This window comes from Sporolituus thermophilus DSM 23256, assembly GCF_900102435.1.
Taxonomy (GTDB): Bacteria; Bacillota; Negativicutes; order Sporomusales; family Thermosinaceae; genus Thermosinus; species Thermosinus thermophilus.
Map to the genome: position 1 here is coordinate 1 of NZ_FNBU01000023.1, position 41,787 is coordinate 41,787.

At 49.8% G+C, this 41,787-nt stretch carries 46 protein-coding genes; 37 read left to right on the plus strand and 9 right to left on the minus strand.

Annotated elements, in window-relative coordinates:
• The first annotated feature begins 582 nt into the window (after positions 1-582).
• The gene (locus BLQ99_RS14815) at positions 583-963 is read left to right on the plus strand and encodes a hypothetical protein (protein ID WP_143005905.1); all 381 of its coding nucleotides are present in this window, start codon (positions 583-585) and stop codon (positions 961-963) included.
• 179 nt (positions 964-1,142) lie between these two features.
• Entirely contained in the window at positions 1,143-1,385 is a 243-nt protein-coding gene (locus tag BLQ99_RS12050) for an AbrB/MazE/SpoVT family DNA-binding domain-containing protein (RefSeq protein WP_093691320.1), read from the plus strand.
• Positions 1,386-1,425: 40 nt separating this feature from the next.
• Here BLQ99_RS12050 and BLQ99_RS12055 read toward each other — a convergent pair whose 3' ends face one another.
• Both BLQ99_RS12055 and BLQ99_RS12060 read right to left on the minus strand, forming a co-directional pair.
• On the minus strand, positions 1,426-1,845 hold the full coding sequence (locus tag BLQ99_RS12055) for a type II toxin-antitoxin system VapC family toxin (protein WP_093691322.1): 420 nt from the start codon (positions 1,843-1,845) through the stop codon (positions 1,426-1,428).
• Complete coding sequence (locus tag BLQ99_RS12060; protein WP_216093668.1) at positions 1,817-2,104, minus strand: AbrB/MazE/SpoVT family DNA-binding domain-containing protein; 288 nt, start codon at positions 2,102-2,104, stop codon at positions 1,817-1,819. Before BLQ99_RS12060 ends, BLQ99_RS12055 begins: the two co-directional genes overlap by 29 nt.
• Before the next feature lie 171 nt (positions 2,105-2,275).
• Between BLQ99_RS12060 and BLQ99_RS12065 the strand changes: the two genes are divergently transcribed.
• From BLQ99_RS12065 to BLQ99_RS12075, 3 genes are all read left to right on the plus strand, one after another.
• Positions 2,276-4,111, plus strand: coding sequence for a phosphoenolpyruvate hydrolase family protein (locus BLQ99_RS12065; RefSeq protein WP_093691324.1), 1,836 nt, complete (start codon positions 2,276-2,278; stop codon positions 4,109-4,111).
• 213 nt (positions 4,112-4,324) lie between these two features.
• Entirely contained in the window at positions 4,325-5,542 is a 1,218-nt protein-coding gene (locus tag BLQ99_RS12070; protein WP_093691326.1) for a Tm-1-like ATP-binding domain-containing protein, read from the plus strand.
• Positions 5,543-5,557: 15 nt separating this feature from the next.
• Positions 5,558-6,385, plus strand: a complete 828-nt coding sequence (locus tag BLQ99_RS12075; RefSeq protein ID WP_093691328.1) for a phosphoenolpyruvate hydrolase family protein — start codon at positions 5,558-5,560, stop codon at positions 6,383-6,385.
• A 209-nt stretch (positions 6,386-6,594) separates the two neighbouring features.
• On the opposite strand, the gene BLQ99_RS15445 is transcribed toward BLQ99_RS12075, so the two are convergent.
• From BLQ99_RS15445 to BLQ99_RS12090, 3 genes are read right to left on the minus strand one after another with little or no spacing between them, the layout of a single operon-like run.
• Positions 6,595-6,687, minus strand: a complete 93-nt coding sequence (locus BLQ99_RS15445; RefSeq protein WP_093691402.1) for a hypothetical protein — start codon at positions 6,685-6,687, stop codon at positions 6,595-6,597.
• Entirely contained in the window at positions 6,677-6,976 is a 300-nt protein-coding gene (locus BLQ99_RS12085; RefSeq protein ID WP_093691330.1) for a type II toxin-antitoxin system VapC family toxin, read from the minus strand. The genes BLQ99_RS15445 and BLQ99_RS12085 overlap by 11 nt, the downstream gene beginning before the upstream one ends.
• A complete protein-coding gene (locus tag BLQ99_RS12090; protein WP_093691332.1) occupies positions 6,967-7,209 on the minus strand; it encodes an AbrB/MazE/SpoVT family DNA-binding domain-containing protein in 243 nt (80 codons plus the stop codon). The genes BLQ99_RS12085 and BLQ99_RS12090 overlap by 10 nt, the downstream gene beginning before the upstream one ends.
• A 179-nt stretch (positions 7,210-7,388) precedes the next feature.
• Between BLQ99_RS12090 and BLQ99_RS12095 the strand changes: the two genes are divergently transcribed.
• The 3 genes from BLQ99_RS12095 to BLQ99_RS12105 are packed head-to-tail and all read left to right on the plus strand — an operon-like array spanning position 7,389 to position 11,228.
• Entirely contained in the window at positions 7,389-8,024 is a 636-nt protein-coding gene (locus BLQ99_RS12095; protein WP_171904674.1) for a nucleotide exchange factor GrpE, read from the plus strand.
• Positions 8,025-8,028: 4 nt separating this feature from the next.
• Entirely contained in the window at positions 8,029-9,888 is a 1,860-nt protein-coding gene (locus BLQ99_RS12100; RefSeq protein WP_093691336.1) for an Hsp70 family protein, read from the plus strand.
• Between the two features lie 2 nt (positions 9,889-9,890).
• Positions 9,891-11,228: a J domain-containing protein gene (locus tag BLQ99_RS12105; protein WP_093691338.1), complete on the plus strand. Its 1,338-nt coding sequence runs from the start codon at positions 9,891-9,893 to the stop codon at positions 11,226-11,228.
• Positions 11,229-11,481: 253 nt separating this feature from the next.
• On the opposite strand, the gene BLQ99_RS12115 is transcribed toward BLQ99_RS12105, so the two are convergent.
• Positions 11,482-11,820, minus strand: a complete 339-nt coding sequence (locus BLQ99_RS12115; protein WP_093691340.1) for a type II toxin-antitoxin system PemK/MazF family toxin — start codon at positions 11,818-11,820, stop codon at positions 11,482-11,484.
• A complete protein-coding gene (locus BLQ99_RS12120) occupies positions 11,805-11,999 on the minus strand; it encodes a DUF2281 domain-containing protein (protein ID WP_093691342.1) in 195 nt (64 codons plus the stop codon). The genes BLQ99_RS12115 and BLQ99_RS12120 overlap by 16 nt, the downstream gene beginning before the upstream one ends.
• A gap of 207 nt (positions 12,000-12,206) precedes the next feature.
• Between BLQ99_RS12120 and BLQ99_RS12125 the strand changes: the two genes are divergently transcribed.
• From BLQ99_RS12125 to galE, 9 genes are all read left to right on the plus strand, one after another.
• A complete protein-coding gene (locus tag BLQ99_RS12125; protein ID WP_093691344.1) occupies positions 12,207-12,620 on the plus strand; it encodes a nucleotidyltransferase substrate binding protein in 414 nt (137 codons plus the stop codon).
• The gene (locus tag BLQ99_RS12130; protein WP_245690467.1) at positions 12,613-12,801 is read left to right on the plus strand and encodes a nucleotidyltransferase domain-containing protein; all 189 of its coding nucleotides are present in this window, start codon (positions 12,613-12,615) and stop codon (positions 12,799-12,801) included. Before BLQ99_RS12125 ends, BLQ99_RS12130 begins: the two co-directional genes overlap by 8 nt.
• A 377-nt stretch (positions 12,802-13,178) precedes the next feature.
• Positions 13,179-13,595 carry a type II toxin-antitoxin system VapC family toxin gene (locus BLQ99_RS12140; RefSeq protein ID WP_093691348.1) on the plus strand — a complete coding sequence of 139 codons (417 nt, stop codon included), beginning with the start codon at positions 13,179-13,181 and terminating at the stop codon, positions 13,593-13,595.
• Between the two features lie 79 nt (positions 13,596-13,674).
• Positions 13,675-13,983 carry a nucleotidyltransferase family protein gene (locus tag BLQ99_RS12145; RefSeq protein ID WP_093691350.1) on the plus strand — a complete coding sequence of 103 codons (309 nt, stop codon included), beginning with the start codon at positions 13,675-13,677 and terminating at the stop codon, positions 13,981-13,983.
• Positions 13,971-14,363 carry an HI0074 family nucleotidyltransferase substrate-binding subunit gene (locus BLQ99_RS12150; protein ID WP_093691352.1) on the plus strand — a complete coding sequence of 131 codons (393 nt, stop codon included), beginning with the start codon at positions 13,971-13,973 and terminating at the stop codon, positions 14,361-14,363. The genes BLQ99_RS12145 and BLQ99_RS12150 overlap by 13 nt, the downstream gene beginning before the upstream one ends.
• A 140-nt stretch (positions 14,364-14,503) precedes the next feature.
• Positions 14,504-15,886 (plus strand): mannose-1-phosphate guanylyltransferase/mannose-6-phosphate isomerase, encoded by a 1,383-nt coding sequence (locus tag BLQ99_RS12155; protein ID WP_093691354.1) that lies wholly within the window; start codon positions 14,504-14,506, stop codon positions 15,884-15,886.
• A 248-nt stretch (positions 15,887-16,134) separates the two neighbouring features.
• A complete protein-coding gene (locus BLQ99_RS12160) occupies positions 16,135-17,496 on the plus strand; it encodes a phosphohexomutase domain-containing protein (RefSeq protein WP_093691356.1) in 1,362 nt (453 codons plus the stop codon).
• A 164-nt stretch (positions 17,497-17,660) separates the two neighbouring features.
• Complete coding sequence (galU, locus tag BLQ99_RS12165) at positions 17,661-18,596, plus strand: UTP--glucose-1-phosphate uridylyltransferase GalU (RefSeq protein WP_093691358.1); 936 nt, start codon at positions 17,661-17,663, stop codon at positions 18,594-18,596.
• Positions 18,596-19,591 (plus strand): UDP-glucose 4-epimerase GalE, encoded by a 996-nt coding sequence (galE, locus tag BLQ99_RS12170; RefSeq protein WP_093691360.1) that lies wholly within the window; start codon positions 18,596-18,598, stop codon positions 19,589-19,591. Before galU ends, galE begins: the two co-directional genes overlap by 1 nt.
• A 38-nt stretch (positions 19,592-19,629) precedes the next feature.
• Here the strand turns inward: galE and vapD are convergent, their stop codons facing one another.
• Both vapD and BLQ99_RS12180 read right to left on the minus strand, forming a co-directional pair.
• On the minus strand, positions 19,630-19,920 hold the full coding sequence (vapD, locus tag BLQ99_RS12175; protein ID WP_281240892.1) for an endoribonuclease VapD: 291 nt from the start codon (positions 19,918-19,920) through the stop codon (positions 19,630-19,632).
• A 38-nt stretch (positions 19,921-19,958) separates the two neighbouring features.
• Complete coding sequence (locus tag BLQ99_RS12180) at positions 19,959-21,503, minus strand: capsule assembly Wzi family protein (RefSeq protein WP_093691364.1); 1,545 nt, start codon at positions 21,501-21,503, stop codon at positions 19,959-19,961.
• Between the two features lie 245 nt (positions 21,504-21,748).
• Here BLQ99_RS12180 and BLQ99_RS12185 point away from each other — a divergent pair, with 245 nt between their 5' ends.
• From BLQ99_RS12185 to BLQ99_RS12280, 20 genes are all read left to right on the plus strand, one after another.
• A complete protein-coding gene (locus tag BLQ99_RS12185) occupies positions 21,749-22,540 on the plus strand; it encodes a tyrosine-protein phosphatase (protein WP_093691366.1) in 792 nt (263 codons plus the stop codon).
• 250 nt (positions 22,541-22,790) lie between these two features.
• Positions 22,791-23,003, plus strand: a complete 213-nt coding sequence (locus BLQ99_RS12190; protein ID WP_093691368.1) for a hypothetical protein — start codon at positions 22,791-22,793, stop codon at positions 23,001-23,003.
• A gap of 160 nt (positions 23,004-23,163) precedes the next feature.
• The gene (locus BLQ99_RS12195; RefSeq protein ID WP_093691370.1) at positions 23,164-23,799 is read left to right on the plus strand and encodes a polysaccharide biosynthesis/export family protein; all 636 of its coding nucleotides are present in this window, start codon (positions 23,164-23,166) and stop codon (positions 23,797-23,799) included.
• 21 nt (positions 23,800-23,820) lie between these two features.
• Positions 23,821-25,284 carry a GumC family protein gene (locus BLQ99_RS12200; protein ID WP_093691372.1) on the plus strand — a complete coding sequence of 488 codons (1,464 nt, stop codon included), beginning with the start codon at positions 23,821-23,823 and terminating at the stop codon, positions 25,282-25,284.
• Positions 25,281-25,958 (plus strand): CpsD/CapB family tyrosine-protein kinase, encoded by a 678-nt coding sequence (locus BLQ99_RS12205; RefSeq protein WP_093691374.1) that lies wholly within the window; start codon positions 25,281-25,283, stop codon positions 25,956-25,958. The genes BLQ99_RS12200 and BLQ99_RS12205 overlap by 4 nt, the downstream gene beginning before the upstream one ends.
• A gap of 83 nt (positions 25,959-26,041) precedes the next feature.
• A complete protein-coding gene (locus BLQ99_RS12210; protein WP_245690469.1) occupies positions 26,042-27,292 on the plus strand; it encodes a sugar transferase in 1,251 nt (416 codons plus the stop codon).
• A 167-nt stretch (positions 27,293-27,459) separates the two neighbouring features.
• Entirely contained in the window at positions 27,460-28,302 is an 843-nt protein-coding gene (gene rfbD, locus BLQ99_RS12215; protein WP_093691376.1) for a dTDP-4-dehydrorhamnose reductase, read from the plus strand.
• A 15-nt stretch (positions 28,303-28,317) separates the two neighbouring features.
• Complete coding sequence (gene rfbB / locus BLQ99_RS12220; protein ID WP_093691378.1) at positions 28,318-29,382, plus strand: dTDP-glucose 4,6-dehydratase; 1,065 nt, start codon at positions 28,318-28,320, stop codon at positions 29,380-29,382.
• A gap of 32 nt (positions 29,383-29,414) precedes the next feature.
• Positions 29,415-30,299 carry a glucose-1-phosphate thymidylyltransferase RfbA gene (gene rfbA, locus BLQ99_RS12225; RefSeq protein WP_093691380.1) on the plus strand — a complete coding sequence of 295 codons (885 nt, stop codon included), beginning with the start codon at positions 29,415-29,417 and terminating at the stop codon, positions 30,297-30,299.
• Positions 30,296-30,850 carry a dTDP-4-dehydrorhamnose 3,5-epimerase gene (gene rfbC, locus BLQ99_RS12230; RefSeq protein WP_093691382.1) on the plus strand — a complete coding sequence of 185 codons (555 nt, stop codon included), beginning with the start codon at positions 30,296-30,298 and terminating at the stop codon, positions 30,848-30,850. Before rfbA ends, rfbC begins: the two co-directional genes overlap by 4 nt.
• 46 nt (positions 30,851-30,896) lie before the next feature.
• On the plus strand, positions 30,897-32,198 hold the full coding sequence (locus tag BLQ99_RS12235; RefSeq protein WP_093691384.1) for an oligosaccharide flippase family protein: 1,302 nt from the start codon (positions 30,897-30,899) through the stop codon (positions 32,196-32,198).
• A gap of 21 nt (positions 32,199-32,219) precedes the next feature.
• Positions 32,220-32,906, plus strand: a complete 687-nt coding sequence (locus BLQ99_RS15325) for a CatB-related O-acetyltransferase (RefSeq protein ID WP_171904675.1) — start codon at positions 32,220-32,222, stop codon at positions 32,904-32,906.
• 32 nt (positions 32,907-32,938) lie between these two features.
• Positions 32,939-33,583, plus strand: coding sequence for an acyltransferase (locus tag BLQ99_RS12245; RefSeq protein WP_093691386.1), 645 nt, complete (start codon positions 32,939-32,941; stop codon positions 33,581-33,583).
• A 63-nt stretch (positions 33,584-33,646) separates the two neighbouring features.
• Complete coding sequence (locus BLQ99_RS12250; protein ID WP_093691388.1) at positions 33,647-34,774, plus strand: SDR family NAD(P)-dependent oxidoreductase; 1,128 nt, start codon at positions 33,647-33,649, stop codon at positions 34,772-34,774.
• Complete coding sequence (locus tag BLQ99_RS12255; RefSeq protein WP_171904676.1) at positions 34,767-35,657, plus strand: glycosyltransferase family 2 protein; 891 nt, start codon at positions 34,767-34,769, stop codon at positions 35,655-35,657. The genes BLQ99_RS12250 and BLQ99_RS12255 overlap by 8 nt, the downstream gene beginning before the upstream one ends.
• Positions 35,658-35,667: 10 nt before the next feature.
• Entirely contained in the window at positions 35,668-36,861 is a 1,194-nt protein-coding gene (locus tag BLQ99_RS12260) for a hypothetical protein (RefSeq protein ID WP_093691392.1), read from the plus strand.
• Positions 36,862-36,870: 9 nt separating this feature from the next.
• The gene (locus BLQ99_RS12265) at positions 36,871-37,959 is read left to right on the plus strand and encodes an EpsG family protein (protein ID WP_093691394.1); all 1,089 of its coding nucleotides are present in this window, start codon (positions 36,871-36,873) and stop codon (positions 37,957-37,959) included.
• An 8-nt stretch (positions 37,960-37,967) separates the two neighbouring features.
• Positions 37,968-39,191: a capsular polysaccharide export protein, LipB/KpsS family gene (locus BLQ99_RS12270; protein ID WP_093691396.1), complete on the plus strand. Its 1,224-nt coding sequence runs from the start codon at positions 37,968-37,970 to the stop codon at positions 39,189-39,191.
• 117 nt (positions 39,192-39,308) lie between these two features.
• On the plus strand, positions 39,309-40,232 hold the full coding sequence (locus BLQ99_RS12275; protein ID WP_093691398.1) for an NAD-dependent epimerase/dehydratase family protein: 924 nt from the start codon (positions 39,309-39,311) through the stop codon (positions 40,230-40,232).
• 23 nt (positions 40,233-40,255) lie between these two features.
• The gene (locus tag BLQ99_RS12280; protein WP_093691400.1) at positions 40,256-41,740 is read left to right on the plus strand and encodes a glucose-6-phosphate isomerase; all 1,485 of its coding nucleotides are present in this window, start codon (positions 40,256-40,258) and stop codon (positions 41,738-41,740) included.
• The last annotated feature ends 47 nt before the right edge of the window (positions 41,741-41,787 follow it).

Here is a 41,787-nt window from a genome sequence, read left to right on the forward strand (position 1 = left end):
ACGCTTGTAGGTTGTGACATCTTCAAGCGACTGATACAGGATTTTCCGTATCGTTTGACGGGATAAACCGACTTCGCGGGATATCTGACGAATTGATTTTCGTTCTCTTATGTGCAGATCTTTGATATACTTATATGTGTCCACTTTGATCATCTCTTTCTCCTGCCTTCTGCTAAAAAGTTTGCCAACTTCTAGCATAGCAGGTTTGATGGTCAAGGTGGTCAACTTTTTCTCTAGCGTTTTTCGCTAAAGTGGTCAATTATTATGTTAGCAAATACACCTGCCACTGGTAACGATGAAAGACGACCGGCCGGTCGGGCTGTCAACAACAATAACCAGGCGTGAATTCGTCGCGTTAATTGATGGACAATTCTACCATATGCGCCGCCGCGCTCGTCCGGACGAATTGCCCAAGCGCTTGACCAACCGGCGAAAGCCGCCAAGGCGGAAGGGGCCGCGCGCAAGTTTATCAAGTCGTTTTGCGACGCGGCGGCGCGGAGCTATATTGTTGATTACCTGCGGCAGGAATACCAGGATTTTTATGCCAACACCGATTTCACTATTGCCAAGCGATTGGTCGATTTGGCGCTGGTTGCCGACAAGAACAATGCGGAACTCAAGCAGTTGTCGCAGCGCCTGCAGCTTCTGAGCGGCATAGGCAAGGAATTCGAGCGGGCCAGCAGGGACGACCGGCTGTTTCCGCTGGTTATATTGGACGCGATGCGCTGGTTTCATGAAGAATTCGATCTTTTAACAGATTTTAAGGATTCTCTATTAACGATGGCGAGCGAACAATATCTGTCCGATACGCCTATGTTTAATGAACTTTACGCCGCCGGGATCGTGTATCTAAAGAAAAAGTATCCATGTTTATACCGCTACTATCAAGAGCGGTGGCAAGAACTCTTTAAACAAAAAACCGCCGGCTTAAACCGCGACGAACGGCGCAGCCTGCGGCTTTAGGCTTTAGGGGTCCAGGCTTGACTTATCTTAAAAATTGACTTATTTTTGTTTGACACTCAAATACATTGACGTCGGCATATATTGCTGTTACCAAACCATTACTGATTTTGCTTTACTTTTAGTATTATTCTGGAATAATATAAAAGTAAAACAATAATTGCTTATAGGAGGTGGCTGTTATGTTTCTTGCTAAAATATCGGGAAAGGGTCAGCTTACCTTGCCTAGCGAGATTAGGCGAAAATATAACATTGGCAAAGCAAGCTATGTTCGTATTATCCAGCTTGAAGACGGCGTTAAACTGGTTCCGGTTAGTCAAGGAGGGATAGCTTCTTTGAAAGGTGTTGTTAAGGTGGACGGTGAACAGGATTTTGAGGCCATTCGCAAACAGGTGATGGAGGTCAAACTAGAGGGTCAGGCTTGACTTGTTTTTTAAATTGACTTATTTTGCTGTAATTGGCCGGCTACGGAGTAACGCGGGTAATCCCGGGTATCCGGGTGAAGTGGTGGTCAAAAGTGCATATGGTTGTGTAGCCCCATTCCAACATCCTGGCAGCGATCAGGGCATCTGACCATTTAATGTTCTTTCCCCAAAACAGGTCTAAGGAAGTGTGGACTACGCTGGCTTCGATGCCGAGAGGGAGTACGCCGGGCAGGTTAAACCAGTCTCTGACGGTAGCAACTATTTCTTCCTTAGGAACTTTCATTCCGGATAATACATAGATAACATCGGAAATCACAGGCACAGGCACCAAAAGGACTATCTCACCGGCTTCGGCTCTTTGCAGGAGGTTAAAGACCTTACTAGCCTGGTCCGGGACATCATTTAAAACCGCCCGCAGGATGATATTGGCATCAATAACCAAGTTCTTTACGCCGGTCACTTTCCATGTTCTCCCTCAGTTCGTAAGCATTAACGATCTTTTCTGTATTTGCGTATTTTTGCAGCCGTCCGATCACTTGGGCGGCAGTCGTTGGCCTTTCAACAACAACGACACCGTCATATCTTACCCGAAAGCGGACTTTGCCGCCATTGGGTACACCTAAATAGTCGCGGACTGGCTTGGGGATAGTGACTTGTCCTTTTTCGGTAACAGTAGCCCATGCATCATACTCTACCGGCACCATTTTGCTTACCTCCATCCATAATTCCTTACATATTATTATAAAGTAATGAAAAAATGCCGTCAAGGCAAGGGGTCAGGCTTGACTTATTTGAAAAATTGACTTATTTTGGCGAAAAGTGTGGGCGAAAAGTATGGGCCGTCTTTTGATATAATATGGTTGAAGTAGCTGAACGGGAGGTTTTCGCGGGTGTTTACGCGGGCGGAAATCATAAAGAAACTGCGGGAAAACATTACCTTGCACCGCCCCATTATCGGCGTGGCCGTTGGTTCGGGCTTTTCCGCCCAACAGGCGGCCGCCGGTGGCGCGGACTTTTTATTGGTACTCAACGCCGGCCGTTTCCGGGCGGCGGGGGTAAGCTCGCTGGCCGCCCTGATGCCATTTGCCAACAGCAATGAACTTGTCTTTGACGTCGGCTGCAAAGAAATCCTGCCGCGGGTCAAAAACACGCCCGTGGTTTTTGGTGTCTGCGCCACCGATCCTACGACCGACCATGACAGTCTAATAGCGAGCATAATTAAAAACGGTTTCCACGGCGTAAATAACTTTCCGACCGTCGGGCTGATCGATGGCGTACTCCGCAGCGCCCTTGAGGCGGAGGGTTTGGGATTTGACCGGGAAGTCGCGTTCATGGCTCGAGCCGTCGACGCCGGGTTATTTACGGTCGCGTTTGTATTTGACCCGCTGCAGGCGCAAAAAATGGCCCGCGCGGGCGTAGATATCGTATGCGCTCACCTGGGTTTTACGGCCGGCGGCCGGACCGGGATAAAAAGTGCGCTGCCGCTAGAGGACGGGCTAAAGCTCGCAGGCGAGATCTTCGCGGCGGTTGATGCCGAAAACAGCCGCGCGATCAAAATGGTATACGGCGGCCCGATAATAACGCCGCAGGAAGCCGACTTTTTCTATGCCAATACCGGCGCGGTCGGCTACATTGGCGGTTCGGCTTTTGAAAGGATACCGGCGGAAACCAAAATCGAGGAAATAACCGGCCAGTTCAAGAGCATTGCCACTTTGCAAAAAGAAAACGAGTCGCTACGGCGCGAACTGCGCAAGAAGAAGAATTACGACGACATTGTCGGGCAAAGCCGGATCATGCAGCAAATGTTTGAGATCGTCAGCAAAGTGGCGGACAAGGATATCAACGTGTTGGTGTGCGGCGAGAGCGGTACCGGCAAGGAACTGGTCGTGAAGGCGATTCACTCCAACAGTCCCCGTTTCAATCAACCGTTTATCAAAGTGAACTGCGCGGCCATCCCCGAAACATTGCTCGAAAGCGAGCTGTTCGGGCACGAAAAAGGCGCCTTTACCGGTGCCACTCGGCAAAGACTGGGCTTGTTCGAGATGGCCCATAAAGGAACGCTCTTCCTCGACGAAATTGGCGAGATGAGCCTTAGTGTTCAGGCCAAACTGTTGCGGGCGATCCAACAACAGGAGTTTCAACGGGTCGGCGGCAGCAAAACCATTAAGGTCGATGTTCGGATTATCTGCGCCACCAATATGGATCTGCATAATGCCGTGGCGCAGGGCAGATTTCGGGAAGACCTATACTACCGCCTGAATGTCGTTACCATCAGGACCCCGCCGCTGCGTAGCCATAAAGAAGATATTCCTTTGTTGGTAAACTTCTTTCTGGGCAAAATCCGCGAGAAATTCAAGCGCGATATCCGCCGGCTCACGCCCCGGGCGCTGGACGCGCTATTGGCTTACGATTGGCCCGGCAATGTACGGGAACTTGAGCATACCTTAGAGAGCGCCGCGGTTTTATGCGACCACGATTATATCGATATCCAGGATTTGCCGGCCCATCTGCACCTTGCCGACGCGGTCGACGCCACGCCGCGCAGCAAAATCATCGCCAACGCCAGGCAAAATTCGGCCATGCTCGAGCAGCAGCTCATTGCCGAAGCCCTGGCCAAATTCGCCTGGCATCGGGGAAAAGCAGCGGCATATCTGGGGATTACCCGGCGGACGCTGTACAATAAAATAAAAAAATATGGGCTGGAAGACGGTAGGAGCGGCCAATGAGAAATCATTTCCCAATAATGGGAAAGATTGTTCTCGTTGGCTATTTTTTGGCCATTGGCATATTTGCGAATTTTTGCTAAATTAACACATCGGTGGGCAAGTTATTGGGAATTTGGTTCCCAATGGCTTGCACATATTTACTGGCGAAACGGCTTGGCATGGAAGTTGCAATGATTATACCGTGTAAACAATAGCGTGATAGGGAGGGGGACAATGGACAAGAGCGTACTCATTCTGGGGACCCTTGACACGAAAGGCCATGAATTCAAGTACCTCAAGGACATCATCGAAAGCACCGGGGTAAAGACGTTGGTTATCAACGCCGGGATCAAGGGCGCACCCGTATTTACGCCCGACATTTCAAGCGCCGAAGTAGCCCGAGCCGGTGGCATGGAGCTGTCCGAGCTGATCGCCCGAGATGATCGCGGGTTGGCCATCGACGTCATGATGAAAGGCGCGGTCAACGTCGTGACCGGCCTTTACCGGCAAGGCAAAGTTGCCGGGATAATCAGCCTGGGTGGTACGGCCGGCACGACGATTGGGACGGCGGCCATGCAGGCGCTGCCGGTCGGGGTGCCCAAAGTGATGGTGTCCACGGTGGCATCCGGCGATACCCGTCCTTATGTCGGTTTTAAAGATATTACGATGATGCACTCGGTGGTCGATATTTCCGGTATCAACAGCTTGTCTCGCCAGATTTTGGCCAACGCCGCCTTCGCCGTAGCCGGCATGGCCAAGGGCGTGGTGCCGCCGGCGAAGGAAAAACCTTTGCTTGGCGCCACGATGTTTGGCGTCACTACGCCGTGCGTTACCAAAGTCAGGGAATTTTTCGAGGCGCGTGGCTACGAGGTGCTCGTTTTCCACGCTACCGGCACGGGCGGCCGGGCCATGGAAGGGCTGATCAAGGACGGCTATATAAAAGGCGTGCTCGATATTACCACCACCGAGTGGGCCGACGAGCTGGTCGGGGGGATATTGAATGCCGGGCCGGAGCGGTTGGAGGCCGCCGGTAAAGCCGGTATTCCGCAGGTCGTATCCGTCGGGGCGCTGGATATGGTAAATTTCGGGCCGCGCGACACAGTGCCCGCCAAGTTTAAACACCGCAAATTTTATCAGCACAATCCCACCGTCACCTTAATGCGGACTACCGTCGAGGAGTGTGCCAGGCTGGGCGAAATTATCGCCGAAAAATTAAACCAGACGACCGGCCCTACGGCGCTGTTTTTGCCGCTGAAAGGGGTCTCGCTGCTCGACGTGGAAGGCAAGCCCTTCTACGGGCCGGAGGAAGACGCCGCCTTGTTTGCCAAACTGCGGGAAAACATCGACCGCGGCAAGGTAGAACTTATTGAACTTGACACCCACATAAACGATGAAAGTTTTGCCTTGGCCATGGCGCAGAAAATGCTCAGCATGTTAGAGGCCAATAAATAGATAGGGGGAAGGAACATGGCAATTAAGCGTGAAGAAATTCTCAGGCGGATCAAGGAACAAGTCGCCAAGGGGCAGCCGGTGATCGGCGCGGGCGCCGGTACCGGTATCTCGGCAAAAAGCGCCGAGGCCGGCGGCGTCGACCTCATCGTCATCTATAACTCGGGTCGGTACCGCATGGCCGGCCGGGGCTCACTGGCCGGGCTCATGCCCTACGGGGACGCCAACGCCATTGTCGTGGAAATGGCCAGCGAGGTGTTGCCGGTGGTGAAAAATACGCCGGTTCTGGCCGGGGTTTGCGGCACCGACCCGTTCCGGCTGATGGATGTCTTTTTGAAACAACTAAAAGAAATGGGCTTTTCCGGTGTGCAGAACTTTCCGACGGTTGGGCTCTGTGACGGCAAGTTCCGGCAAAATCTTGAGGAAACCGGGATGGGCTATGACCTTGAGGTGGAAATGATCGCCAAAGCGCACGCTTTGGACCTGCTTACCACGCCATACGTGTTCTCTGAAGACGATGCCAGAAAAATGACGGCGGCCGGCGCCGACATTCTCGTTGCCCACATGGGGCTTACAACCAAGGGCAGCATTGGCGCCCACACCGCCCTGACGCTTGATGAGTGCGTCGAGAAGATCCAGTCCATTCATGACGCCGCCAAAGAAGTCAACCCCGGCGTTTTGGTCATGTGCCACGGCGGGCCGATCGCCGAACCGGAAGATGCCGCGTACGTTTTAGCCAGAACCAAAGGCGTTATCGGTTTTTACGGCGCCTCGAGCATGGAACGCCTACCGACCGAAAAGGCGATTGCCGCTCAGGTAAGGGCGTTTAAAGAAATCAAGCTTTAACTTAATTTTCAGGCAAAATATGCGTTATAAAAAAGACGGCGCGAGCAGCGCCGTCTTTTGATATAATATGGGTAGTTAAACATTAAACACGGTCAGGCTCGACTTATTTTCAAAAATTGACTTATTTTTGCGTAAAATACATACTTGGTTTAATCTGCTAATAGACAGACCGGTATTTCCTTAACTTGTGTTAAACGCTTATCATTAGTTTAAAATGCATCGGCGCCGGCATATATTGCTATTGCCAAGTGAATGGCGTCGGGAGTGCGCAAGCCATAGCCGGCGCGGAGATCAGCGGCCAGGTCGGCGACGGCAAGATTGACATCTACTAAAGTGAGATTGGGGAAATTTTTTTAGCAAAAGACAATAGGCGTTTTCTAGTTCATAGTTTTTCAAGCCTTTCGGCAGGGTTAGCACTTCGGTAAGCGTCAACGCGGATGCAAACCCTCGCAATTGTCCGGACTGTATTTTGTCAAAGATGACTTGCAATATATCGGCATATTGATTGTCTTCAAAAAAATAAATGAAACAATTGGTGTCAAGCGCTATGGTACTGATGCGGTCTAAGCGGCGGGCGATAGCTACTGCCATGAGTTGCGTTCACCTTCGAGATAGTTGTCGTTATCGACTTGACGCCAAATTTCTTTGCCTAATCCCCGGATATGTTGGGCGAAGTTTTGGGGTTTGACCATAATTGTTATTTGACCGGTTGCTTCGTTAATGTCCCAGATTATGGCGTCGCCTTCTTTGAGATTTTTCTTCTGGCGAATTGCTTGGGGAATTACCACTTGAAATTTTTTACCAATCTTGGTTTCGTAGGACATATAATTCACCTTCTGACAAATTAGTTTTTGGTAATACCATTTTAATGTTTATCAGATTGTGTTTCAATATAACAAAGATATATATTAACTTGTTTTGTACAATAAACTTGGACCAAAAAACGGCGCGAATCGTGCCGTTTTTTGCTATAATTAAGGGAAGAAACGAAAGGAAGGTTTCAATGAATCTACTCTTTTGGCGTAAGGATAAAGACGATGCGCGGCACGAGCAGCTGGCGGCGCAGCTGACAGCGATCCAGGACGGCTTGGCCAACTTGAGCGAGCGGCTGGCGGCCGACGCGGACGAGTGGCAGGAAATAAGCGATCAGCTGGCCAAACTGGCCCGGCTGCAATATAAGTCAAGCCAGGAAATAACCGGCAGGCTGGCCGATGTGGACCAGCGCCTGGCGGCACTGGCGGCCGCCCAGGCCGAAACCGTGGTGCGGGAGGAAACATTACAGTCGCTTGCTTGGCAGCGGCAATACTTAGTTGATATATTATTGCAGCAACTTGACGAATTGGATCGGGCCTGCGCCGGACTAAACGGCGAGACAGGCGCTGCCTGGCGTGAGCTGCTGACGACCTGGGCCGAGCGGCTGGTGGCCGCGCTGGAGGCGGTCGGCCTTTATGAACTAAACGTTACCGGCCAAACATTCGACCCTGCGGTGGCGAACGCGGTCGGCAGCATTCGCCGCCGGCAGCCAACACAAGGCACCGTGCCATATGAAGTGGCCGAGGTGGTCAGGCGCGGTTTTCGGGACGGCGCCGGCCGAGTGGTGCGCAAGGCGGAAGTAATTACCTATCAGGAGGGGGAATGAGCACATGACCAATCAGGCGCGCCCGATTGTGGGCATTGATCTTGGTACAACCAACTCGGCGGTCGCCTATATCAATAACGGCAAACCGGAGATTATCCCATCGCCGCATGGGCAGCGCATCATCCCCTCGGTAGTAATGATCGGCCTGGATGGCAAGGTGCATGTTGGCGAAACGGCCCGGGCGGCGCAGATCGCCATGCCTGACCGGGTCGTCGCCGCCGTCAAGCGCAAAATGGGTTCGACCGAGCCGGTCATGATGGCGGGCCAGGCGTTTTTGCCCCAGGAAATTTCGGCGATGATCTTACGCGAACTCAAAAGTTATGTCGATGCTAAATTCGGCCCCGGCGAAAAAGAGGCGGTCATCACCGTGCCGGCTTATTTTACCGACGAGCAGCGTCGGGCGACAAAGCAGGCCGGTGAACTGGCCGGCTTTATCGTCGAGCGGATTATTAATGAGCCGACGGCGGCGGCCATGGCATTTGGCCTGGAGCGGCTGGAGGAAGATAAGCACATCCTCGTGTATGACCTGGGCGGCGGCACGTTTGACGTGTCGATTGTGGAAATGATGAGCGGCGTTTTAGAGGTGAAGGCCTCGGCCGGCAACAACCATTTGGGCGGGGAAGATTTTGACTGGCGGCTGGTCGGCTGGCTGGCCGACAAAATCCGCAAAGCCCACGGCGTCGATCCCATGAAGGACCTGCGCGCCAAAAGCCTGCTCAAAGAGCAGGCCGAGCGCATCAAAAAAGAGCTGTCAACCGTCGACAAAGTCGAAATCCACCTGCCGCTGGTCACAATGAAAAACGACCAGCCGGTCGGGCTATCGACAACCATCACCAAACGCGAGTTTGTCGCCCTGATCGACGATCTGCTGGCGGAAACAATTGCCTGTGTGCGGCAGGTACTGGCCGATGCCGGCCTTGCTCCCGGCGACATTCACGACGTTCTGCTGGTCGGCGGTTCTACCCGTATCCCCAGGGTGCGGGAATTGATTACTGAATTTTTCAAAAAGGAGCCGCGCTGCGATATTCATCCGGACGAAGCCGTGGCGCTGGGGGCGGCCGTGCAGGCCGGGCTCAAGGCAGGGCTACTGGCCGACAGCGGCATGGTTGTCACCGATGTCGCGCCGTTCTCGCTAGGCGTCGCCGTTATTGGCGAGTACCGCGGCGAGATGCGAAGCGGCGTATTTCACGCGATCATTCCGCGCAACACGACCGTGCCGGTGACGCGGACCCACCGGTTTTACACCGCCGCGCCGGGCCAGACGGAAGCGGAGATTGAGATTTATCAGGGCGAGCATGAACTGGTTAAACATAACCATTGCCTTGGCAAGTTCAGGCTGAAGGGAATTCCACCCAACTGGCAGGAGAGCCAGCCCATCGACGTGACTTATCGCTACAACCTTAACGGCATCTTGGAAGTCACGGCCAAATGCGTGACCAACAATAAGGAAGCCAGCCTGACCGTGCATGATGCCTTGGAGCGGGATTCCGCGCAGGCGTTTCAGCAGAGTTTGGACAAGCTGCGGGCGCTGTATGAAAATGCACCGGCGGCTGCGGACGACGTGAACGACGAATTTGATGATGAGGACTGGCTGGACGATCTCGACGCTACGGATGGCGACGACGATGAAAATGACGGCGAGCCCGCGGTACGTACGTGCGACCAGTTGAAAAGCGAAATCGGGCTGATGCTTATCGAACTGGAGGAGCTCGGCCGCACCGGCGACGAACTGACGCGGCGCAAACTCAAGAAACTGGAGCAAAAACTGGTGCAGGCCAGTCAAGGCGATGATGCGGCGGTGCTACAGCAGGCGATTGACGAGGCGATAGATGCGCTCATTGACCTCAAACTGCGGGAGGAATAGGAATGGCGAAGCAGGAAAGCCTTTTCTTTGACGAACTTGCCGGTGCCGACGAGCCGGCCGAACAAAGCGGGCAGGCAAAGACGAAGGCCGCAGGCCGGCCGCGCCGGCGCCGTAAGAAAGCCAACCGCGAGGTCGAGGACTACTACGCGCTGCTTGGCGTTGACGCCGCTGCCGACATGCCGGCGCTCAAACGCGCCTACATTGCCAAAACCAAAGAATTTCCGCCGGAAACCCATCCGGAAGAGTTTCAGAAAATTCGTGTAGCATATGACGTTTTACGCGATCCGGAGCGGCGCAAAGAGTACGATATCCTGCGCCAATACGGGGAAACGGTGGAGGATTTGCTGCGGGAGGCGACCAGTAAGCCGACAATTAACCGCAATACCATTAATCTGCTCAAACGGGCGGTGGACATTGACCCGGACAATCGCAAAGCCCGCTCGGCCTTGGCGTTTGCCTATTTTGCGACCGACCGGCCCCAGGAAGCGTACGGACAATTCTACCATATGCGCCGCCGCGCCCGTCCGGACGAATTGCCCAAGTTATGGTGCGATCTAGTTGCCATGCTGGTGCAGACCAATCGGACGGCGGAAGCGCTGGCCGAAGCCAAGCGGTTTCTTGCCACCTATCCCCGGGCGGCGGCCGCGGCCTGGGATACGCTATTGGAGGCGTATGAGCTGGCGGGACGGGAACAAGAACTGCTGGCCGATATTGAACAATTAATCCGGGAACTAACGGAGCCGGTGGTGGAGGATATTGCCTTGTACAGCGCCTGGCTTAGTCTAGCGGAGGCGCTTGACCAACCGGCGAAAGCGGCCAAGGCGGAAGGGGCCGCGCGCAAGTTTATCAAGTCGTTTGGCGACGCGACGGCGCGGAGCTATATTGTTGATTACCTGCGGCAGGAATACCAGGATTTTTATGACAACACCGACTTCGCTATTGCCAAGCGATTGGTCGATTTGGCGCTGGTTGCCGACAAGAACAATGCGGAACTCAAGCAATTGTCGCAGCGCCTGCAGCTTCTCAGCGGCATAGGCAAGGAATTCGAGCGGGCCAGCAGCGACGACCGGCTGTTTTCGCCGGTTATATTGGACGCAATGCGCTGGTTTCATGAAGAATTCGATCTTTTAACAGATTTTAAGGATTCTCTATTAACAATGGCGAGCGAACAATATCTGTCCGATACGCCTATGTTTAATGAACTTTACGCCGCCGGGATCGTGTATCTAAAGAAAAAGTATCCATGTTTATACCGCTACTATCAAGAGCGGTGGCAAGAACTCTTTAAACAAAAAACCGCCGGCTTAAACCGCGACGAACGGCGCAGCCTGCGGCTTTAGGGGTCTGGCTTGACTTGTTTTTAAAATTGACTTATTTTTGCGCAAGACATATGTGCGGTATGAAATGAAAAAGACGGCTATAGATATGCCGTCTTTTGGTATAATATGGCCAGGAGTATTTTTCCAGAAGGAAGGGCTTGACATGTACCATACCGATTCAGCCGATATCCGTTGGAAGCAGCGGTATCAGAATTTTGCCAAAGCGGTCGCCCAGCTGACCGAGTTCGTCGAAAAGGATAAGGCCTGGCTCATTTCATTTCTCAGACTTTATAATGTTGATAATTCGCTCGACTACTTCCCGCATTTTAGAACGCGTTAATGAGCCAATACGATATAAAATAATATTATGATCAGCGGTAAATAAACGGTTTGGCCTGATATTGCTGCTTCTGTTAAGTTTGCCATCGCGCATGTCTTGATCGGTAAAAGCTATGGCATAATCATCGCTAACATTCTGACTGGTAATTTGACATAGGATTAAATCATCACCTTTAAGCGAAGCGACTACCAATGCAGGCCGACGTTTTGCCTGAGTTAAATCGGAAAAGGGGAAGGGGACGACAACTACATCACCTTTTACAAATCGGCCCATGCGTCATCTTCCTCTTGCCGTAGCCAATCTTTTGCCAAAACACTCTCGCTTAACAGGGCTGAAGAAAACTTTTCTTGGGCAGTTTTTGCCTTTAGGAAACGGATAAAATCCAATACTTCGGCTAGAATTGGTTCAGACACATTTTCTAATTCCTTAAGTAAAATTTCTTTATGCAGCATTTACCGTCACTCCTACCGTTTAATAATTTGGAGATACCGTTATATTTTGATTAATATTATTATATCATACTGCGCCCCAAAATCGAAAATCGCAGGCGTTTTGACGCAAGACATATGTGCGGTATGAAATGAAAAAGACGGCTATAGGTATGCCGTCTTTTGGTATAATATGGCCAGGAGTATTTTCCGGAAGGAAGGGCTTGAAGCATGTACCGTACCGATTCAGCCGATATCCGTTGGAGGCAGCGGTATCAGAATTTTGCCAAAGCGGTCGCCCAGCTGACCGAGTTCGTCGAAAAGGATGAACTGAACAAGTTTGAAGTACAAGGCCTGATCCAGTGTTTTGAGTATACCTTTGAACTTGCCTGGAAAACGGCGAAAGATTATTTGGAAGCTCAGGGATTTGTGGTAAAAAGTCCCCGGCAGGCGCTTCAAACGGCTTTCCAGGCAGGGCTTATTGCCGACGGTCACACTTGGATTGATGCTCTTGAAAAGCGCAAGCTGATGGCCCATACGTATAATGAAGGTTTGGCGAGAGAAGCTGAAGGCCTAATTCGCGCAAAATATTATCCGGTTATAAAAGCGCTTTACCATGAATTGGCGAGGTTATATAATGGCTGATAAATGCTTTGGCTTGACCCGTTCGGATATGGCGTATATCGTGTCGGTAATCCAAGAATTTCCCGAGATAAAAAAAGCGGCCATTTTCGGCTCACGGGCTAAGGGAAACTACAAGCCAGGCTCAGATGTGGATATCGCCGCTGAAAGAACATATCGACCGGGTTGGGAAAATAATCTTTGAACGGGGTCTACAGGCTTGACTTATTTTAAAAATTGACTTATTTTTGTTTGATACTGAAATGCATCGACGTCGGCATATATTGCTGTTACCAAGTGAATGGCGTCGAGAGGGATGATTTTGCTTTACTTTTAGTATTATTCTGGAATAATATAAAAGTAAAACAATAATTGCTTATAGGAGGTCAACAACCAAGAGCGAGATTAGGCGAAAATATAAAATTGACAAAGCAAGCTATGTTCGTATTATCCAGCTTGAAGACGGCGTTAAACTGGTTCCGGTTAGTCAAGGAGGGATAGCTTCTTTGAAGGGTGTTGTTAAGGTGGACGGTGAACAGGATTTTAAGGCCATTCGCAAACAGGTGATGGAGGCCCGTTATAATGAAGATCATTGATGCCAATGTTATCTTAAGGTACCTTACCAACGATGTTCCGGATCAGGCGAAACGGGTTGAGAAATTACTTGAAAAAGTAGAAGCGGGAGATGAAGATGTCTTTCTTCCTGATATTATCCTAGCCGATATAATATGGATACTTGAGGGATATTATAAACAACCAAGAGAGCGGATTCGGGATTGGATTACTACATTACTGAGCTTGCGAGGACTGAAGTTTTCAGATAAAAACATTGCGTTGGATGCCTTGGATATTTATGTTGATAAAGGTATCGATTGGTCGGATGCGTTTACAGCCAGCCAAATGATAAACCGAGGAATTGCTGAGATATATTCATTTGATAAGCACTTCGATCGAATTGCTAATATTACTAGAGTTGAGCCATTAGGGGATCAGGCTTGACTTATTTGAAAAATTGACTTATTTTGCCCTGGCCCTGGGAGGCAGCTCGAAGTAAAAAACCGCGGGAGGTTGGCTATAGATGTGCAATGTCGATAATAGAGAGCAGCTATTGTTAATGGTCAAAAAAATAGTAACCCATGCTTTTGCCGGCCAACCGGTGCGGATCTATTTATTTGGCTCTTGGGCACGCGGCGAAGAACGGCCATCATCGGACATTGATATTGCGATCGACCACAATGGCTGCGTGGCACGTAGCGTTTTTGCCAATGCGCGCGAAATGCTGGACGAAGCGCCAGTGCCGTACCGTGTGGACCTGGTCGACTTGACGACGGCTACGCCAGAGCTTGTGGCTAAAGTGAGAGATGAGGGGATACTGTGGCAAGATTGAATGAGCGGCTTGAGCTGGCAGCAAAAGCGTTAGCCAGATTTGATGAAACGTTGGCGATTGACAAGGCGACGCCGATTGAGCGCGATGCCGCAATTCAGCGGTTTGAATTTACGTTTGAGGCTGTGTGGAAGGCGGCTAAGGACTACCTGTTTGAGCAGGAAGGGATTGACGCCGCATCACCTAAAGGCGTGATCCGGCATTGTCGGGAAGTAGGTATTTTGACTGCCAAAGAAGCCCAGGAAGCGCTAACCATGACTGATGACCGCAATTTAACAGTTCATACTTATAATGAGCCGTTAGCGGCAGCTATATATAGCCGGTTGCCGGCATACCGCGATATTTTAGCGAATTGGCTTGCGCGCTTGCGGGGGCAGGCTTGACTTATTCAAAAAACTTATCCTAACAATTAAAATAGGTGTTTAAGATCATAACTTGAAGGGAAAAATGCAATTTTTCCCGAATTTTTGTTTATAAATACTAATTTTGGTAATAAAAGTAGTCGAGAAGGAGGAATGCAGGCATGAAGGTCATCATCTTGGCAGGCGGCGGCGGCACCCGTCTGTTCCCTTTGTCTCGTGCCGGTTTCCCCAAGCAGTTTTTGAAACTGGACGGCGGCATGTCGCTGCTGGCGCTTACGGTCAAGCGGTTTTTGGCGGTGGCCAGGCCGGCCGACATCGTAGTCGTGACCAATAAAGACTATGTTCACCATGTCAAGGCCGAGCTGGCGGCCGCTGGCGCATCAGATGCCCACGTCGTCTTGGAACCGGCGGCGCGCAACACGGCACCGGCGATTGCCCTGGCGGCGCGGTACTGCCTGGACGAGCTGGGGGCGCAGCCGGGCGAGGTGCTTTTCGTCACGCCGTCCGACCACATTGTCCGACCGGTTGAGGTCTTTGGCCGGAGCGTCCGGCAGGCGGCCGAGCTGGCGGCGGCCGGGCGCATCGTGACGTTCGGCGTAAAGCCGGACAAACCGGAAACAGGCTACGGCTACATCCAGGCCGGGGCCAAGCTCGGCGCAGGCTTTGCGGTGGATTCATTCAAGGAAAAACCGGATAAAGCCACGGCGGAAAAGTATCTGGCCGCCGGCAACTACTACTGGAATTCCGGTATGTTCGCCTTTACCGTTGGCTGTCTAATGGACGAGCTGAAGGCTTGTCAACCTGACATTTATCAACTGGCGTCCCGGCCGTTCGGCGAAGTGCTGGCAGATTTCGCGCTCATGCCGGATATTTCCATCGACTATGCGGTGGCGGAAAAGTCCAAGAAAGTGGCCGTCATCCCCTTTACCGGCTACTGGAACGACATCGGCTCGTGGGACGCCATTTACGAAGTGCTGGATAAGGACGCCGACGGCAACGCCGTGAAAGGCGACTGCCTGGCGCTGGACTGCTCGAGTTCGCTCCTCTTGGGGCACAGCCGGCTCATCGCCGGAATCGGCCTGGAGGACGTGCTGGTCGTCGAGACCGACGACGTTATTCTCGTCGCTAAAAAGGGCGAGTCCCAGAAGGTGAAGGACCTGGTGGCCGAGCTCAAGGCCCGGGGCCGGCGCGAAGCGCAAGAACATACTACCGTCTACCGGCCGTGGGGCAGCTACACCGTGCTCGGTGAGGGGCCCGGCTACAAGATGAAAAAGATTGTCGTCAACCCCGGGCAGCGGCTCAGCCTGCAAATGCACTACCACCGCAGCGAGCACTGGATCGTGATCAGCGGCACGGCCAAAGTGACCATCGGCGATACCGAGCAGATGGTGCATGAGAACGAGAGTGTGTTTGTACCCCAGTCGACCAAGCACCGTCTGGAAAACCCGGGCCGCATCCCGCTTGAGCTGATCGAGGTGCAGAACGGGAAATACCTGGAAGAGGACGATATTGTCCGGTTTGAGGACATTTACGGGAGAACCTGAATTTAACCGCAATGATGAAAACCGTTATTCAACCACGGAGAACGCAGAGAGCGCGATATTCATCGCGCTAAAGATTAAAGTAAAAATATTTCTCTGTGTCCTCCGCGGTTCTTTATTCCATGTTTTGAAGTTTAAGGTTTTTCGCGGAGGACACGGAGGCGCAATGTTCATTGCGCTAAAGCAAGTATCCTTAAATACAGTTCTCCGCGCGCTCTGTGGTTAAAAATATTAATAAGGAGGTAGTGGTTATGGAAATCACGACAGCAGCGTTTAAAGCATATGATATTCGTGGGCGGGTGCCGGAAGAGCTGAACGAGGAGCTGGCGTACCGCACCGGCCGGGCGTATGTGGATATTTTCGGCGCCAAAAAAGTAGTAGTCGGCCGGGACGTGCGGCTGTCCGGGCCGGCGCTCAGGGACGCGCTGGTGCAAGGGCTGAACGACAGCGGCTGCGACGTGGTGGACATTGGCGTCTGCGGGACCGAGATGGTGTATTTTGCTACGGCGCATCTGGGGCTCGACGGCGGCATCATGATCACCGCCAGCCACAATCCCCAGGACTACAACGGCATGAAGCTGGTGCGCGAGGGGGCCCGTCCCATTAGCGGTGACAGCGGGCTCAAGGACATCGCCGCGCGCGTTAGCGCCGGACAGTTTGCGCCGGCGGCGACGCGCGGCAAGGTCGAGGCACATGATATTTTGCCCGCCTATGTGGAGCATCTCCTGACATATATCGACCGGAGCGCGCTCAAACCCCTCAAAGTGGTGGTCAACGCCGGCAACGGCTGCGCCGGGCCGATTATCGACGCCCTTGAGCCGCATTTGCCGTTTGAATTCATTAAAGTCAACCATGAGCCGGACGGAACCTTCCCCAACGGCATCCCCAACCCCTTGCTGGTGGAAAACCGGGCGGCCACCGCCGACGTTGTCCGGCAGGCGGGCGCGGACGTCGGCATCGCCTGGGACGGCGACTTTGACCGCTGCTTTTTGTTCGACGAGAAAGGCGAGTTCATCGAAGGCTATTATCTTGTCGGCTTTTTGGCCCAGGCCATGCTTAAGCGCTATCCCGGAGCCAAAATTATCCACGACCCGCGCCTTACCTGGAACACGATCGAGCTTGTCCGCGCGGCCGGCGGCATCCCCGTGATGACCAAGACCGGCCACGCCTTCATGAAAGAGCGCCTGCGGGCCGAGGACGCCGTCTACGGCGGCGAGATGTCGGCCCACCACTACTTCAAGGACTTTGCCTACTGCGACAGCGGCATGATCCCCTGGCTGATGGTGCTGGAGATCATGTGCCGGGAAGGGCGGCCGCTGTCGGTACTGATGCGCGAGCGCATGTTGTGTTACCCGGTAAGCGGCGAAATCAACCGGGAGGTGGCCGACGGAGCCGCGGTGGTGCGCGCCATCGAGGCAAAATACGCGCCGGGCGCGCTGGTCGTCGACCATACCGACGGCTTGAGCGTGGAGTACGCGAACTGGCGGTTTAACGTGCGTATGTCCAACACCGAGCCGCTGCTCCGGCTAAACGTGGAGACCAGGTGCGACACGCGGCTGCTGGAGGAAAAGACGCAGGAACTCTTAGCGTTTATTGACGGAATTAAATTTTAAACCATAGAGATATTCATGCCAATAAATTGGCACCACAAAAGCATGAAAACTGTTATTCAACCGCGGAGCGCACGGAGAGTGCGATATACATCGCACTTTGGATTTTTAATTAAATTTAAAAAATTTTTCTCTGTGTCCTCCGTGGTTCATTAAAGGAGATATTTATGCAACCAAAACAAAGAATCAAAAAAGCCGTCATCCCGGCCGCCGGGCTGGGGACGCGGTTTTTACCGGCCACCAAGGCGCAGCCGAAAGAAATGCTGCCCATCGTCGACAAGCCGGCGATCCAATATATAATTGAAGAAGCCATCGACTCCGGCATTGAGGAAATCCTCATTATCACCGGCCGCAACAAGCGGGCCATCGAGGACCATTTCGACCGGGCGATCGAGCTGGAAATGACGCTAAAAGCCCAGGGGAAATACGACCTCCTAGGCCTTATTGAAGAACTGGCCAATGTGACCATCCATTACGTGCGGCAAAAAGAAGCCAAGGGGCTGGGGCACGCCGTACTGTGCGCCAAGCAGTTCGTGGGCCAGGAGCCGTTTGCCGTGCTTCTTGGCGACGACATAATCGACGCGCCGGTGCCCTGCCTCAAGCAGCTCTTAGACGTCTACGAAGATTGCCCCGGCACGATCGTCGGCGTGCAGGAAGTGCCGGCCAGCCGCGTGTCAAGTTACGGCATCGTCAAGCCGGTCCCGGTGAAAGAAAACCTCTGGCGGGCCATTGACCTGGTGGAGAAGCCGAAAGTGGAAGAAGCTCCCTCCCGGCTGGCCGTGCTGGGCCGCTATATTATTGAACCCGAGATTTTCGCCATCCTGGAAAAGACCGAACCGGGGCGCGGCGGCGAGATCCAGCTCACCGACGCCCTGCGCCGCTTGGCGGCAATGCAGCCTGTCTACGCCTTCAACTTCGCCGGCCGCCGCTACGACATCGGCGACAAGCAGGGGTATCTGGAGGCGACGGTCGAGTTTGCCCTCAAGCGGCCCGACCTCAGAGACAAATTTTTGCGCTACCTCATCAAGACGGTTGGGCCGATCATTGCGAGCGAAGAAGCGGCGGCGAGCGAAGCGCCGGGCAAAGGAGAAGGAGAAAGCTAATGAAGCTGTTAGTAACCGGCGGCGCCGGGTATATCGGGAGCCATACGGTGCATGAACTCGTCCGGGCCGGCCATACGGTGACGGTGTTTGATAACCTTTCGAAAGGCCACCGTGCGGCGGTGCCGGCCGAGGTGCCGCTGATCGTCGGCGACCTGCGGGACCGGGACCTGCTAATCAAAACGCTGCGCGAGCACCAAATCGAAGGCGTTGTCCATTTTGCCGCGGATAGCTTAGTGGGCGAGTCCATGCAGCAGCCGGCGAAATATTATCATAACAATGTCGTGGCCACGCTCGCCCTTTTAGATGCCATGCGGGAGCGCGGCATAGATAAAATCGTCTTTTCTTCGACCGCCGCCGTGTACGGCGAACCGGCCGAGTGGCCGATCACGGAGGATATGCCGACCCGGCCGACCAACGTGTACGGCCGGACCAAGCTGGTCATCGAAGGCATGCTGGCCGACTTCGCCATGGCGTATGGCCTGCGGTTCGTGTCGCTCCGCTATTTTAACGCCGCCGGGGCGCTGGAGGGCGGCGTTATCGGCGAGGACCACACGCCGGAAACCCATCTCGTGCCCCTCATCCTAAAAACGGCGCTGGGGCAACGGCCGGCCGTCGACATTTACGGCACCGACTACCCAACGCCGGACGGCACCTGCATCCGCGACTATATCCATGTCACCGACCTGGCCGTGGCTCATGTTCTGGCCATTGAACATCTGGCGGCCGGCGGCGGGTCAAAAATCTACAACCTGGGATCGGAGACGGGCTTTAGCGTCCGCCAGGTGATCGAGCGGGCCAAGGCCATCACCGGCGTGGACTTTCCGGTGCGCCAGGCGCCGCGCCGCGCGGGCGACCCGGCCGTGCTGGTGGCGTCATCGGCACGCATCCGCCGCGAGCTGGGCTGGCAGCCTGTCCTTAGCGACCTGGATACGATCATCGCGACGGCCTGGCGGTGGCATAAGAGTCACCCGCAAGGATATGCTGATAAAAAATAGTAAGCACCTCCGTGCAGGAGGTGCTTACTATTTAGCGGTTAGTCGCCTTTAACAATTTCCGTAAAGTCGCTCCAGTCTTCAACTTTGAAAGCCCGAATGTCTCTAACCGATTTTTTAAACCAGTCAATCCGGCTTAAAACATTGATTGCTTTATATACTTTCGTCAGCGTATCCTTTTCGCTTTGCGAGATATAAACGCTGCCCTGCGTCCACTCAAAGCCCAGCTTCTCCAATTCCTGGCGAATTTCATCATACGCCTTGTTGTATGGCTCGCCATAGTGCTTTTTCAGTTCATCAATGTTTAAGTCAAAGGCAATGGCGTACATCATGCTCACCCCTTCTTTGCGTCCTTCGCGGTTTCGTAACCCTAATACCGCTTCACCAGCTTGAGTCCGGCGATATAATTCGTATCGTCCTTGCCAGGGCTATAGTCTTTATTGGCAATGTTCGCCACCCCGGCCATGGCCTCCATATAGGCGGCACTGCCGACATCGCGGCGCCAAGTCAGCCACACGGCGGTTATCTTTTGCGGCGAGGCGCTGGCCAGATCTTGCACCACGCGCTCGGCATGAAGCGCCAGCCGGCTGCCGTCAGCCGTGTAATGTCCAAGGCGCGCGTAGTAGCGGGAAGCGTTGTGCCCCATGGCGTCGCCGATGATGTCGCCCTTATAGGTGTAGCCGTCGGTGTAGACCCAGTGGCTGTACCACCAGTCACTGGTGTGCGCCCACTCCAAAAGCGCGTCCCAGTCGCCGCTTTTGGTCAGGCGCGGGAGGTAGACCCCGACGGTCCCGGCCACTTTGGACGGCGTGGGGATAAAGCCCATCCCGGTCGCCTGATCTTCGCCGTACAGCTCGCCGTACAGCTGGAGGCCGCTTGAGCGGTTCACGCGCCAGCGCCAGTCCAGGCCAGCGATGGAGTTCCACTTATCGTCGCTGGCCTTATCGGCGTTCTTGCCGGTCAGAAAATCCCAATAATCGCCGCGGTGCAGACTGCGCCCCTCGCCGCCAACGATGGACGTGCGGGCAAGGCCGAAGGTGAAGTCTTTGTCCGGGAAAAAGTCTTTGCGCATGGCGACAAACGCCGGCTTGTCAATATCGCCGCGGTCGTCTTCCATTTGGCCGATAAATAGCGACGAGCTCACGCTGCCGAGCGGCTTGAAGATGCCGCCCAGCCGCCGCGGCTCCATGGTGGCGATCTTTACGCCCGTGATGGCCTCGGCGTTACTACTTAGCGCCAGCGTGCCGCGCTGCCCCTGGCCCCACCACATGGGGTCTTTGCCTACCTGGATTTCGAAGATGCCGGCTTTGGTCTTTACGTAGCCGGACGTGAGGTCGGCCTCGCCATCATGGTCTTTGTCAAGGCTGACCCGTGGGCTGATGCTCGCGACCAGGCGGTCGCTCAGCCGGCCTTCGAGGCGAAGCGCCATTATCCCGTTCACGTCCTGGCCGTAGCGGTAGCCGTTGTTATTGATATTAAGGGGCTGGTAGGTCGATTGCGTCCGGTGCTGGGGCAAGCTATCGCCGTCATAATAAACGGCGGCCAGCGACAGCTCTTTCAGCGCCAGGCCGGTATTAGCGTCCTTGCCACTGGACGGCGCCGCCAATTCCGGCGCCAGTTCCCGCTTCAGCGCGGCGGTCATGGCCTGTACGTAGGCCGGGGTGCTACCGTCCCGGGCAATATTGGCCTCTATTTCCTGCAGCCACTTGGCTGCCTGCGCCCGGGTGTACGGTTTGGCCCCGGGGGGGAGGTCAGTCAGGTAGCCCAGGCCGCTCAGCTTGTCCACGTATTCGTAGATCGGGCTGTCCAGCGGGATGTTCGGCGCTAGGTCGGCCGCCTGGCTGGATGTTGACAAGCTCGCGCCAAAAGTTAATAATAGACTCAAGATCAGAGATTTCGCCAATGTTCGTCGCATCAACCGTCCTCCTGTCAAAATTTACTATTTGCACCTATTCGCCACTTAGGCCCGTTTTCCTTGTCTAACTCTTACTCTTACCCAACTCATCCGTTGCCGCATGCTCTTTATATTTCATATTCTTACCGCAAAGGCATTCATGCCAAAATGTCAACACGCGCGACAACAGTCGCGGCCGTAATCCTTTGCGTCCTTAGCGGTCTTTGCGGTTTTGTAACTTCTCAGGGCAGGAAAGGAAGATTCCCATGTTTGACCTACACTCGCATATTTTACCGACCATCGATGACGGCGCGCCCGATTGGGACACGGCGCTGGCCATGGTACAAACGGCAGTGGAGACGGGGACGACCGCCATCGTGGCCACGCCCCATGTAATCGAAGGCGGGTGGTTGCCGGACTGGGAGGATATCACGGCCCGGTGCTGCGAGCTGGCCGCCGCGGCGCAAGACAGCGGCCTTGATATCACCATCTATCCCGGGGCGGAAGTGGCCCTCGCCATGGAGATACTGGAGCGGGTCGGCGGTCCGGGGTCTTACTGCATCAACGGCGGCAAATATATGCTGGTAGAACTGCCGGCCACCCATATCCCCGCCTTTGCCGACGAGTTCTTTTTCACCCTCCAGGCCCGGGGGATTACTCCGATTATCGCCCACCCCGAGCGCCATCCGGAAATCGCCCGCGACCCGGAAATATTAAAGGCGTGGATCGAGAAAGGCATACTGGCCCAGCTGAACGGCCCCAGCCTCACCGGCCGGATGGGGCAGCGCGTGATGGCGACGGCCGAACTTTTGCTTACTAACAATATGGTCCACTGCATCGGTTCGGACGCGCACGGTAGTCGCACCCGTTCACCCCGGTTAACCCCGGCGGTCGCCAAAATCACCGCGCTGGTCGGGGCGGCGCAGGCCAGCCGCCTTTTATACGAAAACCCGAAGAAAATAATAAACGGCGAGGACATCGAGGCCCCTGCCGTCGAAGCGATAACATATCCGAAAAAAAGCGGTTTTTTCAAAAACTTGCTGTCCAGGTTTTGGTAGCAGACGTCACCGTATTGGCGGTGGCGTTTTTTCTTTGAGTACTCAGCAGTTTTTGCAAAATAGTGGATCGGCGCTTTTTACGCTCGCACCGACACTCTGACGAATTTTGACAAAACTTTTCGTTGCCAATACGTTTACCGCAACGTATAATTGGAAATAACAGGACATAGGTCCTAATTCTGGGACTTGTATACTAGTTGGTCGATTATAACGAAGATAAAAGTCTGCATAGCACGAGGCAGGGAGAATTATGGACGAAAAATTAGCTCGTATTCAAGAACTAAAAAAGCAGCTGCTGGACTTGGGGTATCACTCCTTCCAAATTGACAGTATTGTCCGGGACATCCACCCGAAGGGCGACCTGGCGGGGCTGAGCGCCGAGCAGCAGCAGGAATTGATCGAGACCTTGACCGAGTATGTCGCGTTTGCCCATAAATGCCGGGGTAAATCTTTTAACAAATAGATCGAAAATGCTATCACGCTACCTTCTGCACGGGAGGTAATTTTTCACTTTTTGGCTGCTTTCAGAAAAATTCGGACAATTGTCAGCTGGAAGGAATGACTATATTCAGGTAGAATTTAGAAATTATATGGCAAAATTTTGGCAAAGCATGGGGGTCTTCATGAAAAAACTAGCGTTTCTTGTCATAATTGTCTTATTATTTTCCATATTGGCAAGTCCGTTCGCCCAGGCCGGCGATTACCGCCTGGGACCTATGGACGTGTTAAATATCGGCGTCTGGGGCTATGAAGAGCTCCAAATTGAACAGCTGGCCATCCGGCCTGACGGGAAGATCGCCTTTCCGCTTGTCGGCGAGGTCCAGGCGGCGGGGCTCACGCCAGGCGAGCTGGCGGACGCGTTGGCGCAGGGCCTAAGCGCGTATGTGAAGGACCCGAAAGTGACGGTAAATGTCCTGAAATTCCGCACTACCCGCGTGTATGTGCTGGGCGAAGTGCCTAAGCCCGGCCTGTACGAACTGGAAAAACAGCACAACCTGCTTGACGCGATCGGCGCGGCCGGCGGCTATACGAAAGACGCGGCCAAGAAGAAGGTACATATTATCCGCAAGGACAAGCCTAACGAGGTATACAAAGTTGACCTGGTAAGGCTGCTCAACCATGGCGACCTGACGCAAAACTATGCGCTTAATGAGGGCGACGTCGTGTACTTGAGCAAAAATAACCGCATCGACTTTGCCAAGGACATCCTGCCGTGGATTTCGGCGATGTATCAGATTAGCGAAATCCAAAACAACTAGACGGGGTATGGAGGCACGACAGTGGAAGAAACGACGTTGGACTTACGGGATATAGTCAAGACGCTCAAAAAGCGCAGTAAGCTGATAGTGAAAGTTTTTCTGGCGGTAGTCCTTGCCGCCGCCGTGATAAGCTTCATCATCCCGCCCACCTATGAGGCGGAAACGACGCTACGGATCAAGCAACCCAAGGGCCTGGCCAATTCGTTGCTCGGCGACCTGCCGGTAGGCAACCCCCTGGGCGCCAAGCTCCTCATGTCCACCTACGCGGAGATCTTAAAGAGCCGCACCGTCGTCCAGGCGGTCATTGATAAGACGCAGGCCGACAAAGAAGAACCGCCGACCTATGAGGACATGCTCAAACGCATTACCACCCAGCCGGTCAAGGACACGGAAATACTTAACGTCAAAGTGCAGGCCAAGTCGCCGGAAGAAGCGCAGTTGGTGGCCAACACCCTGGTCGAGACGTTCATCGACCGCCTGACGACACTGGTGCGGTCGGAACAGTCGACGGTGCGCGAGTTTATCGGCGGCCGCCTGGAAGAGGCAAAAAAAGAGCTGGAGCGCGCCGAAGCCGCCCTGGAACGCTACAAGCGCGAACAGAAAATCGTGGCGCCGGCGGACGAGACCAAAGCGCTCGTCGACAAGCTGGCGGCGGTTGACAAATTGGCCGCGGACAACGACATCGCCCTGGCGGCCGCCCAGGCCCGACTGGCGAGCGCCGAGCAGCAGCTGGGCCGGGAAAAGCCCGGCTTTATTGCCGACAGCCCTCTCATACAGCAGTACAAGACCAAGCTGGCCGAACTGGAAGTGCAGCTGGTCAGCCTGTCGCAAAACTATACGGACAAGCACCCTAAAGTCGCCGCGGTCAAGGCGGCGATCGCCGAGACGCGCAGCAAGCTGGACGCGGAAATCGCCAGGGTGGTCAGTGCGGAAGCGCCGTCCATGAACCCCATTCACCAGGGCCTGCTACAGGCCAAACTGCAGGCCGAGGCGGAAATCGCCGTCGGCCAGGCGCGCCAGGCGGCCATCGGTCGCATCGTCGCGGACGGCGAGCGGGAAATCGCCAAGCTGCCGGCCAAGGAGCAAGGCCTGGTGAAAGTCATGCGGGATGTTACCGTGGCCCAGGAAATATACATCATGCTGGCCAAGCGCCATGAAGAAGCCCGCATCAGCGAGGTCATGCAGCCTACCGACGTCCAGGTGATTGATGCGGCCATCGCCCCGGAGAAGCCCATCAAACCCAAGATTGTGCTGAATATCGCGATTGCCGCGGTACTAGGACTCTTCCTGGGCGTCGGGTCGGCCTTCTTCCTGGAGTATATGAACAAGACCATCCGCACGGTCGACGACGTCAAGTACTACCTTGACCTGCCGGTGCTGGGGACCATCCCCGACTTTGACAGTGATACAACCCCGCGCGCCAATTCCCTGGCAGACAAGTTGAAGCGATTGTTTGGCAGCAGGAAGAAGGGGGTGTCCGCATGAGCACGAAACGCAAACTGATCGTTCATGAAGATGCCAAGTCGCCCATTGCCGAAGCCTACCGGACGCTGCGCACCAATATTAACTTTGCCAAGATGGGCGGCGAGCTCAGGTCCATATTGTTTACCAGCGCCGGACCCGGTGAAGGCAAGTCGACAACGGTAGCCAATACCGCCGTGGCCCTGGCCCAGACGGGTAAACGGATCATCATCGTTGACTGCGACCTTCGTAAGCCGGTCCAGCACAAAATATTCGGCAAGAAAAACCGGGGGGTTACCAATTACCTGGTGGAAGACACGCCAATAGACGGGCTGCTTCAGGAAACAGGCATTGAAAACCTGCTTCTCCTGCCCAGCGGGCCCATCCCGCCTAATCCGTCCGAACTCTTGGGGTCGCCCCGGATGCAGGAGCTGATCGCGTATTTGCAATCCCGGGCGGACATGGTGATAATCGACGCTCCGCCGGTAATTGCCGTAACCGACGCCTGCGTCCTGGCGTCGAAAGTCGACGGCGTCATCTTGACCATCGCTTCCGGGCTTGTCCGGCCCGAGATGGCCAAGCACGCCAAGGAACTATTAATAAAAGCCAACGGCCATATCCTGGGTGTTATTCTGAACCGGATGGAGATCGAGGAAGAACACGCCTATTATTACTATTATTATGGCAGTGAGAGATAGGCGGATTAGTTAAACTGTTTGACCAGCTTTTTTGTGCATAGTTGTGGATATTTTAGAGCGGGATTATGTGTGAGGCGATGTAAATGCGAAGAAATTTTCCCATGTTGCGCAAATTTATCCTCCTGGCAGGAGACTTTGTCCTGCTGGCCGGCGCCGCATACCTGGCATTTCAGGCGGTTTTCAGCCGGGGCGCGCCGCCCGGTATGGCGGACAGCTGGCGCAATATGGTGGCGGTAATGCTGTGCGTGGCGGTAATCCTGTTCAATGTTCACGGCCTGTTCTCCCTGGCAAGAAAGAAGTTTAGCGAACTCGCAATCAGTCTTGCCGTTGCCCTGGCTAACATATTTATCATTATTATGGCTGTAAGTTTTTTTCTGCGGGACTTTACATATTCACGCACGCTGCTTGTACTTACGTTTGCCATTCAGCTTGTCCTGCTTTTATTGTGGAAATACCTGTTCTGGCGAATAGAGCACGCCCTTATTAGCCCCAAGGATGTTTTAATTGTTGGCACTCAGCAAGAATGCGCCAGACTGGTTGCAAAACTCCAGGCACAGCTTCACCTGAACTATAACGTGCGCTATGTTTGTACAGACTGCGAAGGTAACTCTTGGCAGAAAGCGGTAGACGACATTGACCTTGTCATTATCTGCCCGGGAACGGACGTGAGGAATAAAGCTGGTATTGTCCATTTTTGCCATAACAGGGGTAAAAGAGTCTTTTTGGTACCGGACTTTTATACCCTGTTTGCTAGCGCCGCCGAAATGGACAAAATCGACGATATTCCCGTTTTTCGCGCGAGGTATCTTGAGCCCACGCTCGAACAGCGCATACTGAAACGGATGCTTGACCTAACGGTTGCCGGCAGCGCTCTCTTTGCTTTGTGGCCCTTGTTTATTGTTATTGCAACTATGATTAGGCTGGATAGTCCCGGGCCGGTGATTTACAGCCAGGTGCGCGTGGGCCGGAACGAGAAAGAGTTTAAAGTATTTAAATTCCGGACTATGCGGCAAGATGCCGAAAAATACACCGGTCCCGTGCTCGCAGCGGAAAATGATCCGCGCATTACAAGGGTTGGAAGGTTGCTGCGCGCAACCCGCCTTGATGAACTGCCTCAGCTTTTTAACGTCCTCAAAGGCGATATGAGCATCGTCGGGCCGCGCCCGGAACGCCCTGTGTTTGTTCGTCAGTTTAAGGAAGAAATACCGGAGTATGTTTACCGGCACAACGTAAAACCGGGCATCACTGGTCTTGCCCAGGTATACGGAAAGTACAATACTACTCCTTATGATAAACTTATTTACGACTTATCTATATCCAGAAATTTGGCATAATAACTGACCTCGTGATTATGCTGCAGACAGTAAGGGTGCTTGTCAGCAAAAGCAGCACTGAGGGAGTTAACGTGAGGCGCCCCAAAGTCAATCTAGCGAAGTATCAAGTTGAGCGGATAGGGTGAAAAAGTGAACTGGATATTACTGGTTTGAAGGAGCATACTGACATGCCTAAAGTTCTCATCACCGGCGCCAACGGCCAGCTGGGTCGGGCCCTGCAAAGACAATTCAGCGGTAAATACGCACTTGTACTCTGCGATTTGTCGGAGCTCAATATAACCAGTTTCACTGCCTGTCGTGATGCTGTCCGGACGTACAGGCCGGACATTATCATCAATGCCGCCGCTTACACCAATGTCGAGCGGGCCGAAGACGAGCCTGACGCCGCTTATGCCGTTAATGCTATTGGCGCGCACAACTTAGCGCTTGCCTGCCGGGAGAGTGGAACAAAACTTGTCCACATCAGTACCGACTACATTTTCGACGGCGAAAAAGGCGCAGCCTATGGGGAATATGACTCTCCCAACCCCTTGTCAGTCTATGGCAAAAGCAAGCATTTGGGCGAGCAACTAATCCGCGACACCGGTGGCCGCTACTTTATCGTCCGTACCGCCTGGCTGTACGGCGACGGACACAACTTCGTCCGCACCATGCTCCGCTTAGCTAATGAGCGTACGGAAATTTCGGTAGTTGCTGACCAGCACGGCACCCCCACCTATGCGGCTGATTTGGCCAAGTTTATCGAACAACTCATGCATACCAAATACTACGGCATCTACCATGTCACTAATGCTGGCAGCTGCACCTGGTATGAATTTGCCTGCAAAATATTTGAATATGCTGGCAAAAAAGTATCCGTGCGTCCGATAAAAACGGAAGACTATCCAACAAAAGCCAGGCGGCCACGCTATTCCGTACTGGATAATTACATGCTTAAACTCCGTGGTTTTGATGCTTTGCGCCCGTGGGAAGAGGCGCTCAAAGACTACATAGCAAATGACTGCCAATAATTGCGGAGGTAGATGATGAAGATTATCCTCGTCACCGGCGGCGCCGGCTTTATCGGTTCTAACTTCGTCCGCTATATACTTAGCACCTACAAAGATATATCTATTATTAACCTGGACAAGCTTACTTACGCCGGCAACCTCGATTCTCTGGCCGACGTAATGGAAGAATCGCGCCACATATTTGTCCGGGGCGGCATCGAGGATCGCTCGCTGGTCGAGTATCTATTAACTCAATATCGTCCGCAGGCTGTCGTAAACTTTGCCGCTGAGTCCCATGTCGACCGTTCTATCGACGGCCCGGACGCCTTCATCCAAACCAATATCGTAGGCACATTTCAACTACTTGAAGCAGTCCGCAGTTGCTGGCAGGCTCTGCCGGCAGAGGAAAGGGAACAATTCCGCTTCCTCCACGTTTCTACTGACGAAGTTTATGGTTCATTAGGCGCAGATGGCTACTTCACCGAAGACACCCCTTATGCGCCCAACTCACCCTATTCTGCCTCCAAGGCCGCATCCGATCACCTGGTGCGCGCCTGGTGCCATACTTATGGTGTACCTGTTCTAACCACTAACTGTTCCAACAACTACGGGCCCTATCAGTTCCCCGAAAAGCTTATTCCCCTCATGATCCTCAACGCCCTTGACGGCAAGCCGTTGCCTGTTTATGGCGATGGGCAAAACGTGCGTGACTGGCTGTACGTCCTAGACCACTGCCGAGCCATCGACACCGTCCTTCGGCACGGCCGGCCGGGCGAAACATATAATATCGGCGGTAATAACGAAAAGACCAACCTGGAAGTTGTTCATATTATCTGCGACATCCTGGACGAAATACAGCCTAGGCCAGACGGCGCGTCATACCGCTCCCAAATAACCTTCGTCCGGGATCGGCCTGGTCATGACCGGCGCTACGCCATCGACGCGTCCAAAATAAAGCGTGAACTGGGCTGGCAGCCTCAAGAAACATTTGCTACCGGGATCAAAAAGACGATTATGTGGTACTTGGTCAACCGAAATTGGTGCGACCGTGTCACCGACGGCAGTTACCGCCGCGAACGTCTGGGCCTTGGTAATAAATAGGAGGTTTTAAATTCAATTTTTAGAGGTGCCCTATGACCAGAAAAGGCATAATTCTAGCCGGCGGCTCCGGCACCCGGCTGTATCCCTTGACGCGGGCAGTGAGTAAACAGCTTATGCCGGTCTATGATAAGCCGATGATTTATTACCCTCTGACTACCCTTATGCTCGCCGGGATCCGCGATATACTGGTTATAACTACTCCTAATGATAAACACTTGTTCAACGAACTTTTAGGTGACGGCAGTCAGTGGGGGATAAACATAAGTTACGCCGTTCAGCCCAGCCCTGACGGCCTTGCTCAGGCTTTTATCATCGGTAAGGACTTTGTCGGCAACAATAGCAGCGCTCTTATTCTTGGCGATAACATTTTCTATGGGCATAGCCTAACTGAGCATCTGCGCCGGGCAATGACAAGGCAAGAAGGCGCGACCGTTTTTGCTTATTGGGTAGCCGACGCCGAGCGCTACGGCGTGGTAGAGTTTGACCAGGACGGCAAGGCGGTCAGCATCGAGGAAAAACCTAAGCAGCCAAAATCCAATTATGCTGTCACCGGCTTATATTTCTACGATAACAGCGTTATTGACATTGCCGCTAATCTCAAACCCTCAGCCCGGGGCGAGCTGGAGATTACCGATGTTAACCGAGTATATTTGGAAAAAGGTATGCTCAATGTCGAAATCCTCGGCCGCGGCTATGCTTGGCTGGATACGGGAACGCATGAGTCGCTATTAGATGCGGCCAATTATATTGAAACTATCCAAAAGCGGCAGGGCCTCATGATCGCTTGTCCGGAAGAAATTGCCTATCGCATGGGCTATATAGACGCGGATAAACTAGCTGCTTTAGCTGATCCACACAGGAAAAACGGCTATGGACAATACCTCTTCAATTTGCTAAAAGGGGGCGGGCAGTTGTGAAAGTGACAGAAACAAAGCTACCAGGCGTTCTCCTCATCGAACCTGATGTGTATGAAGATAGTCGAGGTTATTTCCTTGAAACATGGAATGCGGCCCGTTATAAACAGTACGGCCTGCCGGAAAAGTTTGTTCAGGACAACCTTTCCTTTTCCCGCCGAGGTGTACTCAGGGGCCTGCATTTTCAAAACCCCAACCCCCAAGGTAAGCTGGTATATGTCATTCAGGGCGAGGTATTCGACGTTGCCGTGGACATCCGGCCTGGTTCACCGACCTTTGGCCAGTGGGTGGGAGTTACGCTGTCTTCTGATAATAAGCGCCAGCTCTACATCCCGGAAGGCTTTGCTCACGGTTTTTGCGTCATGAGTGAAGCGGCATTGTTTGCTTATAAATGCACGGATTTTTATAATCCAAAGGCCGAGGGCGGCATTATCTGGAATGATCCGGATATTGGCATAGAGTGGCCGGTACAGGAACCAGTGCTGAACGAGAAAGACAAAGCATGTCCGCACCTGAGGGACATTCCCCCGGAGAGGCTGGTGTGGTATATATAGAGCATAAATTTGTAAAACCGTGTCTTGAAAACGGAGGATACACTGCGTGGGTTATAGTTTTTCTAGGCAGTTTATAAAAAATGTTTTTTCCGGTCCATTTAAAATTATATTAAATGCCATTATTGTTTTTTTTTCCTATAGATATTTTTTGAATACATTTGGATCTGAAAAGTATTCAGTATGGCTTTTATTGGCAATTATTATTGATTTGAGTAGAATGGGTAACCTCGGTGTCAGTGATGTCCTTATAAATTATATCGCAGAAGCCCGACAAAAAGACGACAATAAAAATCTTTGTTTTTATTTTTCTACTAGCTTATCGATAGTCTCTTTTTTTCTAATCTGCACCGGAGTAATTCTATGGAGCATTCGTGATTTCATACCGGTGTTTTTAAACGTAACTTCTGCCTATATTCCACTATTCAACGAATTATATTTGAATGTGATAATACTTTCTTTTTTAATCGTATTACTGGAGATTTTATTGGTTGTACTATATGGTTTGGGTAGGGCCGATCTAGCGAACTACTATCAGGCTATAGGCGTATTCGCCGGGACATTACTGTCAATTTTATTTATATATTTAGGGTTCGATATCTTTGGATTATTTACTGGCAATTTGATCGGTACTATAGGCGTTATAGTTATTTCATTGCGGAATATATATAATCAGCTTGGATATTTTCCGTTTCGGTTAACTTCTGTTAAGCTATCGACAGCAAAGGATATTATTCAAAATAGCATCTACATGTTTACTGTTTCTATAATTAATTTATTGTTTCTTCCCGTCGGGAAAATCCTTGTATCCAAATATATAGGTACTGTAGAGGTAGTCTGCTTTGATCTGACTTTCAAAATAGGATTTCAGATCAGAAGCTTTTTTGATATAGCGCTAAAGGCTTTAGCGGCGGAAGTTAGTTCAATAAAAAATGACTATCAAAAACTAAAATATGTATTCACAAAAATTTATAAATATCTTTTTTTAATTGCAGTGCCTATTTATATGGTCACTCTCATCTTTTCTAAAGAAATACTTACTTTTTGGTTATCTAACTTGTATTTCCCACTAATTAATGAGTCGTTCAGAATTATACAATCAGCGTTTGCTATTAATCTTTTTGCTGTACCTGTATACTACTTTTTTTTGGGAAACGGAAGTTTTAAAATTTTATTAGGGGGATATATGGTACAGTCCGCTGTGGCTTTTGGTTTAGCGCTGATTTATTTCATCGTTTTAAACGGAAATTTTTATACGACTTATCTTTATATTTGTTTTACTTCGATGGTTTTAGCTGCCATATATTTAGGTATAATGTTCACAAGAGACATTCAAAAAGTCAAATTCTGAATTCTGAAAGGAAAGTTGCTAATGCTAAATATATTTAAAAATCCAGTAACTATATGGCTAAAGTTGTATTTAGAAAGTTGGATTATTAAGTTTTCAAATAGAGATAAACATATTGAAATAGGTTATATGTCTAACGTGAAAAACTGCTTATTAGGCAAGCATAGTGTCATTTATGATAATGTCATTATGCGCAACTGCAGTTTAGGAGATTATTCTTATGTGTCTTCTAACTGTGTATTTCAAAACACAATTATTGGGAAATTTTGCTCAATCGGACCTAACGTTAGAGCTGGATTAGGGAATCATTTGAACAACAATTTTGTTTCTACTCATCCGGCATTTTTTGTAAACGACAAGTTGTGTAAGCCAGTCATTAGTTTTGTCGATAAGACCTATCATCAATTTCTTAAACCGATTACTATTGGAAATGATGTATGGATAGGAGCAAATGCTATTATTTTGGACGGTATATCAATCGGCGATGGGGCGATTGTAGGAGCTGGCGCTGTGGTAAACAAAGATGTGCCACCATATGCTATTGTTGCTGGTGTGCCGGCCAGGATTATTAGATATCGATTTAACCCGGAGCAGGTTGAAAGATTATTAAAGTTACGGTGGTGGGACAAGGATGTACAATGGCTTAAAAAAAATGCTGACAAGTTTTTAAATATTGATCAATTTATTACTAGTCAAGAGCCAGCAAAATAAAGGGGACAGTGTAATGCCGAGAGGAGTGCGTTATGAAAAAACTTTTGTTGGATCTATGTTCTAAACTGGAGGGGAGAGGTATTCATGAAATAATTGATAGACTAAAACTGTATTATCGATATTTGATTACAGTTTTATTCTATAAACCTTTTATCGGAGAGATGGGAAAAAAGACTGTAATTTATAGTCCTATTAGGTTCACTGGATTAAAATTCATTTATCTAGGGGCAAAGGTTACAATATTTGACGGTGCCAGAATTGAAGTGGTTGACCGCTATGGTAATCAAAGGTTCAGTCCGTGTCTTAAAATTGGGGAAGGAACCTCTATTAATCAGAACTGTCATATCACATGTGCTGAGGAAATAGTCATTGGCATGAATGTATTAATAACGGCAAATGTAACAATAACCGATATTATTCACCCTTATGATGATATTAATGTTCCAATAAGCCGGCAGCCGCTGATTACTAAAAAAGTTTACATAGGAGATGAGACCTGTATTTATCAGAATGCCGTTATTCTCCCAGGAGCTAAAATTGGCAAGCATTGTATTATAGGGGCTAACTCGGTGGTAAATATACAAGTACCCGACTATAGCGTTGTAGTTGGAAATCCAGCCCGTATTGTGCGTCAATATAACCAAATGCTACAAAGCTGGGAAAAAATTTACCAGTAATAAAGCGAGATATAAAGGCAGATTTAGCACTACAATAACAAGACTAAAAAAGGTGGATTATTGATGAAAGTATTAGTTACAGGTGGAGCAGGGTTTATTGGAAAAAACCTTGTTCGCAGATTGCTAAAAGAAAACTATGAAGTTACTATCCTGGATAATTTTAGCGAGCAAATTCATGGAACCAAAAAGCAATTGCCGGATGACCTAGCCAGCAGAGTGCGTCTAATAGTTGGTGATGTTAGAGACAGGCGGGTTTTTTTTGAGGCATTAGATGGGCAGGAAGTAGTAGTGCATTTGGCTGCCGAAACAGGCACTGGTCAGTCCATGTATAAAGTTCAGCACTATGAAGAAGTAAATATAAAAGGTACTGCCGTTCTGATAGATTATCTAGTGAACGATAAGCGTAGTCAAGTCCAGAAAGTGGTTGTGGCATCATCACGAGCTGTATATGGTGAAGGTAAGTATAACTGTCGCACCCACGGAATCGTATACCCTGAAAAGCGCAAAATGGAAGATATGAAAGCGGGACTGTATGAACCGCGTTGTCCCTTCTGCGGCCAAATTGGCGATGTGCTTCCTACAGACGAAGAGTCTAAAACAAGTCCATCATCTTTTTATGGACTAACTAAATATGTGCAGGAACAGATGATATTGATGTTTGCAAAATCAATAGGAATTTCGGCTTTCGCGTTACGCTATCAAAACGTTTACGGCCCTGGTCAGTCGCTACATAATCCCTATACCGGAATACTTGCAATATTCTCCAACAGAGCAAGATTAAACAGCCCGATTTATATATTTGAAGACGGGCTTGAGAGTCGTGATTTTGTCTACATTGACGATGTAGTTGAGGCAACGTATCGCTGTATTGCTCCTCAAGCTTCCGGGGTAGAAGTTCTCAATGTAGGTAGCGGACAGAGAATTACAGTTAACGAAGTAGTAAGAGAAATCGTTGAGTTTTTTAACAGCGGCTCAGAAGTGTTGATCACTGGAGAATTCCGCGATGGAGACATTAGGCATAATATAGCCGATTTAACCAAAATAAACAGGATTCTTGGATATCGTCCGTGTTGGGATTTTAGGAGAGGAATTAAAGAATTTCTGAATTGGGCTCAGTCGCAGCAAGTAGGCTCTGATAACTACACTAAATCTTTAGATGAGATGCGGGAAAGGGGCCTCATGCATGGCTAGTTCTGCAAAGGTTGGTATTGTCACAGTAACATATAACAGCGAACTAGTAATTGAAGGTTTTATGAACTCTCTGCTGGCACAGACACATAAAAATTTCGTGCTATATGTGATAGATAACCAATCTCAGGACAATACACTTAATAAGTTAACCCAATATTCTAATTTATTAAACATGGTTGTATTTAACAATTCGAAGAATGTTGGTGTGGCTACCGGAAACAATCAAGGCATTAAGCGTGCACTTGCCGACGGGTGTTCGCACGTGCTGCTAGTCAACAATGATACGGAATTTAATGACAATTTAATAGAAGTACTTCTTGATTATATGAGTGACAACAAGTGTGATATAACTGTTCCCAAAATGATGTATCATGACAACCCATCCCTTCTCTGGTTTGCTGGAGGTCATCTTAGCGCGGTGCGCGCTTATTCAAGTGTTCACGAGGGGTGTGACCATATTGACCAAGGCCAGTTTGATACTCCGCGCCGTATAACCTATGCGCCTACATGTTGCATGTTGATAAAAGCTGATGTGTTTTCTGTTATTGGGCTCATGGATGAAAAGTATTTCATTTACTATGATGATACGGATTTTTGTTTGAGGGCTTTGAGAAAGAATATACAGATGCATTACGTGCCGACAGCAGTACTAACACACAAAGTTAGTAGTTTAACAGGCGGCAAACATTCAAAGTTTGCACTGCGCTACCTTACGCGTAATAAAGTATATTATATTCGAAAGAATATAGCATTTCCAATGTCGTATATATTCTTAATATTATTCCTGTTTAAGATATTTTTTGATTATCTATACGAAAGAGACGACCGGGAAATATTTGAAATCAAGCAGAGAGCATTCATCGAAGGATTTCGCATGGGATGATTAATTAAACTTGATTAAGTTAATTAGTAATGAAAAAGGTGTTTATATGATAGTGATTGCAGATTTATGGATGTGTGATAAAAATCATGTACCGTTTAATGCAGCAATGGTAAAAATACTACAGGGAGTGTTTAAGACTGAGAAAATTTCTTTTTTTGGAGAGAAAAAACATATTGATAATATTCGTAGCTTTATAGGTTCTGATGGAAATATAAGTTATCATGAAGTAAGTCAGATTAAGGGGGGGAAAATAAAACATGTTATCAGAGAATTATTAGCCCTCTATAATCTGCTTAAGCTAGTTGCATTCTGTAAAAAGAAAAACGTTAAACTGCTAGTACTATTATATATGTATCCGCCTTCACATTATATTTTTGAACTTTTTAGAAAATATTTTTTCCAAAACCAAAAAATTATAATTGTACTACATGGGGAGGTTGGCTGGATTAATGAGAAGGAAGTGAAACATAGAAAAATATGTGGATGTTTATTAAAGTCAGCTTTGGAATTAAAGAAAAAAGATAAAAACCTTAAGTATATTACTTTAGGGGAAGTAATAATGCAAAACATAGTATTGAATATGGACATACAAAAAGAATTGCTAATAAGCATTGACCATCCGTATATCTATTCGCCAATACCTTCAAGACTTCCAAGCTTTAAACCGCTTTCTTTGGCTAGTATAGGAACGGCGGATTTAACCCGTAACGCTCACCTTATTTTTGAGGTTGGACAAAAATACAAAGAATATGTTGATGTTGGTCTTCTAAAGCTGGAGATTATTGGCCCTATGAATCCAGATATTGGTAAATATGCAAATAAATATGTGGCGTACTGTAAAACTAATGAAAAATTATCGCGCCTGGAATATGAAAACAAAATCGCTGAAATTGATTATGTTCTTTTTTTCCGGGACAATAACCAATATACAATGCGGGCAAGTGGTGCTTTCTTTGACGCAATTCAGTTTGAAAAACCTATTATTGCAATCAAAAATGATTATTTTGAGTATTATTTCAAACGGTTCGGTAATATAGGATATTTGTGTGAAAACATTGAAAATTTGTATCGGACTATTGATTATATATTAAAAAATAAGCCTTTAGCTGAATATCACGAACAATTAAATAATATACGTCGGGCAAAAGAAAATCTTGCAATTACTCATATAGAACGAGATTTGAAAAATAAACTTGTAATATAGAGGATAGTTATGATCTTTTGGATATTTTTATGTATATTCGTTATTTTATTATATCTACTTGAGGACAATTTGCCTTATCCCATTAAAAAATTATTCAGCATATTAATATTATTTATTGTTTTAGTAGTGAGTGGTTTTAGATACCGAATAGGATGGGATTATGACCATTACATGTATTTATTTGAAAAATTAGATACTATTGATATTTCGTCAGAGATAAGCCTTACCATCATAATAAATTTATTAAAAAGTTTAAGTCTTGATTTTCAAGCATTATTTCTATTTTATTCACTATTCACGCTACTATTTCTATGGCAAGGAATAAAATATTATTCCCAATTCCCGGTTATGTCCTTATTGTTTTATGTCTTAATTCCTGAACTATATTGGACTTCTTTTAGTGAAATAAGGCAATTTCTAGCGATTAGTATATTTTTTTATGGTTCGCGGTTTATTATAGAAAGGAATTTATTGAAATTTACCTTAGTTCTTTTAGTTGCTGCTTTTGTTCATACAAGTGCTATATTTTTATGGCCATTATATTTTTTCGTAACAAAATATTACAAAAAAGTATTCCATATTAGTTTAATTATTTTGAGTATAACTATTTCAGCAAATAAGTTGCAGCTTCCTTATTTACAAACCATTTTCGAGATATTTGATCTAAAATATATTTATTATGTAACAAATATAGAATATACCAAAAGTTTATCGTCAAATATAATACAGTGGATATTTATTCCGTTTTGGTTAATTATCTTGATAAAAAGGATCAATGCTGAAAGCCGTAAATGTGATCTCTTAGTTGTAAATATGTTAACACTAGGACTTGCGTTAGACTATTTAACTGATTTTTCGCAACCATTAAATCGAATAATTTACTACTTTGTTATTTATAGGATAATATTATTATCTTGGATAGCTGAATTCTTTATTATCGGCAGTAGAAAAATAATCAACTATGCCATAATTGTTTTTTTGGCAATTATTTTTTTGACTTACGTTTATCGTGTTCCATTTTCAGAGGCAGGAATTGCCCATAGTTACTTCTCTGCTAATAATATACAATATGAGTTTAATTTTGATTTGTTTAGGTGAGTGGGAATATGGAAAAAATATACAAGAACGTTTTAATTATAATTGAAAGTTACAACCGGTGGAGATTTTTTTCCCGAATGCTAAGTTCATTTGAAAAGCTTGGCCTAAATGTATGTTTTTTTACAGTTTGCCCAAGCGTTAAATATTTTGTAAAAAATAATGACGCAAAGATTTTTTACCTAAACAAGGGTTTAAAAATAGATATAAAAATTGATAAATATGCTTATAAAAATACTCTAGAATTTGCATTACAGGAGCTGTCGTCAATAAGTGCACAGTCGCTAATTGAACTATTTTATGCAAATTTAGAAGAGATTTATAAAAGCTATAAATTTGATTTAATATTGGTGTACAATGGAACCACATGCTTAGGGACTGCTGCTAAGTTATATGGGGTTCGTTGCAATATTAAAACCCTTTTTTTTGAAATTTCTAATCTACCCAATAAAATGTTAGTAGATAGTGAAGGAACCAATGCATTTTCCAAGGTATTTAGAGACTTAAGTATATTGAATAAATTTATTGTGAATGACAATGATTATATAGCATGGCGGAATTCATTTATTAATGCGAAGCTAACTTCTAGTAACATTCCGCAAACTAAATTTGGAAAGAGCAAGCTCAAGGACTACTTCTATTACATGTTCGATAAATTGGGGTATGCTTTCTTGGTTAAAGAAAAACGAAAATATGTATCTTGCTATGCTAATAAATTGTTTAAAGCTGTAAGACCAAATAAAGTCGAGTACGATAACATAACTGACTTAAAAACTATTAGATATGTATTTTATCCAATGCAAGTCAGCCATGATAGTCAATTGGTTTTGCATAGTGATGTAGATAATATCGAAGCTATAAAGTATGCTTCAGGGCTTGCAAAAGATATGAATGCTGTTTTGCTTGTAAAACCGCATCCGGCAGAAATGGATAAAGATTATATTGAACGTATTTGGAGACTAAAAAATGCATACAATTTTTATTTTACCAATATGAATACTTTTGCATTAATAAAAAATGCGTTAACAGTTGTTACAATAAATTCTACTGTTGGGCTAGAAGCTAAAATTCTGGGAGCGGAGGTCCATACATTAGGACGTGCTATTTATTCTAGGTTTTCACAAGAAGATGTAAAAAAGTACATATTAGGATATTTAGTAAACATCAACTATTTCTCACAGGAACCAATAACAGTTGAACAAATAAAAGAGATTTTAAAGAGAGCCAGTTTATAATATTTATTTCTTGGAGAATGAAAAACGCCTTTCCTAAATCCAAAATACTTTTTATAATGTCATCATTTTGACTACCAAATTTCCGCGGTTTATAGCTATAGAAAGGAAGCGGACGTAATGAAAGTCTTAGTTACTGGCGGGGCCGGGTTTATCGGATCCCATACGGTCGATAAATTAATACAAGAGGGCTGCCAAGTGACAGTAGTTGACGACCTCAGCACCGGGCGGCGGGAAAACGTCAATGATCAGGCTGCATTCGTCGAAATGGATGTGTGCAGTCCGGCGCTGTTTGAACTGTTTGCCGTCGGTCAGTTTGACGGTGTTGTCCACCTGGCGGCGCAGACGTTGGTGCCGGTATCGTTGGACAAGCCGGACTTTGATTGCCGCGTTAATGTGTTGGGGACGGTGAACGTGCTGGAGGCCTGCCACCGTTATGGGGTACGTCGGGTGGTGCTGGCTTCGTCGGCGGCGGTGTATGGAGATGGGGTGGTCGTACCGGCGGTGGAAGACGCTCATCTTGCCCCTACCTCATTTTACGGTCTGAGCAAACTGACAGCGGAAAAGTATTTGGCGATGTATTCGCAAGTTTATGGCCTTGAGGGCGTGGCGCTGCGCTACGCCAACGTCTACGGCGAGCGCCAGGGCGACGGTGGGGAAGGCGGCGTTGTCAGCATTTTCGCCCGTCGCATGGCCCGCGGCGATGTTTTGACGGTGTTTGGCGACGGCAACCAGACGCGGGACTTCGTGTATGCCGGCGACGTCGCCAATGCCAACTGGCTGGCGCTGGTTACGCCCAATATCAGCGGGGTGTTTAATGTTGGTACGGCTAGTGAGACCAGCGTTAATGATTTGGCGCATTTATTGGCTAATGCAGCTGGTCGTCCAGTTGACATTCAGTACGGGCCGCCGCGTACCGGCGATATTTATCGCTCGGCGCTTGACAACCGCCTGGCGCGGGAAAGGCTTGGCTGGCAGCCGCAGGTTCCATTGGCTGAAGGATTAGCGCGCACTTGGCAATGGATGAAGGAGCGGGAAGGCTAACAACGGAGGGGATAGGTGAAACCATGCCCAACGACCAAAATGCGTGCCTCACACTCCCATCAGGTTTTTGCTTCGACTATGCCAACTTCTACGGCGAGGGCAAGGTGACGGCTGCGGATATTGCCGCCTTGGCTGAGCGTATTGAGGCGGCCCATGCGGCGGTGGAATATTTGCGCCGGACGGGGGAGGTGCGGGGGCACTTGTCCAAGGATGGATTGCCCGAGAAGGTGCTGTTTCCCCAGCTGCCGTATATTAAAGAAGGCAACTTGAATTCGCCGACGAGCATTGCGCGGCTGAAAGCATTCGGCCAGTCCCTGCGCTACAAGGTCGATGCCGTAGTGTCGTTCGGCATTGGCGGCTCGTATCTTGGCAACAAAGTGCTGTTTGACGTGCACTGCGGCGAGTTCTGGAACTATAAGCTGGTCGAAGCACGGAGCGGCTATCCCAAGCTGTATTTCAGCGGCAATAACATCGACCCGCGGCGGACGCAGGACCTGATCGCGCATCTCGCGGCCGAGGCCAAGGCGGCGCAAGGCGGGCGCAATGAGAAATATAAAGTAACCCTTATCGTCATCTCCAAGTCCGGTTCGACTATTGACACCATGGCCACGTTCATGGTAGTGTATGAGGCGCTGAAACAGCAGGCGCCGCTCATCGACGTCGATGTCGTCGCCGTTACCGACCCGGCCGAAGGGGCAGGCGAAACGCTGCTCGGCCGCCTGGCGCGGGAGCAGGGGTGGCCTATGTTTAGCGTGCCCGACGGGGTGGGCGGCCGGTTCAGTGTCTTTTCCGAAGTGGGGTTGATCACCGCCGCCTGCATCGGCTTTGATATCGACGCCTTCTTAGCCGGGGCGCGGGCGATGGACGAGGCGTGCCGGACCGGCGACATCTGGCGGAACCCGGCCCTGCTCAATGCGGTGCTCAAGTTTATCGCCGCCGAGAAGTACGGGCGGAATATTGAAGTGTTCATGCCCTACGGCGATTACCTCAAGTCCGTGGCCGAGTGGTATGTCCAGCTGCTCGCCGAATCGCTCGGCAAGCGCTATGACCGGGAAGGGCGGGAAGTATTCTATGGCCGTACGCCCATCGTGGCCGTGGGCACGACCGACATGCACGCCCAGACCCAGCAGCACCAGGATGGCAAAAAAGACAAGGTCGTCCAGTTCGTGAAAATCGCAGAGTGGGAGGGTGATCCGGTAATACCCGACGCTTTCCCGGGCGAGGCGAAGCTGGCGGCCATCGCCGGCATTACCATGGGCCAGGCGCTGGACGCCGCGCGGGCGGCCAATGCCGAGGCGCTCGCGGGCGACGGGCGGTTTAACGCGACCTTTGTCCTGCCGCGGCTGAACGCTTTTCACCTCGGGGAGCTGCTGTATCTCCTGGCCTTATCGGTGGCGTATGAGGGCGAGCTGGCCAATGTGGATGCGTTTGACCAGCCGGGGGTCGAGGCGTATAAGCGGATTATGGGGGTTAAGCTGGGTAGCTTGAAAAAACAATTTAACCGCTAAGTACGCGAAGGACACAAAGGGTTACGATGAGCGCGACGTTGTCGCGC

Bases quoted from the DNA above. Each gene is read 5' to 3' on its own strand.
- BLQ99_RS12050 (WP_093691320.1), top strand. From the start codon at position 1,143: ATGTTTCTTGCTAAAATATCGGGAAAGGGTCAGCTTACCTTGCCTAGC.
- BLQ99_RS12060 (WP_216093668.1), bottom strand. From the start codon at position 2,104: ATGGAGGTAAGCAAAATGGTGCCGGTAGAGTATGATGCATGGGCTACT.
- BLQ99_RS12070 (WP_093691326.1), top strand. From the start codon at position 4,325: ATGGACAAGAGCGTACTCATTCTGGGGACCCTTGACACGAAAGGCCAT.
- BLQ99_RS12075 (WP_093691328.1), top strand. From the start codon at position 5,558: ATGGCAATTAAGCGTGAAGAAATTCTCAGGCGGATCAAGGAACAAGTC.
- BLQ99_RS12085 (WP_093691330.1), bottom strand. From the start codon at position 6,976: ATGGCAGTAGCTATCGCCCGCCGCTTAGACCGCATCAGTACCATAGCG.
- BLQ99_RS12090 (WP_093691332.1), bottom strand. From the start codon at position 7,209: ATGTCCTACGAAACCAAGATTGGTAAAAAATTTCAAGTGGTAATTCCC.
- BLQ99_RS12095 (WP_171904674.1), top strand. From the start codon at position 7,389: ATGAATCTACTCTTTTGGCGTAAGGATAAAGACGATGCGCGGCACGAG.
- BLQ99_RS12100 (WP_093691336.1), top strand. From the start codon at position 8,029: ATGACCAATCAGGCGCGCCCGATTGTGGGCATTGATCTTGGTACAACC.
- BLQ99_RS12105 (WP_093691338.1), top strand. From the start codon at position 9,891: ATGGCGAAGCAGGAAAGCCTTTTCTTTGACGAACTTGCCGGTGCCGAC.
- BLQ99_RS12115 (WP_093691340.1), bottom strand. From the start codon at position 11,820: ATGGGCCGATTTGTAAAAGGTGATGTAGTTGTCGTCCCCTTCCCCTTT.
- BLQ99_RS12120 (WP_093691342.1), bottom strand. From the start codon at position 11,999: ATGCTGCATAAAGAAATTTTACTTAAGGAATTAGAAAATGTGTCTGAA.
- BLQ99_RS12125 (WP_093691344.1), top strand. From the start codon at position 12,207: ATGTACCGTACCGATTCAGCCGATATCCGTTGGAGGCAGCGGTATCAG.
- BLQ99_RS12130 (WP_245690467.1), top strand. From the start codon at position 12,613: ATGGCTGATAAATGCTTTGGCTTGACCCGTTCGGATATGGCGTATATC.
- BLQ99_RS12140 (WP_093691348.1), top strand. From the start codon at position 13,179: ATGAAGATCATTGATGCCAATGTTATCTTAAGGTACCTTACCAACGAT.
- BLQ99_RS12145 (WP_093691350.1), top strand. From the start codon at position 13,675: ATGTGCAATGTCGATAATAGAGAGCAGCTATTGTTAATGGTCAAAAAA.
- BLQ99_RS12155 (WP_093691354.1), top strand. From the start codon at position 14,504: ATGAAGGTCATCATCTTGGCAGGCGGCGGCGGCACCCGTCTGTTCCCT.
- BLQ99_RS12160 (WP_093691356.1), top strand. From the start codon at position 16,135: ATGGAAATCACGACAGCAGCGTTTAAAGCATATGATATTCGTGGGCGG.
- galU (WP_093691358.1), top strand. From the start codon at position 17,661: ATGCAACCAAAACAAAGAATCAAAAAAGCCGTCATCCCGGCCGCCGGG.
- galE (WP_093691360.1), top strand. From the start codon at position 18,596: ATGAAGCTGTTAGTAACCGGCGGCGCCGGGTATATCGGGAGCCATACG.
- vapD (WP_281240892.1), bottom strand. From the start codon at position 19,920: ATGATGTACGCCATTGCCTTTGACTTAAACATTGATGAACTGAAAAAG.
- BLQ99_RS12180 (WP_093691364.1), bottom strand. From the start codon at position 21,503: ATGCGACGAACATTGGCGAAATCTCTGATCTTGAGTCTATTATTAACT.
- BLQ99_RS12185 (WP_093691366.1), top strand. From the start codon at position 21,749: ATGTTTGACCTACACTCGCATATTTTACCGACCATCGATGACGGCGCG.
- BLQ99_RS12190 (WP_093691368.1), top strand. From the start codon at position 22,791: ATGGACGAAAAATTAGCTCGTATTCAAGAACTAAAAAAGCAGCTGCTG.
- BLQ99_RS12195 (WP_093691370.1), top strand. From the start codon at position 23,164: ATGAAAAAACTAGCGTTTCTTGTCATAATTGTCTTATTATTTTCCATA.
- BLQ99_RS12205 (WP_093691374.1), top strand. From the start codon at position 25,281: ATGAGCACGAAACGCAAACTGATCGTTCATGAAGATGCCAAGTCGCCC.
- BLQ99_RS12210 (WP_245690469.1), top strand. From the start codon at position 26,042: ATGCGAAGAAATTTTCCCATGTTGCGCAAATTTATCCTCCTGGCAGGA.
- rfbD (WP_093691376.1), top strand. From the start codon at position 27,460: ATGCCTAAAGTTCTCATCACCGGCGCCAACGGCCAGCTGGGTCGGGCC.
- rfbB (WP_093691378.1), top strand. From the start codon at position 28,318: ATGAAGATTATCCTCGTCACCGGCGGCGCCGGCTTTATCGGTTCTAAC.
- rfbA (WP_093691380.1), top strand. From the start codon at position 29,415: ATGACCAGAAAAGGCATAATTCTAGCCGGCGGCTCCGGCACCCGGCTG.
- BLQ99_RS15325 (WP_171904675.1), top strand. From the start codon at position 32,220: ATGCTAAATATATTTAAAAATCCAGTAACTATATGGCTAAAGTTGTAT.
- BLQ99_RS12245 (WP_093691386.1), top strand. From the start codon at position 32,939: ATGAAAAAACTTTTGTTGGATCTATGTTCTAAACTGGAGGGGAGAGGT.
- BLQ99_RS12250 (WP_093691388.1), top strand. From the start codon at position 33,647: ATGAAAGTATTAGTTACAGGTGGAGCAGGGTTTATTGGAAAAAACCTT.
- BLQ99_RS12255 (WP_171904676.1), top strand. From the start codon at position 34,767: ATGGCTAGTTCTGCAAAGGTTGGTATTGTCACAGTAACATATAACAGC.
- BLQ99_RS12265 (WP_093691394.1), top strand. From the start codon at position 36,871: ATGATCTTTTGGATATTTTTATGTATATTCGTTATTTTATTATATCTA.
- BLQ99_RS12270 (WP_093691396.1), top strand. From the start codon at position 37,968: ATGGAAAAAATATACAAGAACGTTTTAATTATAATTGAAAGTTACAAC.
- BLQ99_RS12275 (WP_093691398.1), top strand. From the start codon at position 39,309: ATGAAAGTCTTAGTTACTGGCGGGGCCGGGTTTATCGGATCCCATACG.
- BLQ99_RS12280 (WP_093691400.1), top strand. From the start codon at position 40,256: ATGCCCAACGACCAAAATGCGTGCCTCACACTCCCATCAGGTTTTTGC.